The following is a 56605-nucleotide window of genomic DNA, read 5'->3' on the forward strand; positions in this document are numbered from 1 at the left end:
GCATGCCAGCTATGGCCGGGTCGATAACCCGACCTGGGTGCATCTGGAACACGTTCTGTCGCATCTGGAAGATGCGCCCTGCCTCAGCTTTCCCTCGGGTATGGGTGCAATTTCGGCGGCCTTGTTTGCGACTGTCAAAACCGGGTCGCGCCTGCTGATCCCGTCCGACGGCTACTATGTGACACGTCTTTTGGCTGATCGGTTTCTATCAAATCTGGGCGTCTCGATTGTTGAGCGTCCAACCACAGCCTTCGCCGAGGGCGGCTTAGATGGATTCGATGTGGTGTTTCTGGAAAGCCCCTCGAACCCTGGTCTGGACATGCTAGACCTGCCCGCAATTGCCGGGGCTGTGCGCGAAGCCGGTGGCATCACCATCGCAGACAACACAACCATGACACCCTTGGGCCAACGCCCGCTGGACCTTGGCGTCGATGTGGTGGTGAGTTCGAATACGAAGGCGATGGGCGGGCATTCGGACCTGCTGATGGGCCACGTCGCCAGCCGCAATACGCAAATCATGGAGCGAGTTGAGGAATGGCGCCGCGTTTCTGGTGCGATTCCGGGGCCACACGAGGCGTGGTTGCTACATCGGGGTTTGGAGACGCTGGATGTGCGGTTTGATCGGATGTGTAGCTCAGCACAAATACTGGCTGAACGGCTGGCGGCGCACCCGGCCGTGAAACAGACCCGCTATCCCGGACTGACCGATGATCCGGCGCACACATTGGCGACGGCTCAAACCACGCGCTTCGGGTTTCTGCTAAGCATCACGCTTGAGACCGAGACCAAAGCCGAACAGTTCATCAACAGCTGCCCACTGCTGCGTCCGGCTACATCCTTCGGCGGCGTCCACAGTTCGGCCGAGCGGCGCGCCCGTTGGGGGGATGCTGTCGATCCTGCGTTCATCCGCCTGTCCGTGGGGTGCGAACCGGTGGACGAGTTGTGGCAGGCCATCGAGGCCAGTTTAGACGCGATATGACTATTTCTTAGGGTCGCGCAGTTCGGGAAACACGTAGATCGGCAGCACAATACTGCCGATCAGAGCGCCCAACCATACCAGCAAGGTTGCGGCCAACAGATTTGAGATACCGCCAATGGTCAGACCGGATGTGATCAGATCGGTGACCAGAAGGCCAACAAAGGTTACGATCAAGGCAATTCCGCCCTTCAGCGCCGGCGCCTTCTTTTCCCCCAGCTTCAGGATCAGCGGTTCGGCTATCACCTGGACCAGGGTGAACACGACTACCACCACGATGAAGGAAATCGGTCGGATCGCAAACTCTGACAGCAGCAAACTGGCCAATAGCAGCCCGATGGCGTTCCCAGCCAGCAATGCCAGCACCGATTTGAGCCTGCGCGTCATGGGGTGATCTCCGTCAATGATCAATCTGAAACATCTTAATATTAGCAGAGCTTGACAGATTTACGAGACAATTTAGCTGCCTCTTCTTTTTGACCTGTTGAAATCAATTGATAAAATACCTTCATCAAGGCCAAACCCCACATCGACGAGAGGCAAGATGAGCGACGACCCCTATTCCGTACTTGGCGTCGCCAAAGACGCCAGCGATGCCGAGATCAAGAAAGCCTATCGGAAGATCGCCAAAGAATGCCACCCGGACCTCAAGCCGGGCGATGCCGAGGCAGAGGCCAAGTTCAAAGCCGCTGCTGCTGCTTATGACCTGCTGAAAGACCCCGAGACGCGCAAACGCTACGACAATGGCGAAATTGATGCGTCGGGACAGGAACGTCCGCAGCAGCAGTATTATCGCGAATATGCCGAGGCTGCAGGCAACCCTTATCGCGGTCACGCGGCTGAACAGGACGATATGTCCGACATCTTTGCCGAATTCATGCGCGGGCGGGGTGGATATGGACAGCGCACGCAGGAGTTCCATGCACCGGGCCACAACTTGAACTACTCGCTGCAGATCAGCTTTCTGGACGCCGTTTTTGGAGCCAGCCAGAAATTGACCCTGCCAGATGGGAACCGGATTGAAGTGAAGATACCTGCGGGTATCACGACCGGGCAAACCATCCGCCTGCGTGGCAAAGGGGCCCCGGGGTACGGCGATGGGCCTCCCGGCGATGCGCTTGTGACGATCTCGGTTGCGGATCACCCGGTGTTCGACCGTCAGGGCGATGACATCCACATCACGCTGCCCATCACCATTGATGAGGCCGTTCTGGGTGGCAAGGTTCCCGCCCCCACCATCGACGGTGGCGTCAATGTCAGTGTCCCAGCGGGGACCAGCAGCGGCAAAACCCTGCGCCTGCGTGGCAAAGGAGTCAAGAAACGCGGCTCGTCCGAGCGGGGCGATCAGTTCATAGAACTGACCGTCGCAATGCCAGATAAGGTAGACGATGAATTGAAGCACTTCATGGAGACATGGCGCGAAACCCACGGCTATGATCCGCGCAAAGGAATGCCGTCATGAGCCGCACATTGACCGAAGCCGAACTGATCGACGCCATCACCCGCCTGACTTCGGATCGCCTGACCGAATATCTGGCCGCTGAGATCGTGATCCCCGAGCAATCGGAGCAAGGTCTGCGATATCAGCGTATCGACGTTGCACGTCTGGAACTGGCATGCGAACTGCATGACCAGTACGACATGGAGGCCGATGCACTGTCGATGATGATCTCTCTGATCGACCAGATGCATGGGCTGCGCGCCGAACTGCGCGAGGTTTTGAACGCAGTCGAGGCGCAACCGGAACCGGTTCGCCAACAACTGATCGAAGTGATCGGAACAGCGCGATTCCGTCGCAGTTAACGGGGTTTTGGGAGCCGGGATTTTGGCGTAGAAGGCGCCCTTGATCCTTAGCCCGGTATCCCCATGACCCAGTCCAGATCCGAATTGCTGATGCCTGCGGGCAATCTGCGTAAGTTGAAACTCGCCATCCTCTATGGCGCGGATGCGGTCTATCTGGGCACACCGGATATGTCGCTGCGGACAAAGTCCGAGTTCTCGCTGGAAGAGGTGATAGAGGGAGTCGAGTTCTGCCACAACCATGGCCGGCGCGCGTACCTGACACTGAACCTGTTCTCGCACAATAAGGACATTCCGAAGCTGGACGAATACATCGACACTGTCCGCAAGGTGAAACCTGACGGGCTGATCATCGCCGACCCCGGAGTGTTCCAATACGTCCGCGAACGCGCGCCGGAACTGCCGCTGCATATCTCGACGCAAGCCAATATCTGTTCGTGGTTGTCGGTGAAGTTCTGGCAGGATCAGGGGGCCGAGCTTGTGGTTCTGGCCCGCGAAGTCTCATACCCCGAATTGGTCGAGATTCGCGAGGAATGCCCCGATATCAAGCTTGAGGCGTTTGTGCACGGGGCCATGTGCATGACCTATTCGGGCCGCTGCCTACTGTCGAACTTCATGGCCGAACGCGGGGCCAATCAGGGCAACTGCGCCAATTCCTGCCGCTGGAACTATGGTCTGAAACTGCGTCTGAAAGACGGAACGCATCAGGAGCTGCGCATTACCGATGAAAACGCCGACCTATTCGAATTCCTGCTGGAAGAAGGCTGTCGCCCCGGTGATTTGATGCCCATCGAAGAGGATGATCGTGGATCCTACATCCTCAATTCCCGCGACCTGTGCATCATGCCCAAGCTGGATGAATACTTGAAGATCGGTGTCGACAGTCTGAAAGTCGAAGGGCGCGGCAAATCGGAATACTATGCCGCCATCGTCGCGCGCGCCTATCGTATGGCCATCGACGACTATCACGCCGACCCCGAGAACTGGGACCCGAAGCCCTATATGCGTGAACTCGAAACAGTCGGGAACCGCGGCTACACGCTGGCTTTCCACGAAGGCCGCCTGACCAATTATGCACATGATTACGAACACACAGCCTCGATTGCGCAGTGGGAATATGCCGGGATCGTCACCGAGGTGACCGAGGATGCCTTTCTGGTCGAGGTGAAAAACAAGCTGGAACCGGGGGATGTATTGGATTTCGTCTCTCCGATTTCGCGCGAGACAGTTCTGCTGCGGGTCTATGACTTTGAACGCGCGCATGATGGGGCGCGGCTGGACGTTGTGCAAGGCAGTACCAAAACCATCATCCGCCTTCCCTTCACCCTGTTCGATCACGAGGATATCGACGATCTGCGCACCCGTTTCCCGGTCTACTCCGTCCTGCGCAAAGAACGTGCCCTGACCGACGAACATTGGAGCCGCATCCGCTTTGACAAGCTGGTGCAGGGGCTGGAAACCTCAGGTCGCAATAACCCCAAGGCCTATGCCCGCCGCCGTGACGAGCTGGTCGAGAAAATCGGCGAAGACGGCAATGAGCGCCGCTTCAAAACCAATCGTATCGGAACCGAGGGATGTTGCGGCAAAGGCTGCAACGGCTGTTTGATCTTCTGGCAGGATGAGAAATTCGCGCTCGCCCGCGAGGTCCTATCCAAACGCAAACAGGGTGAGCAGCTGAGCCGTCAGGAAGCGACTGAGCTGAAGCTGCCGGACCCGGCGGCCTGAAGATCACTCTGCGATACGATACTCTTCGGGTACGTAAAACGTATAGTCCCGGTCCGCGACGGCCTCGTGGCAGACATGGCAGTAATCGACCTCTGACGCGCGAAAGCCCATCGTATCACCGAACAGCGAACCGTCCGGCATCACCATGATGTAACGCCAGTCGGCTGTTTCCGGGTTGGTGCCTTCTGGCAGTTTCTCCATCACGAACAGGGCACCGGGATGGATATTGCCCTCATCTGTGACAGTCATACTGTCTTTGGCCAGGACCGAGCCCGCAGGCAGCTCTTCGCCTTCTTGCAATGTGCCGTAATTGTGGGCCATGCGGTTCGCATAGCTGTTGACATAGCGCTGCCCATGCGTGGCCGAGATGTAGGGCGCATCGTTGAACAAAGGCCAGTTCTGATAGTTTCGGATCAAGTCCATCTGTGCCGCCGCATAACCCCGCGACATGCGTCGTATCAATGACTGATAGTGTTTCTGCGCTTGCTCCTTGGTCAGATCGGCTGGGTTTTCAATCGCCAAATGCGCATCCTGATCTTTGGTCTGAGCAGATGCCGCGTGGAGAACAAATCCCGAGATCGCCAGAACAGCCGCGATACCCAAGACTTGCCGGTGACTTACAATCATATTGTGGCCTCCCTGACTGATCAGTTCGCCTAAATGCCGCTTTGCTTCAGAAAAATGGTAGCGGCCTTAATTGGTGTTACCAGCACCGCCCCGGCAATCTCACCACCTTGTGTCTGTCGGTGAGTTCCCCATCCAGAGCGGGTCTGCGCCGAAGATACCAAATTTTGAACAAGGAAACAGCACTCAATTCATTAAGTTTTTCGCGTGAAGCAACGGCGCATGCCCTTAGCGGTTTAGCCCGGCTTCAGCCTCGATCTGCTTTCGCGATTTCCGGGCCCGTTCGGTGGCCGATTTTAACTGGCCACAGGCCGCCATGATATCCTCACCCCGCGTTTTGCGGATGGGTGAGGCATAGCCCGCCTGATAGATGATGTTCGCAAAGGCGCGGATACGATTGTTCGAGCTGCGCTTGTAGGGCGCGCCCGGCCATTCGTTGAACGGGATCAGGTTGATCTTGGCCGGGATGTTATGGCGCTTGATATGTGCGATCAGGCGATGTGCGTCTTCGTCGCTGTCGTTCACGCCATCCAGCATCACGTATTCGAACGTGATCCGTTCAGAATTCGACGCGTTGGGATAGCTGGCCAACGCCTGCAGCAGTTCCTCGATATTCCAGCGCTTGTTGATCGGAACAAGTACGTCGCGAGTTTCATCAGTGGTAGCGTGGAACGAGATCGCCAACAGGCATCCAATTTCTTCAGCCGTGCGCGCGATCTCGGGTACCACACCCGAGGTCGACAGCGTGATGCGGCGACGGGACAGAGAAATCCCCTCGGGGTCCATCGCGATCTTCATTGCGTCACGGACGTTTTCAAAGTTGTAAAGCGGCTCGCCCATACCCATCAGCACGATATTTGACAGCAGGCGTGTTTCATCTTTGGGCGCACCCGGTGTTGGCCATTCCTCAAGATCGTCACGCGCCATCATGACCTGCCCGACAATTTCGGCTGCTGTCAGGTTGCGCACCAATTTCTGCGTGCCCGTGTGGCAGAAGGAACAAGTCAGCGTACAGCCCACCTGAGATGAGATGCATAGCGTTCCGCGATCATCTTCAGGGATATAGACAACCTCAACCTCATGCCCGCCCGCGATGCGGCACAGATACTTGCGGGTGCCGTCCTCTGAAACCTGACGGGTCACGACTTCGGGGATTTCGATTACGAACTGCTCGGCCAGTTGCGTGCGATAGGCCTTGGCCAGATTGGTCATCTCACCAAAATCACGCACACCCCATTGGTAGATCCATTGCCAAATCTGCCCCGTGCGCATCTTCGCCTGCTTTTCGGGCGTGCCGTGTTCAATTAGCGCCTCACGCAATTGATCGCGGGTCAAACCGACAAGGTTCATCTTCCCCTCGGGCAGTTTGCGGGGGATGGTCATGACGTCTTGAGTGATCGGCGCTTTGGGCGACATTGGCGTATCTCGGTGGATTCTGGCTTGGGATGCGCCTCTATATAGGAACACACGTAAAGATCAAAAGAATTCGTGCTTCAATTTGCGTAACGCAACAATTCGTCAACCCGCGCCCGGCCAAGGTCAACCCGACAGGCTGTGATGGCGATCCCCGTACCCGATCCTCCGCCGAACGAAGCACCTACCGCTTCGCACTGCGCATCGCGATAGGCCACCCACGCGTTTTGCGAGGCCTCCAGCGCAGGCACAGCGACGACCCGTCCGGTGACCTCGTCCAGTTCTTGTGCGGAGCCAAGCGCCAGCGAATAGCTGGAGTCTATCGCAGCGTTTACCCGCAACTCCATATCCGAAACACAAGATCCAATTTCCACCTGCGAACCGGCGTCAATACACTCCATAGTTGGATCCGCAATTGCGGATATCGGAAACATCAAAAAAACAAATGCCCATCGCATCCATCAATCCTCCAGACAGAGATATCTGTCTATCACAGATCAAGATGCGCGCCCAATCAAGATGGGCCACTAAAGCAGAAACTTAAGCGGCCCACTGTTGTTAGTTTACTGCGGGCGGGATGTAGCAATCTTCTGCATCCAGGGTCTTTACGGGATCTTCCGGACCACATTGCTCACCCGTTATCGGATAGGTTTCCGATCCTTTCTCACAACCTGCAAGGATCACCGCAGACGCCATCAAGAGCACTGCCAGGTTTTTGCTTAAGTTCATTGCCGACTCCTCAACAAATTCTGAACTAATTAGTTCAGAAAACGGGGACGCAGGCTTTGACACGGATCAAGAAACACCGCTCTACGTAGCGTAAATTTCTGAAAACACACAGGATCGGACCAAACAAATAAAACCCCGCCGGAAAGCGGGGTTTCGGAATTTGATCTGCTTGTGGCTTAGTTCGTGCAGCGCGTTTCCGCGTCTTCAATCGCGGCCGTAAAGCCCAGCAACGAGAAAGTGTCCTTGGTCTGCGTACCACGTTCCGAACGGGCGGTCAGCACCGCCTCACTTCCGCGCTTCATCGCTGTGACGATCTTGGCATCGTCCGAGGCGGTCGCAGGCCATGCCCACTCACCATCGGTGAACAGCTCGAACTCGCTGCCATCGACAACCAGATTGACAGTAGAACCAGACGCAAACGGATAGCCGCCGGTAAAGGTCACCTGCCCTTTAACCTCGGCATTCGGGCGATAGAACACAAACAGCAGGATATCGCTGCGCCGAACGGAAACGACCCGGCCACCGCGTGTGTTCACGGTCTCTTTCGGGGCAGATACGCTCCAGCATTCGGTTGGATCGTCCTCGACAAACACGCTCCAGTCCGTTTTTGCAGCGACGCGATTGGTACTGGTCGCCTGCTGCGCAATTGCCGTTGTCGCCATTCCTGCCATGCACAGGCCCGCGATCACGCGGACGAGCTTTAATCCCATCGGTTCAGCCTCCTAGCCCGACCTATTACCTCATACCCATCGGAAATACGTGCGAACTCTGCCGGTTCGTCTGATCAGTTGCGTATTCCGATGATTGTCGACATACACACACTAACGCAGGTTTCGCCACAGGCGAAAGGGCGATTGGCAGATTTTTGCGCATGATTGATGGGGTGGACATGACACAAGCCGTACCGATGACAGAACTCTGGCGCGGGTCACTGTTGGAAAGCCTGCATATGGGCCATGCAGTGATCTGTGACGATAGTGGTCAGATCGTGCGCAGCTGGGGTGATCCAAACGCGGTGATCTATCCCCGTTCCTCGGCCAAAATGATCCAGGCCCTGCCGCTGATCACCTCGGGAGCAGCTGCAAAATACGGTTTGAACAGCGAGCATCTGGCTCTGGCTTGTGCCTCGCACAATGGTGCACAAATCCATACGGATCGTGTTTCCGCCTGGCTGGATCACCTCGGTCTGTCCGAGCCTGACTTGCGCTGTGGCCCGCAGGAACCTGCCGACATGGCGGCCCGCGACGGGTTGATTCTTGCGGACGATACACCTTGCCAGATTCACAACAATTGCTCAGGCAAGCACTGCGGCTTCCTTACTTTGGCGCAGCATATGGGGGCCGGGCCGGAATACTTGGAAATAGATCATCCTGTTCAGCAGGCCTGCCTGTCTGCCATCGAGGAAACCACTGGCGAGACCAGCCCAACCTATGGGATCGATGGTTGCTCCGCCCCAAATTTTGCGACATCACTGGTAGGGCTTGCGCGATCGATGGCCTGGTTTGCCTCTGCCGCAGACCGTTCGGACCGCTCCAGCGAAGCAGCGGTACAGCTCACAGAAGCAATGGTGAAACATCCCGAACTTGTCGCAGGTGAAACTCGCGCTTGCACCGAGTTGATGCGAGCGATGAACGGGCGCGTTGCAATCAAGACAGGGGCCGAGGCCGTCTTTGTTGCCATCATCCCTGAACAGCGAATGGGCGTTGCGCTTAAAATCACTGACGGCACTACCCGCGCCAGCGAATGCGCCATTGCCGCGATTCTAGTGCATTTAGGTGTGCTAGAGGCCGATCACCCGGCCACTCGCAAATTCATGAATGCCACACAGTATAGCCGTCGTGGGCTGGAATGCGGCGCTATCAAACCTGCACCGGGCTTCCCCGGCTGAGGATTACATCTCGATCTCGTGGACCTCGGCCACCTCGACCGAACCCGAGCCGTTCACAACCATCGGGCAGCCCTTGGCCATCTCGGTTGCGGCGTCAATGCTATCAGCCTTGACCACCGTGAAACCCGAGGCCGGGTTTGCACCACCATTGTCTTCGATCCCACCACTGCTGACCGTGTAGGACTGGCCTACAGGATTTCCCGGAATCTCTAATGAGCCGCCGATTTCCTGAAACCAAGCGCCCCAAGCGGCCATGGTCGCCTCGATCTCGGCGGGATCGGTTGGGGTGTGACCCCCATGATAAACAAACAAATATTGGGGCATATCGCTCCTCCCTGATGAAAACCTATTTGCAAAGTGCTTCGAGTTTGCGCAGCGACGATGTCCAGCCTTCGTTGTGGTTCGTGGCCGATTCGGCATCGACAAGTTCACGGTGATCAACCACCAGCCGTGATCCGCTGTTGGTCGCGGTAACCGAAAAGGTCACATGGCTTTCCGCACCGCGCTGGTCCTGATCGTCATGCCAAGCCCACGTAAATCCAACAGATTTTGGTCGATCGATATGGGTAACGTGACCCGAGACTTTGAACTGCTGACCCTCGCCATTCTGCATAACCGAATACCAGGGACCAATGCGCGAAAAGTCGAGATCATATTCCGGTACATGCAACCCTTCGGGCCCCCACCACTGCAGAAGTTTCGCACCATCGCTGACCCATGCGAACAGGACCTCGGGACTAACGGGAAAATCTCGTTCCAGTTTCAGGTCGGCCATGAATTTTCCCTTTCAATAAGCTCTTCCAAACGGTCGAGGCTGCTTTCCCAGAAATGTCGTTTCGAAATCGTCCATTCGGCTATCGCGCGCAGACCCTCGGGCTGCACCGAGTACATCCGTTGCGTGCCGTGTACCCGCTGCTGCACCAACCCGGCCTTGCGCAAAACCTTCAAATGGCGCGAGATCGCGGCCCCTGACATGCCCTTGCCTTCTATCAAATTACCGACGGGCAGTTCGCCTTCGTCCATCAGTTGCTCGACAATCGAGAACCGAGTGGCATCAGACAAAGCGGAGAATGTGACCAGAAGCGTATTCATGGCTTTATTTAACACAATGGTTAAATTAAAGGAAGCCCCTTAGAGGCCTTGAAATTCTGACCTGCCATAGCCCTGCAGATACAACAACGCTGTCAGATCGCCGTGATTTATGCGGACATCACATTCGGCAGCGACCGAAGGCTTAGCGTGCAACGCGACACCCGTCCCCGCCCGACCCAACATTCCCAGATCATTTGCTCCATCGCCGACGGCAATCACGTCAACCTCGGAGATACCTAGGCGTGTTGTGATCTGCTCCAATGCCTCTATTTTGGCCTGTCGCCCAAGAATGGGCCGCTTCACGTCGCCGGTAAGCTTGCCATCCTCAGCCAGCAATGTATTCGCCCGGTTCTCATCAAACCCAAGCTCTTCGGCGACCTTAGCCGTAAAAGCCGTGAACCCACCCGACACCAGCGCTGCATAGGCCCCATTCGCGCGCATCGTGGCAAGTAGCACCTTACCACCGGGCATCAATGTGATCCGTTCATCCAGAACCTTGCCGATCACGCTTTCATCCAGCCCTTTCAATAAGCCCACACGCTCAGTCAGCGCACCTTCGAAATCCAGCTCGCCGTTCATTGCACGCGCGGTGATATCCTTGACCCGATCACCGACACCAGCCTCATCAGCCAGTTCATCGATGCATTCCTGTTGGATCATGGTGCTGTCCATATCGGCCAGCAGCATCTTTTTCCGGCGACCGTCGGCTTTTTGCACGACCAGATCCACGCCCATCTGTTGCAACTCGCCCCAGACGTCCCAGCGATTGTCGGGAGTTTCTGGCAGGGAAAACTCGGCCGCCTCATCGAGGCTCAGCCAGTTCGCATCACCCCCGCCCCATGCATTCCGCAACGACTCAACCAGCGTCGCCTCTAAAGAAGGGGCCGCAGGGTTGGTCAGCAGAGTAGCTACATACATGTCAGGCCTCCGATTAGCGCACCTGCGGGATATCGCAGGTGCAGCATTTTCACCAGAGGCAGATTGATCTAACCGAGAATACCAGGCAGGCGCAGCCCATGTTCGCGAGCGCAGTCTTTCGCGATCTCATACCCCGCATCTGCGTGACGCCAGACGCCTGAGGCAGGGTCGTTCCACAGAACGCGCTCCAATCGCCGCGCGGCATCATCGGTCCCATCGGCGCAGATCACAACACCCGCGTGCTGACTAAAGCCCATGCCCACGCCGCCGCCATGATGCAGCGAGACCCAGGTCGCACCGCTGGCCGTATTGATCAGAGCGTTCAACAGCGGCCAATCCGACACTGCGTCCGAGCCGTCCAGCATCGCCTCGGTCTCGCGGTTCGGGCTGGCGACCGAGCCCGAGTCCAGATGGTCTCGGCCAATGACAACCGGCGCTTTCAACTCACCATTGGCCACCATTTCGTTGAACGCCAACCCAGCGCGATGACGATCGCCAAGGCCGATCCAGCATATACGTGCGGGCAGACCCTGAAACGCAATGCGTTCCTGCGCCATATCCAGCCAACGATGCAGATGCTCGTTCTCAGGGAACAGCTCCTTCATCTTGGCGTCGGTCTTGTAGATATCCTCGGGGTCACCCGACAATGCACACCAGCGGAACGGGCCGATGCCCTTGCAGAACAGCGGCCGGATATAGGCGGGCACAAAGCCGGGGAAGGCAAAGGCATTCTCCAAGCCTTCATCCTGCGCCACCTGACGGATGTTGTTGCCGTAATCCAACGTCGGAACGCCCGCGTTCCAGAAATCGACCATTGCAGCGACATGCTGTTTCATCGAGGCACGGGCGGCCTTTTCAACCGCTTTAGGATCAGTTTCGCGCTTGTCCTTCCACTGCGCCATGCTCCAGCCAATCGGCAGATACCCATTGATCGGGTCATGGGCGCTGGTTTGGTCAGTGACGATATCGGGGCGCATGCCACCGGCCTGCATCCGCGCATAAATTTCGGGGAACACCTCAGCCGCATTGCCTAGCAGACCCACAGATTTCGCCTCGCCCGCCTTGGTCCAGCGGTCGACCATCTCAAGCGCTTCGTCGAGAGTCTCGGCTTTTTCGTCCAGATACTTGGTGCGCAGGCGGAAATCGATAGAATCCGGATTGCACTCGACCGCCAAACAACTGGCCCCGGCGAACACTGCCGCCAAAGGCTGTGCGCCACCCATGCCGCCCAGACCGCCAGTCAGAATCCACTTGCCAGTCAAGTCGCCGCCATAGTGCTGACGGCCAGCCTCGGCAAAGGTTTCATAGGTGCCCTGTACGATGCCCTGCGTACCGATATAGATCCACGAACCGGCCGTCATCTGGCCGTACATCATCAGCCCCTTCTTATCGAGCTCGTTGAAGTGATTCCAATTGGCCCAATGAGGCACGATGTTTGAGTTGGCGATCAGAACTCGAGGCGCATCCTTATGGGTGCGGATGATCGCCACCGGTTTGCCCGACTGGACGATCAGGGTTTCATCCTCTTCCAGATCTTTCAGCCCTGCGACGATCCGGTCGAAATCGTTCCATGTCCGCGCCGCGCGACCGATGCCGCCATAAACCACCAGCTCGTGCGGGTTTTCGGCCACGTCCGGGTGCAGGTTGTTCATCATCATCCGCAAGGGCGCCTCGGTCACCCAGCTTTTTGCGTTCAGTTCGGGGCCGGTGGGCGGATAGATATCGCGGGTATTCTTGCGAGGATCGGTCATGTCAAAGCTCCAATGCAGTGTCTTGGATGGCGTCGAGAATATCCACCAACCAGCGACGCAGGCGCTTGGCTTTCGCCTCGTCAAACGCCCACGGAGGGGTTTCGGTGGACAGATAGGTAGATTGCGCCAGCTCCATCTGGATCGCGTGTTGGCCTTCATCAGGACGGCCATAGTGGCGGGTCGTCCAACCCCCTCGGAATCGCCCGTTCAGGACGGTGCTGTAAGGGGAGGAATGCGAAAATTCATAGGCCGCGGCCTCAATGCCGGGGGCACAGGTCGCGCCACCATCCGTGCCGATGTTCATATCCGGCAGGGTGCCTTCAAAGAGGAACGGAATCTTGCTGCGGATCGAGTGGCAGTCAAACAGGATCGCAACCCCGTGTATTGCCCGCACCCTTTCAAGCTCTTGCTCAAGCGCGTTGTGGTAGGGCGCGTGGTAGGCGATGCGTCGCGCTTCAATCTCATCGGTTGAGGGCTCCTGCCCCTCGGCCCAGATCGGCTGACCGTCAAAATCGGTCAACGGCACCAGAGTTGTAGTGTTCTGCCCCGGATACAATGATGCGCCCGCAGGGTCTCGGTTGGCGTCAATGACATAGCGGTGGATTTGGGATTGCACGACCGTCGCATTGGCCAAGAGCCCATCGTAGAGCTGATTGATATGCCAATCCGTATCCGCCAGCGCCTGCCCATTCGCATTCAGTCGCGCAGCAATGTCGTCGGGCACATACGTGCCGCCATGCGGCTGTCCCAGCACGATGGGCCCATCGCCACGCTGAACACTGAAAACCTGCATCACGACAGCTCCGGCATGGGCATTGCAGCTGCCTGCAAAATAGTTCCGCTTTCGACTAGGGACTTCGCGGTTTCCAATTCAGGCGCCAGATAGCGATCATCGCCAAGCGACGGGATATCGTCGCGCAAACGCCCAACCACGCTGGTCAGCGCTTTGCTGGTCGCAAGAGGTGCGCGGAACTCGATGCCTTGCGCGGCGCAGAGCAGTTCGATCCCCAGAATATAGTTCAAATTATCAACCATCCGGCCTAAACGCCGCGCCCCGTGCGCCGCCATCGAGACGTGGTCTTCCTGATTGGCCGATGTAGGTGTGCTGTCGGTCACACATGGGTTGGCCAGATGTTTGTTCTCGCTCATCAACGCAGCCGTTGTGACCTCGGCGATCATCAGACCCGAGTTCAGCCCCGGCTCGGGCGTCAGGAAGGGCGGCAGATCAAAGCTAAGCGCCGGGTCGACCATTAATGCGATCCGACGCTGTGCGATCGCCCCGATCTCTGACAGGGCCAAAGCAATCATATCGGCGGCAAAGCCTACCGGTTCGGCGTGGAAGTTCCCGCCCGAGACAATGGCATCCGGATCGGTCAGAACCAGCGGATTGTCGGTGGCGGCGTTGGCCTCAACCACAAGCGTTGCGGCGGCCTGCCGGATCACATCCATCGCAGCACCCGTGACCTGCGGCTGGCATCGGATGCAGTATGGGTCCTGCACCCGCGTATCCTCATCGCGATGGCTTTCGCGGATTTCCGAGCCATCCAGCGTGGCCCGCATTGCCGCCGCTGCCTCGATCTGGCCGCGATGGCCACGCAGCGCGTGAATTTCGGGCTGCAAGGGGGCGGTAGAACCCATGATCGCATCCGTCGATGCCGCCGAAATTACCAACGCGTTTTGCGCCGAACGCCATCCTTCGAACAGACCGGCCAGCGCATACGCGGTTGAAAACTGTGTGCCGTTGATGAACGCCAGACCTTCCTTGGGTCCGAGCTGTATCGGCTCTAACCCGGCTGTCCTCAAAGCATCAGCACCCGGCATGACGGTGCCGTTTACTTCGGCCTCGCCTTCACCGATCACAACCGCGGTCATATGGGCCAAGGGCGCCAGATCACCAGATGCACCAACCGAACCCTGCGCCGGGATCACCGGTGTCACACCGCGCGCCAGCATCTGCTGCAGCAATTCGACAAGCTCCCAACGGACACCTGACGCGCCGCGCCCGAAGGACAGCAGCTTGAGCGACATCATCAGCCGCGCCAGACGACGCGGCACAGCCGGCCCCACCCCGCAACAATGGCTGAGGATCAGGTTGCGCTGCAGGGTCGAGGTGTCTTTGGCCGCAATCTTGTGACTCGCCAGTTTGCCAAAGCCGGTGTTGACGCCATAGACGGGCTCGCTTCCTTCGGCAGCCTGCGCAATGCGTGCAGCAGCGACCTCAACCTTGGGTCGGCAGGCGGCGTCCAGCGAAATGGCGGCTTCGGTCCAGTAGATCTGAGCAAGCTGATCCAGCGAAACCTGACCGGGGACAAGCAACAGAGGTGTCATTCCTGACCTCCAAAAATACGTTTATGCAGAGGGTTGAAACCGATGCGATAGGACAGTTCTGCAGGATGAGTAGCATCCCAGACGGCCAGATCAGCGCGCAATCCGGGCGCGATCACGCCGGTATCATCCAGACCCAAAGCGCGGGCCGCGACGTGGGTAACACCTGCCAATGCTTCTTCAGGCGTCATGCGAAACAAAGTGCACCCCATGTTCATTGTTAGCAGCAGAGAAGTCAGGGGTGAGGACCCCGGATTGCAATCGGTCGCCAGTGCCATGGGAACATTCTTCTGGCGCAACAATTCAATCGGCGGAGCTTGCGTTTCATGCAGCGTATAGAACGCGCCGGGCAGCAGGACCGCGACCGTTCCGGCCCTGGCCATGGCGGCAACACCGTCGGCGTCCAAATATTCGATATGATCAGCGGATAGCGCTCCGTAAGCTGCCGCCAGCTTAGCCCCGCCTAGATTTGAAAGTTGCTCAGCATGCAGCTTCACCGGTAGGCCAAGCTCTTGCGCGACAACAAAAACCCGTTCGATCTGTGTGGGATCAAATGCAATGCCTTCGCAGAACCCATCCACCGCGTCCACCAGCCCTTCGGCATGAGCCGCGCGCAGTGTCGGAATGCAGACCTCGTCAATATAGACGTCATCCCGACCCACATATTCTGGCGGAACGGCATGTGCGCCAAGAAAACTGGTGTTGACCCGAATAGGGCGCTCCCGCGCAATAAGGCGCGCCGCGCGCAACATACGCAGTTCGGTTTCAGTATCGAGCCCATAACCCGACTTCACCTCGATGCAGGACACACCTTCGGCCAGCAATGCGTCCACGCGCGAAAGCGCGCCTGCAAGCAGCTCTTCTTCTGTTGCTGCCCGCGTGCCGTTTACGGTCGACAGGATGCCTCCACCCGCGCGAGCAATTTCTTCGTAGGTCGCGCCCTTCAGGCGCATTTCGAACTCAACCGCGCGGTTGCCGCCAAACACAACATGAGTATGAGCATCAATCAGAGCGGGCGTGATCAAGCGGTCACCATAGTCGTTCTGCGGCCACTCGGCATATGACGGCGGCATTGCAGACCGAGCGCCAACCCAAACGATTTCCGACCCATCGATGGCAATCGCACCATCCTCGATCATCCCATAGGGTTGGTCGCCCCCCATGGTGGCTACATGTTTGCTACGAAGAACAGTTTTTTTCGTCATGGCGATTCTTTTGGGCTCCCCCTGCGCTTGTTTTTTTCGTATACGGCTAAAAATATAAAGTCTACACAAAATGGAATTACGATGACGGTTCATGCCAAAACGGCCCTGTTAGGCTCTGAGTGGGTGCACAACCTACGAGTCGAAATCGAGGACGGTCGGATCGCTGCGCTGAAATCAGGGACCGAGCCAAAACCCGAAGACACTCGGGTCGACGTGTTGCTGCCCGCTTTGGCGAACCTGCACAGCCATGCCTTTCAACGCGCCATGGCGGGCATGACCGAAACGCGCGTAGCAGGGCGCGAAAGCTTCTGGACCTGGCGTACCTTGATGTACCGATTTCTGGACCGCCTCACTCCTGCACAGATCGAGTCCATTGCTGCATTGGTCTATATGGAGATGCAGGAAGCCGGGTATGCTGCGGTCGGGGAATTCCACTACGTCCACCACCAACCCGGCGGCACGCCTTATGCGCAGTTGTCTGAGCTGAGTCAGCGCATCTTCTCGGCAGCCAGCCAAACCGGGATTGGATTGACACATCTACCAGTGCTCTACACCTATGGCGGCGTCGCGCAAGAGCCTCTGACCGGTGGTCAATTGCGGTTCGGCAATGATGTGGAAAGGTTCCTGCAGCTTGTCGAGGACTGTAAGCCGCTGATGCCTTATGCAGACAGCCAGATCGGCATCGCGCCGCACTCTCTGCGTGCGACCTCGCCTGATGATCTACGGCAAGTGCTGAACGCTACCCCACGAGGCCCGGTGCACATCCACATCTCTGAACAAGAGAAGGAGGTCACGGATGTAGAAGCCGCTCTGGGTCAACGACCGGTAGATTGGCTGCTGAGCAACGTGGATGTGAACGAACGATGGTGCCTGATCCATGCCACTCATATGACAGACGATGAAACCCGCGCTCTTGCCCGATCCGGGGCTGTGGCCGGTCTGTGCCCGATCACAGAAGCCAATCTGGGGGATGGTATTTTCAATGGTGCCGTCTACATCGAGCAGGGCGGTGCCTTTGGTGTCGGTTCAGACTCGAATGTGCGTATTTCACTGCCCGAGGAATTGCGTACGCTGGAGTATTCTCAACGTCTGCGCGACAAGGCCCGCACTGTGCTGGTACGTGGCGAAGGCTCGGTCGGTCAAACGCTGTATACCGGAGCCGCCCGCGGTGGCGCACAGGCGCTGGGGCGCGACGCCGGAGAGATCGCAATAGGTCATCTGGCCGATCTGGTTGCGATCGATCGAAGTCACCCCACCCTGTGTACTTTGCGCGACGATCAATTGATTGACGGCCTGAGCTTTGCCGCGCCTGACGGAACAGTGACAGACGTTTGGTCTGCCGGGCGACATCAGGTGCGCGGCGGGCGGCATATCGCCCGCGATGCGATCCTGAACAATTATCGTGCCGCGATAAATGACCTTTTGGAAGACATCTGAACTGATATGACCCAAACTAGCGACACAACCAGCTACAAAGACATCAAGCAAACCGTCCTGCGCCGCATCCGCTCGGGCGAATTGCAGCCCGACGCTCTGCTTCCCAATGAGCAAGAATTAGCGGTCGAGTTTTCGTGCACCCGCACCACAGTCAACAGAGCACTGCGGGAACTGGCGGATGAAGGGTTTCTTGAACGGCGCCGAAAGGCAGGCACCCGGGTCCTTAGCGCACCGCAGCGACAGGCGCGTTTCACAATTCCACTAGTCCGAGATGAAATCGAAGCGGCGGGCGGAACCTATCGCTACGCTCTTGTGTCATGTGAAACGCAGAACGCCCCAGATTGGCTGGCGGCCCGGTTGGCCCTACGTGCTGATCAAAGTGTGATGCACGTGCGATGCATGCATTTCTCCAGCAATTCGCCGTTTCAGTTCGAAGACCGCTGGATCGTGATAGACAGCGTACCTCAGGTCACGCAGGCAGATTTCTCTAGCGTCGGACCCAATGACTGGCTGGTGCAAACTGTCCCGTTCACCAATGTCGAGTTGACCTTTCTGGCCAGCCGCGCCGATACCACTTTGGCCGGTTTTCTGGACGTTCCCGAGGGTGAACCCGTTTTTACGGCCGAGCGTATCACATGGCTGCAGGGTCAGCCGGTAACGTTTGCCAAGATGTATTTTGCGGCCGGATATCGGATGACAACCGAGTTCTGATTGTCCGGGCTTTACGCTTCCCCAATTCCACGACAGATTTGCTGCAGAATGTGCGCGTCTGCTGGAAAGGATATCGGGATGGGCAACCCGCTTTATGATCGTTTGCTGGGCATCCATGCAGGCAAGGATACGCCATTTTTGCACCTTCCGGATGGTCAGACTCTGACCCATGCCACGTTTCTGGACACGGCGGCCCGTCTGGCCAACACCATGACAGGACTGGAAATGGAACCGGGCGACCGCGTGGCGGTGCAGGTGGAGAAATCCGTTGAGGCACTGGCGCTTTATGCCGCCTGTGTCCAAGCGGGGCTGATCTTTCTACCTCTCAATACGGGCTATACGACGCAAGAGCTAAGCTATTTCATCGAAAACAGCGGAGCCTCACTGGTGGTGTGCGATGAGGCAAACGAGGCAGGGCTTGCCGAGATCGTGCAAAAGAACAATGCCCGGCTTGAAACGCTAAACGCCGACGGTTCAGGCAGCCTTATGCGGCGTGCTCTGGGGATGCTTCCGGCCTTTCAGCCGGCCCACCGATCAGAAGATGATCTGGCTGCGTTTCTATATACTTCAGGCACGACGGGGCGTTCGAAAGGGGCAATGCTGACGCAGGCGAATCTGCTGTCGAACGCGGAGACCCTTGTGCAGGAATGGCGATTCACAGATGATGACGTGCTGTTGCACGCGCTGCCGATCTTTCACACGCATGGACTGTTTGTTGCGACAAATGTCGTCCTCGCATCGGGCGGGTCGATGATATTTCTGCCGAAGTTCGACCTGGAAGATATGTTACGCCTGATGCCACAGGCAACGGCGATGATGGGGGTGCCGACGTTTTACACCCGCCTGCTAAGCGACGACCGCTTCGTCCAAGATCTGACTCAGGATATGCGGCTGTTCATCTCAGGTTCAGCGCCTTTGCTGGCAGATACCCACGTTCAATTTGAAGACCGTACAGGTCATCGCATTCTGGAACGCTATGGCATGACCGAGACGAACATGAACACTTCTAACCCCTACGACGGCGAACGCCGAGCGGGAACGGTCGGATTTCCCCTGCCGGATGTTGAACTGAAGGTCACAGACCCCAAAACAGGTCAAACCCTAGCAGATGGTGAGATCGGCATCATCGAGGTGCGCGGTCCCAATGTGTTTCAGGGCTACTGGCAAATGCCCGACAAAACCGCCGCAGAACTGCGTGAAGACGGGTTCTTCATCACTGGCGATCTGGGTCGGATCGACGAGGACGGCTATGTCCATATCGTCGGGCGCGAGAAAGACCTGATCATCTCGGGCGGGTATAATATCTACCCCAAAGAGATCGAGCTGCTGCTAGACGAGCAACCCGGCGTGCTGGAAAGCGCGGTAATTGGCGTCCCGCATCCGGATTTCGGAGAAACCCCGGTTGGCATTCTGGTTCCTGCCCCCTGTCACACGCCAGATATCGAGGCCATCATGGGTGCGGTTCGGGACGCGCTCGCCAGGTTCAAACATCCCCGCCAGTTGATCTTGCTGGACGAGCTCCCCCGCAACACAATGGGCAAGGTGCAAAAGAACATCCTGCGTGACCGCTGCAAAGACCTTTTCACCAAGACCTGATATTCAAGGCAAAAGCGCAACGCGACCCTTGTCCGTCAACAACCAGCAATCCTGTCCTTCGAACACCGCAACGCCAACCGGGCGGCCATACCCTGCGCCGCTATCCAGGTTGATGCGATTGCCGTAATGCGTTGATTGATCCACCGGCGTATGCCCATGGACGATCAGTTTCGGATGCGGACCTCGGTGGTTGTGAAAGGTTTGCCTGATCCAGACCAGATCATTTTCCCGTTGTTCGCTCAGCGGAATACCGGGCCGAATGCCCGCATGGACAAAAGCAATCTCGCGCGTTTGATGCATGGCGATGAGCCCTTGCAGAAATATCCGATGCGCATCGGGAACCGCACCCCGCGCTGTTGCATGCAGATCCTCGAGCCGTGTCTGCTGATCGAAGAACACGCCATAGCTTTGTAGTGTTTCGACACCACCCAACCGCTCGTGCAGCCAATGATACCCGACCAACATATGCGGATCGTGACGTGGGACATCTTCGAGGAACCATGAAAACATCCGGTCATGGTTGCCCAGCAGAGTGATCCACCGCTTGCCCGCATCGCGACCAGCGATCAGCCGATCCAGAACGCCCCGGCTGTCGGGGCCCCGATCAACGTAATCGCCCAGATACACGATCTCGGCATCGGCGCCGCCATCGCGTTCGATCAGCGCCAAGGAGCGCTCGAACTCATCCACGCGGCCGTGCAAATCTCCAATTGCGTAGATCGGATTGGTCATCAGCTTCCCCTCGGGCAATGGTGATTGCCGCACTTCTGGCGCAAAATCAGCACTTTGAAAAGGCGATGCCCACGCTTTGGACAAGCGCGGGCATCAATCTGTCACAGAAGTTCAACAGCGACCGTCAGGCCACGTCAAACTCCAACGGTTTGATCTGAGTAAACAGACCTGTCTCGGCGAGTTTGGCGCGCGCCTCGGCTGGTACCGGTTCATCAACATAAAGCAACGCAATCGCCTCACCGCCGGCTTCGGATCGTCCAAGAGTAAAGTTCGCGATGTTCACATCGTTCTCGCCCATGGTCTGTCCTAAAGCACCAATGATGCCCGGCACGTCTTCGTTAGTCGTATAGAGCATATGCGCCCCGATCTCGGCATCGATATTGATGCCCTTGATCTGAATAAACCGCGGCTTGCCGTCACTGAACACCGTGCCACCGATTGAGCGTTCACGCTTTTCAGTCACCACAGTGACCTTGATATAGCCTTCGAACGCACCGGATTTGTCCTGATTGGTCGTCGAGATCTGGATGCCACGCTCTCTCGCGACAACCGGGGCCGAGACCATGTTCACCTCGGGATTGAATTTCTTCATGATTCCGGCAACGACCGAACAATTCAACGCAGCCAGATTCATGTTCGCAGCGACACCGTCATAGAGGATGTTGATTGCCTTGATCGGCTCATCCGTCATCTGACCAATGAAGCTGCCCAGATGCCCGGCCAGCTTGATCCACGGCCCCATGACCTTGGCCTCCTCTGCCGTCACACTGGGCATGTTCAGTGCGTTCTCGACCGCTCCGGTCAGCAGGTAATTCGAGATCTGTTCGGCCACTTGCAGCGCAACATTCTCCTGTGCTTCAGTGGTCGCCGCTCCTAAATGCGGGGTGCAGACTACGTTGGGCAGGTTGAACAGTACGTTGTCCTTGGCCGGCTCTTCGCTGAAGACGTCAAATGCCGCCCCGGCCACATGGCCAGATTGCAACGCCTCGGCCAGCGCATCTTCGTCAACCAGGCCACCACGGGCACAGTTGATGATGCGCACGCCTTTTTTGGTCTTGGCCAGGTTCTCACGGCTCAGGATATTGCGGGTCTGTTCCGTGAGAGGCACGTGAAGAGTGATGAAATCCGCCCGCGACAGCAGCTCATCCAATTCGACCTTTTCCACACCCATCTGCGCGGCTTTCTCTTCGCCAAGGTAGGGATCATAGGCGACGACCTTCATCTTCAGACCCAAAGCACGCTCGCATACGATGCCACCAATGTTGCCCGCGCCGATCACGCCCAGGGTCTTGTTGGTCAGCTCAATCCCCATGAACTTGGACTTTTCCCACTTGCCCGCATGGGTCGAGGTGCTGGCTTCGGGGATTTGCCGCGCCACGGCAAACATCATCGCGATGGCATGCTCGGCGGTGGTGATCATGTTGCCGAACGGTGTATTCATCACGATCACGCCTTTTTTCGAGGCCGCATCCTTGTCGATATTGTCGGTGCCGATCCCGGCACGACCAATGACTTTTAACTTGTCTGCCTTCTCCAGAATGGTTGGCGTGACTTTGGTGGCAGAACGGATGGCGAGGCCGTCATACTGACTGATCACCTCGGCCAGCTTGTCTTTGTCCTTTCCCAGATCGGGCATGAAATCCACGTCGATGCCACGGTCGCGGAAGATTTGAACGGCGGTTTCGCTCAGCTTGTCAGAGACGAGTACTTTGGGAGCCATATTTTTTGGTCCTTGAACATTGTGGAAGGTCCGGGCCGGATGCGGCCCGGTAGAAAAGGTCAGGCAGCTTCGGTTTGCGCTGCAATCTCGGCTTCAAAAGCCCATGCAAGCCAGGGCAGCATCGCCTCGATATCTGATGTCTCAACCGTGCCGCCGCACCAGATGCGCAGACCCGCAGGGGCGTCGCGATAGGCACCGATATCAAGCGCAATGTTTTCGGCCTCAAGCCGTTTGGCGACGGCTTTGGCAAAAACGGCACCATCTTGAATGCGCTTATCGGTGAACTTCAGACAGACCGACGTATTTGATTGAGTTGTCGAGTCTTCGGCCAGATTGGCGATCCAATCATTTTGGTCGCAGAACGCATGAACCGCGCCAGCATTGGCATTCGCACGAGCAATCAGCCCCTGCAAGCCTCCGACTGAACGCGCCCAGTCCAACGCGAAAAGGTAATCCTCAACCGCGAGCATTGAGGGTGTGTTGATCGTCGCGCCGGTGAATATCCCATCAATCAGCTTGCCACCTTTGGTCAGGCGGAAGATCTTCGGCAATGGCCATGACGGGGTGTAACTCTCCAAGCGCTCGACCGCGCGCGGAGACAGGATCAGCATCCCATGAGCCGCCTCTCCGCCTAGTACCTTCTGCCAGCTGAACGTTGTCACATCCAACTTGTCCCATGGCAAGTCCATCGCGAACGCAGCGGATGTCGCGTCACAGATCGTCAGACCCTGACGATCATCGGCAATCCAGTCGCCATCTGGGACGCGCACACCCGAAGTCGTTCCGTTCCATGTGAACACCACATCGTTGGCGAAATCGACGGACGCGAGATCAACGATCTGCCCGTACTCGGCGGTTTTCACTTCAGCGTCGATTTTCAGTTGCTTGATCACATCAGTCACCCAACCCGCGCCAAAGCTTTCCCAGGCCAGCATTTCAACTTTGCGCTCACCCAGCAAAGACCAAAGCGCCATCTCAACCGCACCGGTGTCCGAGGCTGGTACAATGCCGATGCGATAATCCGCTGGAATGCCTAGAATCTCTCGCGTGCCTTCAATGGCCGCCTTCAGCTTGTCCTTGCCAACAGCAGCCCGATGCGAGCGGCCCAAGGCGGCATCCGCCAGTTTCGTCAGATCAAATGTGGGGGGTTTGGCACAGGGGCCCGAGGAAAAACGCGGGTTGGCCGGCCGCGTCGCCGGTTGTTCGATAGTCATGTGTATTACCCTTCCAGATACACGCCCCTCGTTGGGGAGGGGTGTCCCACGCACAGAGGTATGGGTCGTTTGCACCTGCAGCAAGCGTAAAAGACGCTTCATCAGCGGAAAACGACACTGGAAATGGGCTCAGATCGGAACACAGGTTTCCGATGGGCGAAAACCCCCGCCAGTTGGCGGGGGTTTATTGATTAAGGTTTATTCAGCTGCGTCCATGTATTCGGTCATTGGCGGGCATGTGCAGATGAGGTTTCTGTCGCCGTATGCGTTGTCGACGCGGTTGACGGGGGACCAGTATTTGTCGACGCCCATGGAGCCTGGGGGGAAGCAGGCCTGTTCACGGGTGTAGGGACGGTCCCAGTCGCCGACCAGATCGCGCACCGTGTGGGGAGCGTTTTTCAGCGGGTTGTTTTCCGCGTCGATCTTGCCGTCGATGATGTCCTGTGCCTCGGAGCGGATGGACAGCATGGCGTCGCAGAAGCGGTCCAGCTCGTCCATGGGTTCCGATTCCGTGGGCTCGACCATCAGGGTGCCGGCCACCGGCCAGGACATGGTGGGTGCGTGGAAGCCGCTGTCCACCAGACGTTTGGCAATGTCATCGACGCTGACATGGGCCGCCTCGTCCAGCGGGCGGGTGTCGAGGATGCATTCATGCGCCACGCGACCCGTTTCCGAGGTGTAGAGGATCGGGTAGGCATCCTTGAGCCGCGCCGCGATGTAGTTAGCGTTCAGGATCGCCACTTTCGTGGCCTGCGTCAGACCCGCGCCGCCCATCAGCAGCACATAGGCCCAGCTAACCGGCAGGATCGAGGGCGACCCAAAGGGCGCCGCCGAGACCGGACCCACGGCAGTGCCGTATTCCGGGTGGCCGGGCAGATGCTCGGTCAGATGCGCTTTGACGCCGATCGGACCCATGCCGGGGCCGCCGCCGCCATGGGGGATGCAGAAGGTCTTGTGCAGGTTCAGGTGGCTGACGTCACCGCCGATGTCTCCGGGACGCGACAGACCCACCATGGCGTTCATGTTGGCGCCGTCGATATAAACCTGACCGCCGTGATCATGGGTGATCTGGCAGACCTCCTGCACGGTGGTCTCGAACACGCCATGGGTCGAGGGGTAGGTGATCATGCAGGCGGCCAGATGATCGGAGTGCTTTTCGGCCTTGGCGCGGAAGTCATTCAGATCAATGTTGCCATTCTCATCCGCCTGCACCGGCACAACCTGCCAGCCCACCATCTGGGCCGAGGCCGGGTTGGTGCCATGGGCCGAGGTCGGGATCAGGCAGACGTTCCGCTGCCCTTCGCCGCGGGCGAAGTGGTAGTTGCGGATGGTCAGCAGGCCCGCATATTCGCCCTGCGCCCCCGAGTTGGGCTGCTGGCTGATCGCATCATAACCGGTGATCTGGCACAGCTTGTCGTTCAGATCATCGATCATCTCATGATAGCCCTGCGCCTGATCTTCGGGGCAGAACGGGTGCAGGTTGCCGAACTCGGGCCAGGTGACCGGGATCATCTCGATCGTGGCGTTCAGCTTCATGGTGCACGAGCCCAGCGGGATCATCGCCCGGTCCAGCGCCAGGTCGCGGTCGGCCAGACGGCGCATGTAGCGCGTGATCTCGGCCTCGGCCCGGTTCTTGTGGAAGATCGGGTGGGTCAGGTACTCGCTTTCGCGCAGCGCGTAATCCGGCAGGCGATAGGCCACGTTCGAGCTGTCATCCTTGCGGTCGATGCCAAAGGCCCCCCAGACCGCCTCGATGGTCTCGGGGCGGGTCTGTTCGTCCAGGCTGATGCCCACTTTCGTGTCGCCGACCTTACGCAGGTTGACGCCCCGGGCCACAGCGGCCTCCATGACCGTTTTCTGCAGATGGCCAACCTCAACCGTGATCGTGTCGAAGAACACTTCCGGCTCCACAGCAAAGCCTGCCTCTTCCAGACCGGCAGCCATACGCGAGGTCTTGCGGTGCACCGATTGCGCGATGGCCTTGATGCCGTCGGGGCCGTGATACACGGCATACATCGAGGCAATCACCGCCAGCAGCGCCTGCGCGGTGCAGACATTCGAGTTGGCTTTCTCACGCCGGATGTGCTGTTCGCGGGTCTGCAGCGCCAGGCGGTAAGCCTTGTTGCCCCGGCTGTCGATGCTGACACCGATGATCCGGCCCGGCATCGAGCGCTTCAGCTTGTCGGTGGTCGCCATATACGCGGCGTGCGGGCCACCATAGCCCATCGGCACACCAAAGCGCTGGGTCGAGCCGATGGCGATATCCGCGCCCATCTCGCCGGGCGACTTCAGCAGCGCCAGCGACAGGATATCGGCGGCGACGATGGCAATCGCCTTGTGTTCATGCAGCGCCGCGATTTCCTTGGTGAAGTCGCGCACATGGCCGTGCGTGCCCGGATACTGGAAGATGGCGCCAAAGACCGCGCCCGCATCCAGCGTGTCCGGATCAGCCACCTGCACTTCGATGCCCAGAGGCTCGGCGCGCGTTTTAATCACCGCGATGGTCTGCGGGTGGCAGTTCTTGTCGACAAAGAAGGCTGCATTGTTGGCCTTGGACCGGCCGCCGCGCTTGGCCATCGCCATGGCTTCCGCCGCAGCAGTCGCTTCGTCCAGCAAGGACGCGTTGGCCACGTCCAGCCCGGTCAGGTCGCTGACCATGGTCTGGAAGTTCAAGAGCGCCTCAAGTCGGCCCTGGCTGATCTCGGGCTGATAAGGCGTGTAGGCCGTGTACCAGGCCGGGTTCTCCAGAATGTTGCGCAGGATCGGCGCCGGCGTGGTGGTGCCATAATAGCCCTGACCGATCAGCGAGGTCAGAACCTTGTTCTTGCTCGCCACCTCTTTCATGTGAAAGAGCGCATCGCGCTCGGTCATCGCCGGACCCCAGTCCAGCGGCTCTTTCTGCCGGATCGCCGGCGGGACGGTGGCGTCGATCAGCTCGTCCAGCGTCTTGAAGCCGATCACCTTGAGCATGTCGCGCATCTCGGTCGGGCTGGGCCCGATATGGCGGCGGTTGGCGAAGTCATAGGCTTCGTAATCGGTCAGTTTGAAGGCCATGTGTGCGCTCCTCAAGGATAGGTCAGGCCCGGCGGAGACGGCAGGAGCCTCCGGCGGAAGTATTTGGAAACAGATGAAGGGGCGGGGCCGCGCACGGACCCGCCGCCTGAGTTAACCGATGAAGGCCTTGTAGCCGGCCTCGTCCATCAGGTCTTCGAGCTGCGAGGCGTCCGCGATCTTGATCTTGTAGATCCAGGCCTCGCCTTCGGGGTCTTCGTTCAGCGCGCCGGGGTTGTCGGCCAGTGCCTCGTTCACCTCGGTGATCTCGCCGTCGACCGGTGCGTAAAGCTCGGACGCCGCCTTGACGGATTCAATCACGCCGATCTCGCCGCCTTTTTCGAACTCGTCGCCTGCTTCCTGCTGTTCCACGAACACCACGTCACCCAACTGCTCGGCGGCGTGTTTGGTGATGCCCAGCGTGGCGGTGTCGCCGTCAACGCTCAGCCATTCATGCTCTTCGGAATAATAGGTTGCCATGTCTCTCTCTCCTGACTTCAACGCTTGTAATTCTGTTTGACGAAGGGCAGCGCCACGATCTCAGCCGGTTGCGGCTTGCCCCGGATGATCAGGTTCACCTTCTCGCCCGGCTCGCCATGGCCTTTGCTCACATAGCCCATCGCCACCGGTCCACCCACCGTGGGGCCAAACACGCCCGAGGTGATCTGACCGATGCTGTTGCCCTCAAGGCACTGGATCTCAACGCCCTGACGCGCTGGCGCACGGCCTTCGGGCTTGATGCCCACCAGCTTTTTGGCGGGACCTTCGGCCAGTTCCTTCTGCACGCGAGCCGCGCCCGGGAAACCGCCCTCTTCCTTGCGGCGCTTTTGCATCGCCCAGCCCAGCGAGGCCTCGACCGGCGAGGTGCTCTGGTCGATGTCATTGCCATAAAGGCACAGACCTGCCTCAAGCCGCAGGCTGTCGCGCGCGCCCAGACCGGCCGCTTCGCAATCCTCATGCGCCAGGAAGGCTTTGGTGATCTCGATCGCCTTGTCCTCGGGGATCGAGATCTCGTAGCCATCCTCGCCGGTATAGCCCAGCCGCGAGATACGGCACTCAACACCGTTGATATCGGCCACCGTGGTTTCCATGAACTTTAGATCACGCGCGGCGGGGCACAGTTCGCCCACAACGTTTTCCGCCGCAGGGCCCTGAACCGCCACCAGCGCGCGGTCGAAAATCTCGATCACTTCAACGCCTTCGAGGTGCTCACGCATATGCGGAATGTCCTGATGCCGCAGCGCCGCGTTCACCACCACAAAGTAATGATCCCCCGCGTTCGACACGATCAGGTCATCCATGATCCCGCCTTCTGCGTTCGTAAAGAACCCGTACCGCGCCTTGCCTTCCTTCAGCGTCGCATAAGCCTGCGGGCAAAGCGCTTCCAGCTTCTCACCCACATTCTCGCCCCGCAAAATCACCTGACCCATATGGCTCACATCAAACACCGCCGCCTTCTCACGGCACTGCTTATGCTCCCCCATAATCCCCAACGGATACTGAACAGGCATCTCCCATCCCGCAAAATCAACCAACTTACCCCCCAACTCAACATGCAAAGCGTGCAAGGGAGTGCGTTTTAAGGATGAAGTCATGGTGGCCACCTGCTTTGTATCAGTTACCCAGAAACGTTCCTGTCAGTCTGACCCAAGCTGCACAGATTGCAACGATTCAGCCCAGGATTTCAGCAGATCGCCTCGATCACGGCAGAACAGTATACGGGTGCATGCATCAATAATGTTCCTATAGGAAACTTTTTTCCGTTAGGCAACACTCCTTGTTCGGAGTCAGTAAAACTGTGCCGAGCACCCGCCCATAGCTGGTGGACATCCCCGATAGTAACTTGGTTTCGCGTGGAAAATCATGAAATGGTCTTCAACTTACCTTCATTCCTCAAGGGAATGAACTGCGCGATCAAGCACCCTGAGACCCGCAACCAAATCCTCTTCGGCTGTGTCTTCGGCAAAATCGTGGCTGATTCCGTCAATCGACGGGACAAAGAGCATCGCAACCGGCATCAGGCGCGAGACATTGGTGGCATCGTGGAGCGCTCCGGATGGCATATTGCGCCAACGCCCAGGCGCAATGGCCTGCGCGCCGCTTTCCAGCGCACCGCGCAAAACCGGGTCCATGCTGACGGGCTCTAACCCCAGCATCGGGCCGTAGGTTAGTGTTACGCCCTGCTCTTCGGCAATCTGCTGTGCGGTCGCGCGAATGATGTCTTCCATACGCACCAGACGCTCAGGATCGCCGTCGCGCCATTGCATCGAAAACCGCACCCGTCCCGGCACGATAGAGGACGCATTGGGGTGAACATCAACACGCCCGATGGTCCAGACGGTTTGCGGCGTGACCACATTACGGAACCGGTCGTTGAGACGCGCGTTAAACAGCGACAGGGCCTGAAACGCATCACGTCGCAAATGCATTGGCGTGGTTCCGGCGTGGTTTTGCTGGCCTTGGAAGGTGATGGCCATATCGCGGATGCCGACGATATCGGTGACAACGCCGATCTGTTCACCGGCTGCATCCAGTGCCGGGCCCTGTTCGATGTGCATTTCGATGAAACCGCTGAACCGAGCAGGATCAACAAAGCCTTGCGACTTCTTTGCCATTTCAGCCCGCGCGCTGCCAAAGGTGACGCCTGAGCCATCAGTCAGCACGTCCGCCTGTTCCAAAGATAATCCACCTGACCAGACCGCCGATCCGGTGGTGACGCCGAACCGCCCCTCTTCGTCCTGAAAACTGACGACCGAGATGGGTCGGTCACTGGAACGCCCGATTTCCAGTGCCGCAATGACGCCCAGGGCTCCGTCCAGCCAACCGCCCTCGGGCTGGCTGTCGGAATGCGAGCCCATCAGCAGCGAGGGTCCATCAGCCAACCCGAACAGGTTTCCAACCGGGTCGACATGCGGAGTCAGGCCGGCCTCGGTCATGCGCCCGGCGAGCCACTGGCGCGCGGCGATATCAGCTTTGGAATAGGCGGGGCGGACGACGCCCTTGCCGACGCCCGAAGCCCCGAATGAACGCAGCGTGTGTAGATCGGTCAGAAACCGTGTGTGATCGACAGCCATGGGTCCTCCTTGTCGGGGTGACCATAGCGGTAAACTTCGCCTGATATAGGAGTTTTTTCGGGCCCGCGTGAAAGCCCTCTGGTCCCGGCCCCGAACCTGCCCTAAGACGTCAACGCAAGAGGGATCATCATGTCACATATCACATTAGTGCGCCACGGGCAGGCCAACACAACCGCACGGGATGAGCTGAGCTATGACCGGCTGAGCGAACTGGGTCACCAACAGGCCCGTTGGCTGGGCGCGCATTTGCGCGATACCCGCCTGCATTACCCTCGAGTTTATTGCGGCACACTCAACCGGCACGTGGAAACTGCGGCCAGCATGGGGCTGCCGCAGCCAACTCGGGATGCGCGGCTGAATGAGATCGAGTATTTCACCCTTGCCCAGTTGTTCCAACAGCAGCACGGGGTTGAAATACCAACCGACCGCGAAGGCTTTGTCGAGCACTTGCCCCGCACCTTTGCCGCCTGGTCCCGGGGCGAGATCGAAGATACGCCGGAAACCTTCGAAGAGTTCGAGACTCGCGTTCGCGATGCTCTGCGTGAGATAGGCACCGAAGGCGGTCCGGCAATTGTCGTGACCTCGGGCGGGCTGATCTCGATGGTGGTGCGGCAGGCGATGGGCTTGGATATCCCATCGATGGCGCGGGTGGCGCTTGCCATCATGAACACGTCGATGCATCGTCTGCACCCGATTGGCGCGCAGTTAAGTCCGGTTCTGTTCAACGCAGTGCCCCATCTGGAAGCGCCAGACCGTCAGTTCGCGCAGACCCATCTGTAAGGAGGCTACAATGCAACTTTATTATGCCCCCCGCACAATCTCGGTCGCCGTGGCAATTGCGCTGGAAGAGGCCGGGCTTGAGTATGAGGCCATCCAACTGGACTTTGCCGGAGGTGAGCAAACCAAACCCGCCTATAAGCAGATCAATCCAAAAGGTCGGGTCCCGGCACTGGTTGTGGATGGCGGCATTCTGACCGAAACCGGAGCGTTGCTGGAATACACTGCCGCTAAAGCGCCCGAGGCGGGATTGGTGCCATCAGATCCGGTTATGGCGGCGCGGATGCGAGAGGTGATGTTTTATCTCGCCTCGACCATGCATGTGAACCATGCCCACAAGATGCGCGGGCCCCGTTGGGCAGACAAGAAATCCAGCTGGAAAGACATGAAGGACAAAGTCGCGCAAAACATGACTGAGTCCTGCGCATATATCTCGTCGAACGGGTTGCGTGGGCCGTTTGTTTTGGGCGAGGCGTTCTCGCTGGCCGACGCGTACCTGTACGTGGTTTGCAGCTGGCTGGAGGGCGACGGTGTTGACGTCTCGGCCTTTCCAAAGATCATCGCCTTCCGCGAAGCGATGGAGGCGCGTCCCTCGGTACAGGCGGTACGCACTGCCGGTATGCTCTGACAAAAGGAATTGGAATGACACATCTCTGGGTCCGGGCAGAACAGCGCCCGAACGAGGAACGGGTCGGGCTGACCCCCGAAGGCACTGCCGCGTTGATCGCGGCAGGCATCCGCGTGACGGTCGAGGAAAGTTCCGTCCGCGCCATCGCAATTGATGGCTACAAGGACGCGGGCTGTGAAATCGCGGCTGAGAATTCCTGGCCCAATGCCCCGCTGGACGCGATCATCTTTGGCCTCAAGGAGCTGCCCGAGGACGGCACGCCCCTGCCCCACCGCCATATCATGTTCGGCCATGCCTATAAGGGGCAACATTCAGGACGCGCGCTTTTGCAGCGGTTCAAGGCTGGCGGCGGCACACTTTATGATCTGGAGTATCTGGTCGAGGAAAACGGCCGCCGGGTTGCCGCTTTCGGCTATTGGGCTGGGTACGCGGGGGCTGCCGTGACGCTCAAGACATGGGCGGCCCAGCAACGAAATGAAGAATGCCCGCCGGTTGGTGTTTATAAGAACAAAGACACGTTGAACGCCGAATTGCTGGCCGAGCTGGACTCCACCGGCGCCGACCGTCCCCGCGCCATCGTCATCGGTGCGTTGGGCCGTGTTGGCACAGGCGCGGCTGATCTCTGCGAGGCAATGGGCGTCAGCGTTACCAAGTGGGACATGGCCGAAACCGCCCGCGGCGGACCATTCCCAGAAATCCTCGATCACGACCTGTTCCTGAACTGTATCTTCGCTCGTCCCGGCACACCGGTCTTTGTCCCAAGGTCAGCGCTGACCACCTCGCGGAACCTTACAGCTATCGGCGATGTGGCCTGCGACCCGGATAGCGATTACAACCCGGTGCCGGTCTATGACCGCGCGACTACATGGGATGCCCCCGCCTTGCGCGTGTCCACCGATCCGGTGATGGATGTTATGGCGATCGACAACCTGCCATCGATGCTGCCTGTCGAAAGCTCCGAGGACTACGCGGCGCAACTACTTCCGTCGTTGTTGACCCTCACCGATCTGGATAGCGGCGTCTGGGGCCGGGCAGAAGCAACTTACAAAACTCATATTGAAGGGATCTGAGCGATGACGATTCACTGGTGCGGCACCGGCCTGTCGGCCATCCCCGGCCTGCGCCGTCTTATTGAAGGCGGGCACAAAGTCACTGTCTGGAACCGGACCATTGAGAAGGCCAAGACAGAGGTCGGTGACCTCACCGACGACATCCGCGCCTTCGACATCGATGCATTGGGTGAGGTGCTGGGAAAAGGTGACGTCATCGTATCGATGCTGCCTGGTGACCGGCATGTACCTTTGGCAGAATTGGCAATCTCGAAAGAAGCCAACTTTGTCTCTTCCTCATATATCGCACCTGAGATGCGCGCGCTGGACGACAAGGCCCGCGAGGCCGGGGTTGCACTGGTTAACGAAGTTGGGTTGGACCCGGGCATCGACCATCTGATGGCGCACGCTCTGGTTGCCGATTACCGCGCCTCGGACGCGTTTGATCCGCAAAACCACCTGAGCTTTATCTCTTATTGCGGAGGCGTTCCCAAGAATCCCAACCCGTTCCGCTACAAATTCAGCTGGTCACCTCTGGGTGTGCTCAAAGCGCTGCGCTCTCCTTCCAAGTCAATCCGGGACTACGCGCCGCTGGATGTCGCCCGACCTTGGGACGCGATCACCAGCTACATCGCACCGCTGCCCACTCCGGAAAGCTTCGAAGTCTACCCGAACCGCGACTCGATCCCCTTCAAGGCCGAGTACCAGTTCGAGGATCACTGGCCGGTCAAGGAATTTGTCCGTGGCACCCTGCGCCTGAACGGCTGGGCTGAGGCGTGGTCGGATGTGTTCACCGAAATCGAAACGCTGTCCGGCACCGAAGGCGATGCGCGCTTGAAAGAGATGTCGGATCAGTTCTGGGCCGAGAACGCCTATGACGAGGGCGAGCCTGACCGCGTGGTTTTATGTGTGGGCCTGAAGGCGGAAAAGGACGGCGTCGAAGTTTGGCACAAAACCTATGTCATGGATGCCTGGGGCGACGCGCGCGGGACGGCGATGGCGCGGCTGGTTTCGATCCCGGTTTCACTGGCCGTCGAGGCCGTGCTGAACCGCGCTATTCCCGCAGGAGTTCACGCTGCACCCAGCGACCCGAAGCTAGTGCAGGACTGGATGCACGAGATCGACACGCTGGCACAGCACCTGCAGATCGTGGACCACACGGCCTAAATCACAAACAGCCGCTCCGGTATCTTCGGAGCGGCTGCGTTCTTAATGCGGCTTAACCCGCCATCGTCAGATGTATTGCGCAATCACCGCTTCGACATCACAGCGATTGATGCCCAGTTCTGACAGATCGGAATCAGAAAGCCGGTTCAGTTCCTGGGCGGCACAAACGATATCCGCCCTGATCGCGTGTATTCTCATCGCCCGGTCAAACAGCATCAATGCGCTTTTTGAAGGGGTTTGTTTCGGGATTGGGTTGGCATCCAGCATACTCGTTACCTCAGCAAAATTTAAAATGGACCGATTTCCGTTCAGCGCCGGAAAGGCTTAAACGCCGTTCAGATAGGGTATGTTCTGATAGACGTTCCGATATACGCGCCGCCTGATCTCACCACGCGGAATGCCGATATCGAAAAGCTGACGATCGCTGAGTTCTTCAAGCGCCCGGATCGTGTTCTTGTAGACCTTGCGGCGCTGCCATCCTGACTTTGGCACTGTTTGGTTCACAAGTTGGCCAAAAAGCAGATCCCGATGATCTGCTCCGGTTGCATTGACATGTGCCATGACGGTTCCTCCTAGATTCATCGCTGTGTTTGATGAACCTGATCAAAGAACTCGACATTAACCCCGACGGAAGGCCGCATTAATTTTGCTTCATAAGCTAGGATAAGCTGACCCGTCGCCAGATCACCGACTACATCAGATCGTTTTCAACGTCCTCGGCTGAAATTCCCAGCGCATCCAACCCGTTTTCCAGATGGTCCGACAGATGCGGTGTTCCGATCAGATAATCCGCGCAAGGCGTCGAGGCTTCGGACTTAGCCGTCGCGATCGCTTCGGCCAAATCCTCGGCAAAAAAGCTTTCTCGACCGATCCACATGACGGCTACCAGCTCTGCTTGCTCATCCTCACCCATACGGTCGATGAATGCGCGCAATTCGCCCTCGGCCCGGTCCAGTTCACGCCCCATCATGGCGACCTGGGCGATCTTTCTTGCCGAGATTTCCAACATCTGTCTCAACTCCTCGTGTTCGCGGTCCAGGCATTTCTGCACGATCCCGCAGGTGACCGTCTTTGATCTTGCGCAAAGCGGAGGGCTTTAGTGCCGCGACCGGGATACAGGCTGATCGGGAACCGGCGCGGTACGAAACGGGCTGAACCGCGCCCGTTTGAACCACAGCTTCACCGCCTGCCAGTGGATCAGAAACACCGCCCGACGCGCGCCGAACGGACGCCGCCAGAGAGACTGAAAAATGATCCGGTTGCTGTACGGCTGGCGCGGACCGGTCAGCGTGGCGATCAAACCGCCTCGGGCACGCCCATAATCGATCCAGACACCAACACGTTCGTCCTGATAGTCAAAGCGGAAGGTATAGGTGCCCTCGATCTTCTGAAACGGAGAGACATGCATCAGCTTGTCCGCAAGTATCCGATCGGTAGGTGCAATCGATGAAAGATCGGGTTTGTGGCAAAAGTAGCTATGGCGTGTGCCATAAGTGTTGGTCACCTCGGCCACCACAGCATAAAGCTGGTTATCTTTATCAAAACAGAACCAGAAACTGACCGGATTGAACACATGCCCTAACACACGGGGTTGTGTCAGCAAGGTCATCCTGTCCGGTTGTGGAATATCTTGCGCCTCAAAGCATTCACGCAGCCAGATCGCCCCGCGACCCTGACCAGGTTCACCCCCATGATCGCAATCTTGCCAGCTTGTCAGGTTCGCGCCATTGATCGAAAACAGGGATGGGGTCTTGGGGTGGGCCTCGGGGTCTAGCAAGATGTAATCGACGGAATAGCGAAACGCATTCTCGACCGCACCTTTGCGCCCGTGAAAGGTATGGCCCGCGATATAGTCAATTCTGTTCATAAAACAGATTTCCCGTCCTGCCCGCAAATCATTCAATTGACATGCATTTCCGCATATCTGGTATCTCACAATACGATATTCAGCCGGTTTTGGATGAAATTTATCCAACCGACTGATCCACCTTGGGTGTCCCCACGTATTGTGGTTATGTTTACCGAGACTGACACCGCGACATTGGACGAACCGACGGCAGAAGCTGCTGGAAGAATTGTTTGGCGCGGACCTAAGCGTTTTAAGGGCAACTCGGTGAACGGACAGAATAATACTTGTGGCGCCAGAAAGGATTGGGTGGAACACGTCCGTCGAATCCGAGACGCTCAGGATCAGGCGGCCTTCGCCGAACTGTTTCAGCATTTCGCGCCTCGTATCAAGGCGTTCCTGATCAAGTCCGGTTCGGATGCCGCCCTGGCTGAAGAATGCGCGCAGGAGGTCATGGCGACCTTGTGGCACAAGGCGCATCTGTTTGACCCGACAAGGGCAACGGTTGCGACCTGGGTGTTCACGATCGCAAGGAACAAGCGCATCGACGTATTGCGCAAGCAACGCCGCCCCGAACCCGAAGACCTCGGGTGGGGGCCGGAGGCGGAGCCGGAACAGGAAGTCGTTCTAGCGCTGCAACAGGAAACCGCGCAGCTGCGTGATGCCATGGCGGCATTACCTGAGGCGCAAAGACAGCTGATCGAGAAGGCCTACTTCGGAGATCTGAGCCATCGAGAAATCGCATCTCAGACCGGGTTGCCCTTGGGAACGATCAAATCACGGATACGGCTGGCGCTGGACCGCTTGCGCCACGCGATGAATTGAGATGACGAGCATGAAAAACGAGATTAAACATCACCTGACAGACGACCTGCTGATGGCCTATGCCGCAGGCAATCTGCCCGAAGCGTTTGACCTGATGGTCGCAACGCATCTGTCTCTGTGCGACCACTGCCGCGCCCGCGCTGAAAGCTTTGACGCAGTTGGCGGATGCGTTTTGCAGGAACAAGATGCGTCAGCAAGCATGAGTGACGGCTCACTGGCGGCAACAATGGCATTGATTGCTCAGGGCGCACCAAAGGTGAAACCCGCGCACCCGTCTTGTGCAGTTCTTCCGACACCGCTGCAGGACTATGTCGGCGGCGACGTGAACGCGATCAAATGGAAGCCCGTCGGCATGGGTGTCAAACAGGCAATCCTGCCCACGACCAGCGAAGCCACCGCACGGTTGTTGTTTATCCCCGCCGGGGCAGCAGTGCCGGATCACAGCCATAATGGCATAGAACTGACGATGGTCCTGCAGGGTGCATTCTCTGACGAGATCGACCGCTTCGACCGCGGCGATGTCGAAATCGCTGACCAGTCTATCCATCATACCCCCACGGCAGATATCTCTGAAGACTGCATTTGCCTGGCCGTCACTGATGCTCCACTGAAGTTCAGCAAGCTGATGCCACGCCTGTTCCAGCCATTCCTTCGAATCTGACCCGTCGTGGTAGGGTTGTTTATCGACGCTAACTAAATCGGGGTTTTAAATGTTCTTAAGGATGGCAGTCACAGCGCTTTTGCTGACTTTTGGAGCCAGCGTTTCCGCACAGATGTCCGCAGACGTTAAATTCCAACCGGGCAATTTCGGCACGATGGTGAATGGGACTGTCACCGGCGACGAATATTTCGACTATAAACTGGGCGCCAAAGCGGGACAGGAGATGTTCGCCGACCTTAAGGTCAGTGACACCAATGGCAACGGCGTGATCTACTTTAACATCTTGCCGCCGGATAGCGACGGCGTCGCAATTTACAACGGCTCAATCGATGGAAATACCGCCCGGATCGAGCTTCCCGATGATGGCGACTACACCATACGTGTTTATCTGATGGGTAACGATCGCGACACAGGCAAGACGGTTGGTTACAATTTGGACCTGTCGATCCAATAACGCTTACCCTTCGGTTTTGCCCAGCGGCACGACGTTTGTTTGGTCATCCGGCGCAAGCTCTTCGAAATCGAAATTGTCCAACCGTTGCGCCCGGCGACCCGCCTTTTCCGCGCTGATCTTGATTTCCGAGATATCCTTTGCAGCCTGCCCGAAATGACGGTCGAGGTTCGACACCCGGTCGCCTAAACGTTCCACATCCTTATGCAGCAGCCCCAATTCCTTGCGGATCGCACCGGCCTGTTCGCGCATACGCGCATCTTTAAGGATCGCCCGCATGGTGTTCAGCGTCGCCATGCAAGTTGTGGGTGAAACGATCCAAACGCGTTTCGAGAAACTCTCTTGCACCAATTCAGGGAACTTGGTGTGCAGCTCGGCATAGACTGCCTCAGAGGGTAGAAACATCAGCGCACCATCTGCAGTTTCACCGTCCAGAATGTACTTCTCGGCAATATCGTTGATGTGCTTGCGCACGGTACTGCGGAACATCTGTACCGCTGCTTTCAGCTCCATGTCGTTGGTCGATCCGATCAGCGCCTCATAGGCTTCCAGCGGGAACTTACTGTCGATCACGATCGGTCCGGGAGGGTTCGGCAGGTTGATCAGGCAATCGGCGCGCCGTCCGTTCGATAACGTGGCCTGCAGCTGAAAACTATCTGATGGCAGCGCCTTTGAAACGATATCGTTCAGCTGGATTTCCCCGAATGCCCCGCGCGTCTGCTTGTTCGACAGAATATCCTGCAATGACAGCACGTCGCCTGAAAGCTTGGTGATATTGTCCTGCGCCTTGTCGATGGCTGCCAGACGTTCCTGCAATTGCGTCAGCGAGGTCGCCGTCTGTTTCGACGAACCATGCAGCGATTCCTTCATCCGCTCCTGCATCTCAGCCAGAGCGCGCGCCGATTTCATCGCGTTATCGGCCAGCCGGTCATTCATCTGCTGTTGCACCGATGACAGGCGGGATTCAACGGTCTGGATCACCTGCACCTGCGCGTTGGCTTGCGTGTCCGAGACATGCTGTAGGCCACCCCGCAGTTGTTCCTGCCCCTGGCCCAGTTGCTGCACATGCTGCCCAAGGTGCGCCATCTGCCGGGCCAGCGGCTCCGCCATCCGAGCTGAACGCTGTGACGCTCGAAGTGACAGAAACAGAAGCAGCAGAATCAACACCACCACCCCGCCTACAATCAGGATGATAGGGTCATTCAATGCATATTGGGTGCCAGCAATCTCGATCATATCGCCTCAGATGTTCTTGTTTTATTCTTCATAGCCCGAGCGGGCCAGCGGATCAACTGCGGCCGAACAGGCGTTCGATATCGCTCAGCTTCAGTTCCACATAAGTTGGCCGCCCGTGGTTGCACTGCCCGGAATGGGGCGTCGCCTCCATCTCACGCAGCAGGGCATTCATCTCTTCGGCCCGCATCCGACGGCCAGACCGAACCGAGCCATGGCAGGCCACGCGGCTCAGGATCGCCTCGATCCGCGCTTGCACCATCTGGCTTTCGCCCTGATCGGAGAGCTCATCAAGGATATCGAGGATCATCGCGCGGGCATCGACCTCGCCAAGAATGGCCGGAGTTTCGCGCACGGCGATTGCTCCGCCACCAAAGGATTCGATGGTCAATCCAAAGCGCGACAGGTCCTCTGCAACGGCCATCAGACGTGCGCAGTCACCGTCTGTCAGTTCGACGATTTCGGGGATCAACAACGCTTGTGCGGCAACGCCATTTTCGGCCATCTGAGCCTTGAGCTTTTCGTACACCAGCCGTTCATGTGCGGCGTGTTGATCCACGATCACCATGCCGTCTGCCGTTTGGGCGATGATGTAATTCTCGTGCACCTGCCCGCGCGCCGCCCCCAAGGGCAGGTCTTGCGGCTCATCCTCCGGTGCAGTTTCGGGCACCGGTTCCACGATGCGTCCACTATAGTCCTGAGACAGTTCCGCAAAACCCGGAGATTGCGCCCGATAGGCCGCCTGACGCGCCGCGGGTGACGGGCGATCCATTTGATACACCCGCGCCGGGGTTGCGGGTGCGGGCTCGGGCCGCATCGCACCCAAGGTTGCGTTGGCCACGGTCGAAGATGCCCGGTGCCCGGCCTCGGCCAACGCGTGACGCAGGCTGGACACGATCAAGCCACGCGCGAGGCCGGGGTCGCGGAACCGAACCTCGGATTTTGCCGGATGTACATTCACATCCACCAGCGTCGGATCGCAATCTATGAACAGCGCCGCCGCCGGATGCCGGTCGCGGCTGAGGAAATCGAAATAGGCCGCTCGCAGCGCACCGGTCAGCATCTTGTCCCGTACGGGTCGCCCATTGACGAACAGATACTGCGCCACTGCAGCCCCGCGCGAATAGGTCGGCAGCGCGGCATAGCCATAAAGCCTGAGCCCTTCGCGTGTGGCATCGATCTGCAAAGCGTTCTCGGCGAACTCACGGCCAAGAACGCGCGCCAATCGGGCATGCAGCGCATCAAACAGATCGCCATTCTCGCGGTCGGCACGAAAGGTCACGCGGCCCTCTCCCCCACCCGAGACATCGCGCAGGGTGAACGCGACCGAAGGCTCGGCCATCGCCAAACGTTTCACAATGTCTGAAATCGCCTGCGCCTCGGCCCGGTCCGTGCGCATGAACTTCAGCCGTGCCGGGGTGGCGTAAAACAGGTCTCGCAACTCAACCACAGTCCCAGCGCGCAAGGCTGCTGGCTTCACTGCATCCATTTTGCCACCGGACACCTGGATCGAGGCCGCATCAGCACCCGAGACACGGCTGGTGATGGTCAAACGCCCGACCGCCCCCAGCGAGGGCAGTGCTTCACCGCGAAATCCAAATGTGTGGATATTCAACAGATCTGACCCGTCGATCTTCGATGTCGCATGGCGCGACAGCGCCAGAGGCAAATCCCCCGCTGCGATCCCACACCCATCATCGGTGACACGAATCAGGGTCTTGCCGCCATCCGCGACCTCAATAGCGATGCGTGTGGCCCCGGCATCGATGGCGTTTTCGACCAGTTCCTTGACGGCAGAAGCAGGCCGTTCCACGACTTCACCCGCTGCAATCCGGTTGATCGCTGCGTCATCAAGCTGGCGGATTACCGGACGATCGTCGCTGATATTGGGGTTCGCATACACCATACCGCTAGACCTAGCATAGGCGCACGCGATTCGACCACTGGTTTGAATTGTGAAGAGCGGGCTTTAAACGAGGTATCCGGCCAGTTTGACCGCGCCGTTAAGGGGGTAGCGACTAAGGTCAGAACTGGCCGGATATACCAGAGTGAGTGGTGGTCTTGTGGTTTCCAATTGAAAGTTTGGTATCACCGAAAATGGAATAAATCTTGTTAAGAATTCGTGATTGTTTCCACTTGGCGAAGTTCAGCCGAAACTGCGTGATAGGCGTTGGCGTGAATACGCCAAGTCAAGCCTGACTGGGCGCTCCGCTGCGGGTTCGGCATGGGCCAAAAGCAGCGGTCAGCGCCAGAATCAGGCCTGATATCGTGGCGATCATTCCAGCGGCGCTGACAGCATCCGCAGCCCCCAACCACAATGGGCCATAGCCCGCTAAAACATAACCGGACACGGCGGAAAGGGTTGCGAACAGGACACTCCAGACGATCTGGACTTCCAACCGGTTGGTCATCATCCGTGCCGCTGCTGGCGGGCAGATGAACATTGCAATCACGATGATCGACCCCACTGCATCAAATGCCGCGACAGCAGCAATCGCAGCTATGATCACCAGCGCCATCCCTAACGCGCCAGTGCGGATACCAATTGTGCGCGCAAAGCCTTCATCGAAGGTTGATATCTTGAGCGGTCGCCAGAACAACCACGTGAACAGCAAGACCCCCGTCAGTGTCAGCGCAATGCGCGGCAATTCAGGTGGCAACCCTGCCAATGCCTGTAGATCCAGCAGCGATGACCAGTCCGTTGCATCCAGCCAGATCAAGCTTTCCAGATTGCCGTAAAGCGCATGTTCAACGTCCAAATGGACGGTCGAAGTGTCAGTCTGCTCAAGCAGTAGGACACCACCGGCGAACATGGTCGTGAATACGACACCCATCGCTGCCCCCGGCTCGATCTGACCCAATCGCCGGATCGCTTCGATCATAACCACGGCGACCACAGCAGCCCCTGCTGCGCCAAGCATCATCGGCCATGTTGAAATTGCGCCTGTCAGCAGAAACGCGACGACAATACCGGGCAACACCACATGGCTGATCGCGTCGCCAATCAGCGCCTGTTTGCGCAGCACCAGAAAGTTGCCGGGCAGAGCGCATGCGATGGCCGCGAATGTCCCAATCAACAAAGGCGTCAGCGACAGGGGTACGAACTCTTCTCCGCTCATGGCGTGACCTCCTGCGGGCCGCCGATACGACGATCAATCTCGGCGATCTGATCGCGAGTCAGCACGGTCTCGATATCGCGCAGCCCATCGTACAGCGCCGCAGTGGCCTCATGCGCCTGATCCGCGCGGACGATCTCCCACCGCTTTTCGTCTCGTAGGGCCTTGGCCGCACGCGCCCTCCCTTCCTCTGTTGCAACTCCATCGGCGCGCACAAGGCCGGTGCGGCGTAACAGGCGAATGGTTAGGGGTTCATAGATTTGCTGCCCCTGCGCCAGTGCCAGCAGTCCCTGCCGAATGTGCACTCGACGCTGGAACCGAAGGTGGCTGAGAATAGCTGCCAACACGCCCCGAACCGGCGCGAACAGGAGCGACAGGGCAAAGAACCCAAAACTGACCAGAACGATGATCGGTCCGGTCGGCAGGTTCGGAGCCGAGGCCGAAATACCTGCCCCCAGAAACCCTGCAAGACCTCCGGCCAAACCGGCCAGGACGACCACGCGGTCGGATCGCTCCGTCCAGAACCGCGCTGTCACAGGCGGGATGATCAGCAGAGCAACAATCAGGATCAGACCAACGATCTTTAGCCCGACCACGGTCACCGCCATCACGAGCCCCATCATCGCCAGATCAATCCGATGCACGGGCAACCCGCGCGCAGCGGCATATTCAGGATCGAAGGCGACCATCGTCATCGGGCGGCGGATGATCATCACCAGTACCAACGTTGCCGCGCCACCGATCGCGATGACCAGAGCATCAGCCCATAGCATCCCAGCAGTAGAACCCAGCAAGAATCCTTCCAATCCTGCCTGGCGTCCAACCCCCATGGTTTGAATAACGGTCAGCAGTACGACACCAAAACCGAAGAACACCGATAACACTGCGCCGATCGCTGCATCTTCTGCCAAACGTGTGCGACTGGTCAGCCAGTTCATACAGAGCAAACCAACCCATGCGGATATTGCCGAACCTGCAAGCAGTCCGATCAAGTTACGCCCATCACCACCGAAAGCCACCAGCACCATGAAGGCAAGGCAAACGCCCGGTAGGGTCGCGTGGCTGATGGCATCGCTAACCAGCGCGCGTTTACGCAGGAATAAGAACGTGCCCGTCACACCTGCCGAAACGCCCAGTAATGTCGCACCAATAGCAACCAGCGTGGCGTTATAGCCAAGCTGTAAGGTCAAAGCCTCCCAAAGCATGACTACCCCAGCGCGCGCGAAATCTGATCGATTTGAGCCGTTGCGAGACGCCCGCCATAAGCGGCCTGCAGCGTTTCAGCGGTAAAGGCCTGCGCAACCGGACCTTCGGCCACTTTGCGGGTGTTGATCAGGAACACATGGTCGAAATAGTCGGTGACCGTGGCCAGATCGTGATGCACTACAACAACGGTCTTGCCAGCCTCTTTCAACGATTTCAGCACGGCGATGATCGCCTTTTCAGTCGCGGCGTCCACACCTGCAAAAGGTTCGTCCAACAAATACATGTCGGCATCCTGTGCCAATGCGCGCGCAAGAAAGACCCTCTGTTGCTGACCACCAGAAAGCTGCCCGATCTGACGGTCGGCAAATTCCCGCATACCGACACGGTGCAGACAGTCCATGGCACGGGCGGTATGGCGGGCACGAACCCGACCCAGCAGGCCCAATTGACGCGACAAGCCCATCAGCACCACATCAATCACGCGCGTCGGGAAATCCCAGTCCACGCTGGCGCGTTGCGGTACATAGGCGATGCGTGCCCGCTGGTCCTCGAGCGGCTGACCAAACACGGTCACCTGACCCGACAACGGAGACACGATCCCCAAAGCAGCCTTTAGCAAGGTTGATTTGCCAGCCCCATTTGGCCCGATAATCGCCGTCATGGCGCCGGGCTGCACCGTCATATCGACCGAGAAAACCGCTGGCTTCTGACCGTATGAGACTGTCAGACCACGAATGGCGAGAGGGCAAAGATCGATGTCCTGCCCGTCGACAGAAACGCCCTGAACTGTTGCGAGTTCAATCATGGTTTAAAACCCCGCCGACAGTTTGCCGTTCATGCCACGTTCGGGAACATCCGCGCCCAGCGCGCCGGCGATAACGGTAATGTTGTGATCAAGCATGCCGATATAAGTACCCTCATATGTGCCCGGCTCGCCCATCGCGTCGGAATACAGCTCTCCGCCGACACCCACTTTGTGACCTTCGGCCGAAGCACCCTCGATCAAGGCACGCATGGATCGATCTGAAACGGAACTCTCCACAAACACGGCGTTCAGCTGACGCTCTACCAGAGTTTCGACCAACTCACCGATCCGGTTCAACCCTGCCTCGGATTGGGTCGAGATGCCCTGAATACCCAGCACCTCATAGCCATATTCATCACCGAAATAGCCAAATGCATCATGCGCAGTCACCAACACTCGGTTGTTTTCGGGAACGGCCGCCAAAACCTGCTTGCCATAGGCGGCCAGCAGATCGATCTCAGCCAGAAAAACTTGTGCGTTGGCTGCGAACTCATCTGCCGCTTCGGGCCGGGCTTCGGTCAGAGCTTCCTGCACTTCGATCACGACATCGCGCCACAGAACCGGGCTCATCCAGACATGCGGGTCAAATTTGTCAGCGTAATCGTCATGGGCGCGCAGTTTCGATGTGTCGATGCCATCCGCCACGGCAATCACTGTCCGCTTGCGGCCCAGATCGTCAAAGAAACCTTCCATCTGAGCCTCTAGATAGAGGCCGTGCCACAGCACCAGATCAGCGCGGGTCATCGCAACAATATCGGTGCGGGTCTGGCGATAGGCGTGCGGGTCGACACCGGGTCCCATCAAGCCCTTCACGTCGACCTGTTCACCGCCGACCTGGCGCGCAGCGTCTGCAATCATGCCGGTGGTGGCGACGACTTTCAGCGGCGCTTGAGCGATTGCGGCGACGGGCCACACAAACACGAGAGCCAATGCCGTAAGTAGCGATCGACGAATCATTTCAGACTCCGAACGGTTATCCTGTTAAGTCAAAATATGAGAACCATTCGCAACTAAGTCAATGCAAATGCGAATTACTCGCAAGAAAACGACTATATTTGTCCATTTGGTCAAAAATTTGCCCCTTACGACGCTGGCACACCTTCCCTTTCGCTGCGACCCATGCGATTTTGACGCGAACCTCCAAAAGGACGGAATAATGGAAACGCAGAGCTCAGAAAGCACCGTGCGCACCCCGCATCTGCCGCAAGTGACCGAGCCCCGGAACCCAGGAATGGATCTGGATCTGGATTGGGTGCGGGCCGTGCAGGCCAACACTTCGGCCATCGAGCGCCGCGCAGCGACGCTGCCTGGTCGGCGGTCGGTGAAAAAAGAATACCAGGCCGCATGGCTGCTCAAAGCGATCACAATGATCGACCTGACCACTCTGTCGGGCGATGACACGGTTGGGCGGGTTCGTCGCCTGTGCGCAAAGGCTCGTCAACCTGTCGCGTCTTCAGTTCTGCAGGCGCTGGACATGCCGCCGATCACAACCGGAGCGGTGTGTGTCTACCATGACATGATCGAAACGGCTGTGGACGCATTGGAAGGCACTGGTATTCCGGTTGCGGCGGTATCCACTGGCTTCCCGGCCGGGCTCTCTCCGTTTCATCTGCGTGTGGCAGAGATCGAAGAAAGCGTGAAGGCCGGAGCCGAGGAGATCGACATCGTCATCTCGCGCCGTCATGTGCTGTCTGGCGACTGGCAGGCCCTGTATGATGAGATGAAGGCCTTCCGCGTCGCCTGCGGCGATGCACATGTCAAAGCCATTTTGGCGACCGGAGAGCTGGGCAGCCTGCGCAACGTCGCCCGTGCCTCGCTGGTGTGCATGATGGCAGGGGCAGACTTCATCAAGACCTCGACCGGCAAAGAAAGCGTCAACGCCACCTTGCCTGTGTCGTTGGTAATGATCCGAGCCATTCGCGACTATTATGACCGCACCGGCTATCGCGTAGGCTACAAGCCTGCGGGTGGGATTTCGAAAGCCAAGGATGCGCTGGTCTATCTGTCGCTGATCAAGGACGAGCTGGGCGACCGCTGGCTGGAACCTGATCTGTTCCGCTTTGGCGCCTCATCACTGCTGGGCGACATAGAGCGGCAGTTGGAACACTATGTTACCGGCGCTTATTCCGCCGGTTACCGTCACTCCATGGGCTGAGGACAAAAACAATGACAGTCAAAGAGATTTTCGAGACCATGGACTACGGCCCTGCCCCCGAAAGCGCAGCCGAGGCATTGGCCTGGCTGGTTGATCAGGGCGACAAGTTCGGCCACTACATCGATGGCGCATTCACCAAACCCGGCAAAGGGTTCGACAGCCGCAACCCAGCAACCGGAGAGGTGCTGGCCAAGCTGACACAAGCCAAACAGGCTGACGTAGACGCCGCCGTTTCTGCAGCGCGTAAAGCGCAACCGAAATGGGAGAAGCTGGGCGGTGCGGGTCGTGCGCGCTACCTCTACGCGATTGCGCGCCTGCTGCAGAAGCACTCGCGTTTGTTTGCTGTGCTCGAAAGCCTCGACAACGGTAAGCCGATCCGAGAATCCCGCGACATCGACATCCCCCTGGCACAGCGGCATTTCTACTATCACGCCGGCATGGCGCAGTTGATGGAAAGCGAATTGCCAGATGCCGAAGCACTGGGTGTTTGCGGCCAGATCATCCCGTGGAACTTCCCGCTGCTGATGCTGGCGTGGAAGATCGCGCCTGCAATCGCAATGGGCAACACGGTGGTTCTGAAGCCGGCCGAGTACACCTCGCTGACCGCGCTGCTGTTTGCCGACATCTGCATGCAGGCCGGGTTGCCGAAAGGCGTGGTCAACATCGTCACAGGTGATGGTGCCGTTGGTGAGATGATTGTGTCTTCGGACGTCGACAAAATCGCCTTTACCGGCTCGACCGTCGTGGGCCGTCGCATCCGTGAAGCGACCGCTGGCTCTGGCAAAGAACTGACGTTGGAACTGGGCGGCAAGTCCGCCTACATCGTCTTTGACGACGCCGATATTGATTCAGCGATCGAAGGCTTGGTCGACGCGATCTGGTTCAACCAGGGCCAGGTCTGCTGTGCGGGCTCGCGCCTTCTGGTGCAGGAGGGTATCGCTGATCGCTTCCACGACAAATTGCGTGCCCGGATGGACAATCTGCGTATTGGTGATCCGCTGGACAAGTGCATCGATGTGGGCGCGGTTGTGGACCCGGTTCAGTTGCAAACCATTAAAGGAATGGTCGAGAGCAACACTGCGGGTCACGTGCATCAGGCGGCCTGTGAGCTGCCCTCGAATGGCTGCTACTATCCACCAACGCTGATCTCTGGGCTCGAAACCTCCGATCCGCTGATGCAGGAAGAAATCTTTGGCCCGGTTCTGGTTTCTTCGACCTTCCGCACCCCGGAAGAAGCGGTCGAGTTGGCCAACAACACCCGCTACGGGCTGGCCGCGACTGTGTGGACCGAGAACGTGAACCTCGCGCTGGATATCGCGCCCAAGCTGGTTGCGGGCGTGGTCTGGGTGAACGCAACTAACCTGTTCGACGCTGCTGCCGGGTTCGGCGGTGTACGCGAAAGCGGCTTTGGCCGTGAAGGCGGTTGGGAAGGGCTGACGGCCTATACCAAGCCCAAAGCCAAGGCCAAACCGCTGACGAAGATTGAGGCGGCAATGGGCGAAGGCGCTCCAGTCGATCCTATTGACCGCACCGCCAAGATGTATGTCGGCGGTAAGCAGGCGCGACCCGATGGCGGCTATTCGAAACCCGTCTGGGGCAAATCCGGCCAACTTGGCCATGTGGGTCTGGCCAACCGCAAGGACGTACGCAACGCGGTTGAGGCTGCAGCGGGTGCAAAAGGCTGGTCCAAGACCACCGGCCATCTGCGGGCTCAAATCCTGTATTACATCGGTGAAAACCTCTCGGCACGTGCGGGCGAGTTCGCTGCTCGTATTGATGCGATGACCGGTAAGAAAGACGGCGCGAAAGAGGTTGAGGCCTCGATCCAGCGACTGTTCACCGCCGCCGCCTGGGCGGACAAGTATGATGGTCAAGTACATGGTGTTCCGATCCGGGGCGTCGCCATTGCCATGAAAGAGCCGGTTGGCGTGATCGGCGCCCTGTGTGCGGACGAAACACCCCTGTTGGGTCTAGTTTCGGCCATGGCGCCAGCGATTGCGATGGGCAACCGGGTGGTTCTGGCGGCAAGTGAGCCCTACCCGCTGGCAGCAACGGATTTTTGCCAGATCCTAGAAACCTCGGACGTCCCCGCCGGTGTGGTCAACATCCTGACCGGCAGCCACGCAGAGCTGGCAAAGCCGCTGGCCTCGCATCTGAACGTGGATGCGGTCTGGTCGTTCTCGTCCACCGATCTGTCTAAAGAGATCGAGATCGTCTCGGCCGGAAATCTGAAGCGGACTTGGGTCAATAACGCGACGGCATTTGACTGGAGCGTGGACCATTCGCGCCGCTTCCTGCAGGCTGCGACCGAAGTGAAAAACATCTGGGTGCCCTACGGAGAGTAAGGCCCCCGTACCACCGGAGGCCTAAATGGATTTTTCAGGTAAGACCGTCATCGTCATTGGTGGCACCAGCGGTATCAATCGCGGCATTGCCGAGGCCTTTGCGGCCTCGGGTGCTAATCTGGCTGTCGCCAGCCGGTCGCAGGAAAAGGTCGATGATACCGTGGCTGCGTTGAAAGCAGCAGGCGCATCCGACGCCATCGGCGCGGCGTTCGACGTTCGCAATCCAGAGGCCGTAGCCGAAGGCCTTAAGCAATTCCACGACGCTTTTGGAGATTTCGATGTCCTGATTTCAGGTGCTGCCGGCAACTTCCCAGCGCTGGCATCTGAAATGTCGGTCAATGCATTCAAGGCGGTCATAGATATCGATCTGATGGGCACGATCCACGTCATGAAAGGGGCCTACCCCTATCTCAAACGTCCCGGTGCCAGCATTATCAACATTTCGGCCCCGCAATCCTATCTGCCTTACGAAGGGCAAGCCCATGTTTGCGCCGCCAAGGCGGGCGTTGATCAGATCACCCGAACCCTTTCAATGGAATGGGGCGTCGAAGGGATTCGCGTGAATTCGGTCGTTCCGGGTTTTATCGAAGGAACCGAAGGCGCAAAACGGCTGGCCCCTACCGAAAACGCCCATGAAGAGCTGCGTCGGGACGTCCCGCTGGGTCGCTGGGGTCAACCTCAGGATGTGGCAAATGCCTGCCTGTTCCTTAGCTCTGATATGGCGAGCTATATCAGCGGAACAGTCATGGCCGTTGACGGGGCTTTGTATCTGCGCGGCTCGGGCAAGTTTGGCCAGATGATGGGTCAGATGCTGCGCGCAGCGAAAAAGGACCAAGCTTAGGTTAGAACACAGGGATCCGATTGGTGGCAAACTTTTCAGTCGCTGGGCTTTATTTCCAACCTATCAAATTCAAGAGCTTCTGAAATAGATACCCGCTGCTACCAAAAGCGATGTCAGCGTACCGGCCACCACGTAAAGTGCGAAAGCGCTGAGCAGAGATTGACCGACAATCAAAGCGGCAGCAAAGGTTAACAACCCTGCAAGTATTCCCGATCCCATTATCGCAACTATCATGGTGCCGCTATCCGTCCCAAGCCTCGTCTCAGGAGATGTTGATCTTCTGAATCCCATCTCCGTTCCCGACTAACACAGAATTCTCGACATTTCTGGCCAAAGTATGGCCAAGACGAGTTAACGATTACTTAAGGCGGAGAATTGCCGATCTTCTGTCTGGCGCTGCGCCCTGCAAGAGGACACAAACTCGTTGTTTTCGCCAGTGGTTCGCATCACCCACTGCCGTCAATTCCAAGAAAAATTATTCAATAACAACGAATAATTCTGTTCGGCAGCGGGTAGATGGACGACGTCAGCCGTCCACCCCTTCCGGTTTGCCGACGATGGTGAAATGCAGACCCTCGGGGTCCAGCAGTTCAGACGCCACCCGGTTCACATCCTCCAAGGTCACTGCATTCACCTTGTCGTTGCGAGTCGCAATGTAGTCGATAGGCAGATTTTCCATCTGCATCCCGACCATGATTCCGGCAATCTGGCCATTGCCGTCAAAACGCAGCGGATAGGCCCCGGTCAAATAGGTCTTGGCGTCATCCAATTCTTTCTGCGTCACACCTTCCGCAGCCGCGCGCGCCCATTCCTGTCGGATCACCTCGACCGCTTCGGCGATACGGTCATTGGCAGATGAGACCGAGCCCAGATACACCGACGCCAGATCCTTGGGCACCAGATAGGTCGCCACACCGTAGGTCAGGCCACGTTTCTCACGTACTTCCTGCATCAGGCGACTTTCGAATCCGCCGCCGCCCAGAATGTGATTCAGGATATAGGCCGCAAAGAAATCGGGATCGTCGCGATCAATGCCACTTTGCCCGAACAGGGCGACGGATTGCGGAGTGTTGAAGTCCACTACGCTGACACCGCCGTCAATGGTGACCTTCGCCTTGTCTGGAATGGGTTTCCCGGTTGCTGGCAGATCCAACAGCAATTTGTCCAACAGAACGCCCAGCTCTTCTGCCGTGATGTCGCCAACAGCCCCAACATACAGTCTGTCCTTGGCAAAGACATTGTCGTAGGCAGCGACGATATCGTCGCGGGTCAGGCTTGAAACGCTTTCAATCGTACCTTTACCGTCCGACGCATAAGGATGATCCCCATATGCCATTTCAGCAAAGCTGCGTCCGGCAATATCGCTTGGATCAGTCTGGTCGGACTTCAGACCCGAAATCACCTGAGCGCGCACCCGATCGATCGCATCCTCATCGAAACGCGGTTCATGAATTGTGGTCTGCAGCAAATCAATCACTTCATCCCGGTTCTCAGTCAGGAACCGCGCCGAAATGGTGACCGTATCATCTGTTGCCCTGTAGCTGAAGGATGCAGCCAGAGATTCAAGTTCGCGTGCATAGGTGCGGGCATCCATGTCGCCGGCGCCTTCCTCAATCAGGCCGCTCATCAGATAAACCGCGCCGCGTTTATCGGGATCATCCAGCGACGTTCCTCCACGAAACCGCAGTTCCAGCGCAGTGAAGGGGATCGAATGATCTTGGACCAGCCAAGCGGTAATACCACCGGGCGAGATTACCTCTTTGATCTTAATCTCGGCCCAGGCGGGAAGGGCAATGATCAGCGCAATCAGCGTTGCGGCAAACCGTTTCATTGTGTCACCTCATCGTCACGCATCAACCAGCCAGTGACCGAGGTTTCAGGTTGCAGCACCTCACGGGCAGCCGCGATGATCTCGTCACCCGTCACAGCCTGCAGGATGTCGGGCCAGGCCTGCACATCTTCGACCGTCAACCCGCTGGTCAACGCACGACCATAGCGGTTTCCAATACCGTCCACGTTATCGCGCGCATAGGTCTGCGCGGCGCGGAGCTGCATCTTAATGCGCTCCAGGTCTTCATCCTTGACACCTTCCGCGATGAAATCCGCAACGGCCTGATCCATGGCATCCTCCGCATCCTGAAGCGAAACGCCCTCAGCCGGCACAACGATCAGATCAAAGGTCGTGTCATCCAATGAGACCCCCTTGTAGAACGCACCGGTATAGACCACCTTCTGCTGCTCAAATTGCAGCTTTTCATTCAGATATGAGGTTGTGCTTCCTCCCAGCAATTCCGCCAAAAGAAACAGGGCAGCGGCCTTCTCCTGCTCACCGGCGTCCCGTTCAGGGGCCAGATAGCTGCGCTGCACGTAGGGTTGTGCCACACGCGCATCCTTGAAGGTCAGGCGACGTTCGGCAGTCTGGGGTGGTTCTTGCGAGCGTACCCGCTCGGGCAAATCAGGGTTGGCTGGGATAACACCGTAGTACTGATCAGCCAACGCCCTGACTTCGTCGGGGTCAACATCTCCGGTGACGACCAATATGGCGTTATTGGGTGCATAATGGGTCTGGTAGAAGGACAGGGCGTCGTCCATATCCAACGCCTCCATCTCGTGGCGCCAGCCGATAATCGGCGCTCCGTAACGGTGGTTCAAATATTGCGCTGCATTCATCTGTTCTCCGAACAGAGCGCGTGGATTGTTTTCGGTCCGCTGATTACGCTCTTCCAGAACCACGTCGCGTTCGGTGATGATATCATTCTCGGTCAGGCGGATGTTGCGCATACGATCTGCCTCCATCCGCATCATCAGTTCCAGCCGGTCAGCGGCGACGCGCTGAAAATAGGCGGTGTAGTCGTAAGAAGTGAAAGCGTTGTCATTGCCGCCATTGGCCGCGACAGTGGCTGACAACTCGCCCGCTTCCATTGTGTCGGTGGCTTTGAACAGCAGATGTTCCAGGAAATGTGCAACGCCAGAGGATCCGATCGGTTCATCGGCGGATCCGGCCCGGTACCAGACCATATGCTGAACAACAGGCGCGCGATGATCCTCGACCACCACGACGTCCATGCCGTTTTCAAGCGTAAATGTGGTGACAGCCTCTTGCCCCTCTTTCGCGAACAAGGGGGTGGCGGCGATCAGGGCAGCCGACAGTGCCAGGGCCCGAACCATGGGGCATCCTCCGTTTCATTTCTGATATTCAAACTACGGTGGTGCCGCCGGGGTTCAAGGCCAATGACGGAAAGTTAAGAAGAATTCATTCGAGCGGCGGGGCCGACGGCGTTTCGATCCCACGACGACGCGCCGCTTCATTGGTCGCGTTCGCATCGATTGACTGGCGTTCATAGACCTGCGAGTACCGATCAACCGGGAACAGGCGCAGGCGGGTCCAGCGACCGCGATTTTTGCGGAAAGCCGCATCCTCTTCGGCCGTTACCTGACGCGTATTGGCAGGAACGCCATATCTGCTTGAGGCCGTCACAAGCGCCGCATCGCTGGCCGGTATTGAGGTATTCGGGTTCAGCGCTGCCTCACTACCACCCAGCGCCACAACGGCATCCGCTTTGGGGTTAGGATCGGTCAGGTTTGCACCGCCGGGAGTCGGCGCTGGAAGAAAGGCGTAGTCCTTGGGCTGGGTCAGCGGCTTGACGGGCAATACCGAAAATTCATCCGGCCCCGCTCCGGGCGGATCAAGATTGCGCAAACCAATATCGGAACAGCCCGCAACGACAACGGCGAGTGTCAGAACAAGAATGGCGCGTGGCATACGCATCAGTGTCTCCAGCCAGTTTCAGGCGCTTTTATCGCATATCGTCCGGCAGGTCACGAGGGCTTTTTGCCATCGAACAGGACCAATCCCAAAGCTCCCGCAAATATGAACACATCCGCCAGATTGAACACAAAAGGGTTGCTGATCCCGCAGCAGGACATGTTCAAAAAGTCGAGAACATAGCCGTAAAGCACCCGGTCCACGACATTTCCCAGCGCACCGCCGATCAGGAGACCGCCGCAGAATTGTTGAAGCTTCGTAGGAGCGATGCGGCCCAGCCAGATCAGGACGCCCAGGCAGATCGCCACGGAAACCCCGATCAGCACCCAGCGGGCGGCGTCACCGTCGCCCTGAAACAGGCCAAAATTGATGCCGCGATTCTCGCCGTATCTGAAAACCAGAAGCGGTGGCAGCACGTCGATATCGCCCTGCGCCACGCGCATTACGTGGACGACCAGATACTTACTAATCTGGTCGATCAAAAACGCCGCCAATCCGGCCCATAGGATGAACGAACCGCGCATCAGTGACGGAAATGCCGCATGCCGGTGAAGACCATGGCCAGACCGGCCTCATCCGCCGCCGCGATCACTTCATCATCACGCATCGAACCGCCGGGCTGAATAACGCATGTTGCGCCTGCCTCAGCGGCCTCCATAAGCCCATCGGGGAAGGGGAAGAATGCATCAGAAGCTACGGCCGAACCGATGGTCAGCGGCTGGGGCAAGCCCAGCGCATCAGCCATACGCTCGGCTTTCTTTGCCGCGATCAGTGCCGAGTCAACGCGGCTCATCTGCCCCGCGCCGACACCCACGGTCGCGCCGTCTTTGACATAGACGATGGCGTTGGATTTGACATGTTTCGCCACTTTCCACGCGAACAGCAGGTCGCGCATCTGCTCCTCAGATGGCGCTTTTTTGGTGACCACCTTCAAGTCATCCATACCAACAAAGCCGTTATCCTTGTCCTGCACCAGCAGGCCACCTGCCACCTGTCGCACAGTTTTACCACCGGCGGTCACATCCGGTAGAGCTTCGGTCGTCAGCAGGCGCAGGTTCTTCTTGGCGGCGAAGATCGCCTTGGCCTCGTCTGACGCCCCCGGAGCGATCACAACCTCGGTGAAAATCCCCGTGATCTCCTGCGCGGTTTCCGCGTCCAGCGATTGATTCAACGCCACGATACCGCCGAATGCCGAAGTCCTGTCGCAGTCGAACGCGGCTTTATAGGCCTCAAGCAGCGTCGCACCTTTCGCTACACCACACGGATTGGCATGCTTGATAATCGCACAAGCTGCCCCTTCGACCGGGTCGAACTCAGCGACCAACTCAAAGGCGGCATCGGTATCGTTGATGTTGTTATAGCTCAGTTCCTTGCCCTGATGCTGTACCGCCGTCGCCACGCCCGGACGACCCGAGCCATCTACATAGAACGCTGCCGACTGGTGGCTATTCTCGCCATATCGTAAGGTCTGTTTCAGCTCACCGGCAAAGGCGCGGCGTTTGGGCGCCTCAAGCTCCAGCGCATCGGCCATCCAGTTGGACACGGCTGTGTCATAAGCGGCAGTGCGGGCATAGGCCTTTTGCGCCAACCACTGACGGAAGCCCAGAGAAGTCTTACCGTAATTCTCTTCCAGCTGATCCAGCAGCGACGAGTAGTCTTCGACATCCACAACCACGTTCACAAAAGCATGGTTCTTCGATGCGGCACGGATCATGGCTGGGCCGCCGATATCGATGTTCTCGATACACTCATCATAGGCAGCGCCCTTGGCCACGGTCGCTTCAAATGGGTAGAGATTTACCACAAGCAGGTCGATTGCGCCGATACCATGTTCGTTCATCGCGGCGACATGGGTGTCATTATCGCGCAGAGCCAGCAGCCCGCCATGGACCATCGGGTGCAGCGTTTTGACCCGGCCATCCATCATCTCGGGGAAGCCGGTGATCTCGCTGACATCTTTCACCTCCAACCCCGCATCGCGTAGCGCCTTCGCGGTACCGCCGGTCGAAAGCAGTTCAACCCCGCGTTCGGCCAACGCCGTTCCCAGCTCGATCAGCCCGGTTTTGTCGGAAACGGAAAGCAACGCGCGGCGCACGGGGTGAAGGTCGGTCATGGGTCCAAAGGTCCTTTTGGCGTCAGTCGAAAACGGGCTCGTCCCGGTGCGTATCCCGCACGGCATAGGCTGTATCCTGAGCCTTGCTGAGCGTCCACCGGATGCGCGTCGCATACTCCATTGCGCGCCCAGATAGAACGATCTGTTTTGTCGCGCGTGGCTTCAAACGGCCTTTTTCAAGGTAAACGCTTGGTTCAACTGACAACTTTCCAACGCCATCATGGCGGAAAACCCATATCTCACCGCTTTTGAGCGCCATCGACACCGCAGCGCCACCCAGATCAAGTGCCGCATCAACGTCAGGATGCAGGTGAAACCGGATGTCAAAGGCGATCCCCTGCAGACCTGCCCCGTCCATCGCGCGATCGAACTGCCGTTTGGCTTTGTCGGTTGCGGTCAGCAGAATATCCTCGCCTACCAGCTCACGCCCGTCAAAGCGCAGTTCAAGCGTGCGGGCATGGGTCAGGCCAAACACTTTGGCGTAGCCGTCATGACCCACCATAAAGCGGGTGCCTTCGAATGCATCCTCGAAATCCACGGGCACATCCTGCGGGCCATCCACCAATGCTTCCTGCGACGACCCATTTGCGCCTTCTGCAAGCCGGGCGCTGGAATACCCTTCGACGCATAGGGTCGAATGCGACGGGGTCGCGCGCCCTGCCCTGCGCCATTCCTGCCCAAAACTGCCGCCTGATCCACAGTTCACGATCAGAGGACGGCGCCCCGAGGTCAGCTCAAACGCAAGCGAGGATGCGTGGGCGTTGAACGACGCAGCACCTTTGGGAGGCGCGCTGGCATCCACCAGAACCGTGGTTCTCGAGGCGGCCAATCGTGCATAACCCATTGACAGGTCCGAATGCTGCTGCGGCTTGACACCGCTTTGCGCCAGTGCCTGATCCAGCCGCCCTTCAAGCCCACGCCCGCCCCCGTGAAATCTGGCCAGAGATCCATCTGCATGACGCAGATTTCGCAGAGTAGGTGCAATGCGCTTGATCGCCCCGGTCTGAGAGGCAGGCGTGCCTCGGCCAACTTCACCAAGTGCAGCAGAGGTCCAGGCCAGCAGAGTGAAGACCTCCAGCAATTCCTCAGGGTTGCGGGTGAGAATGCCGCCCTCGGCATCGATCTGGCGGTCGCATTCCCGGGCCAGTGCGCGCAATGCGGGATCAGCCAGTTGCTCCAACCCCTCCAGGGCCAAACCAGCCTGAACCAGCCCTGCGAGCGCTTCGAATCTCGGCAATCCTGGTGTTGCTGCTGTCCAGCGTTTGGAAAGAAACCATGTTTGTTGTGCCAAGGAGCGGAAGAAAGCTCTGCTTTGCGCCTCATCAGCGCCGCGTAGCAGAAATTGCGCGTGGTTGATCCAGCGCATCACCCGGCGCCCGGTCAGGTCCGGCGCCCAGCCGGGCCCCTTCCCGCGCCCATGTGCGGTGATCCAGCCCCAGACCCATCGCTGCGCCTTTTCACGGGCGCGCATATCGCCGACGGCTGCCAGATCATCCAGCCAGATGAAACCGTGGCGTTCATCATCAAAATCCGGACTGGGCGCAGCAACATCCCAGAGATCGGTGTCATCCGCCTCGACCAGATATCCAGCGAAAAGGAGATTCCCGGCCACCAGTTGTCGCCCGCGTGCAAACGAACCG

General features: G+C 58.2%; 56 protein-coding genes (2 of these 56 running past the window's edge). 18 read left to right on the forward strand and 38 right to left on the reverse strand.

Going from position 1 to position 56605, the window contains the following annotated elements; translation table 11 throughout:
* On the forward strand, positions 1-979 hold the 3' portion of the coding sequence (locus ACR0A1_RS16845) for a cystathionine gamma-lyase (RefSeq protein ID WP_480868462.1). It extends 119 nt beyond the left edge of the window; only the last 979 of its 1098 coding nucleotides appear in the window; its start codon lies off the left edge, out of view; it ends in the stop codon at positions 977-979.
* Here ACR0A1_RS16845 and ACR0A1_RS16850 read toward each other — a convergent pair whose 3' ends face one another.
* Positions 980-1363, reverse strand: a complete 384-nt coding sequence (locus ACR0A1_RS16850) for a hypothetical protein (RefSeq protein WP_170399056.1) — start codon at positions 1361-1363, stop codon at positions 980-982.
* A 157-nt stretch (positions 1364-1520) separates the two neighbouring features.
* Between ACR0A1_RS16850 and ACR0A1_RS16855 the strand changes: the two genes are divergently transcribed.
* From ACR0A1_RS16855 to ACR0A1_RS16865, 3 genes are all read left to right on the forward strand, one after another.
* A complete protein-coding gene (locus ACR0A1_RS16855; RefSeq protein ID WP_170399059.1) occupies positions 1521-2438 on the forward strand; it encodes a DnaJ C-terminal domain-containing protein in 918 nt (305 codons plus the stop codon).
* On the forward strand, positions 2435-2779 hold the full coding sequence (locus ACR0A1_RS16860) for a hypothetical protein (RefSeq protein WP_170611369.1): 345 nt from the start codon (positions 2435-2437) through the stop codon (positions 2777-2779). The genes ACR0A1_RS16855 and ACR0A1_RS16860 overlap by 4 nt, the downstream gene beginning before the upstream one ends.
* A 63-nt stretch (positions 2780-2842) precedes the next feature.
* Complete coding sequence (locus tag ACR0A1_RS16865; protein WP_480562277.1) at positions 2843-4501, forward strand: U32 family peptidase; 1659 nt, start codon at positions 2843-2845, stop codon at positions 4499-4501.
* Positions 4502-4504: 3 nt separating this feature from the next.
* Here the strand turns inward: ACR0A1_RS16865 and ACR0A1_RS16870 are convergent, their stop codons facing one another.
* The 5 genes from ACR0A1_RS16870 to ACR0A1_RS16890 form a co-directional block, all read right to left on the reverse strand.
* On the reverse strand, positions 4505-5128 hold the full coding sequence (locus ACR0A1_RS16870; RefSeq protein WP_480868465.1) for a cytochrome P460 family protein: 624 nt from the start codon (positions 5126-5128) through the stop codon (positions 4505-4507).
* 225 nt (positions 5129-5353) lie between these two features.
* The gene (rlmN, locus tag ACR0A1_RS16875; protein ID WP_170562225.1) at positions 5354-6541 is read right to left on the reverse strand and encodes a dual-specificity RNA methyltransferase RlmN; all 1188 of its coding nucleotides are present in this window, start codon (positions 6539-6541) and stop codon (positions 5354-5356) included.
* Between the two features lie 77 nt (positions 6542-6618).
* Positions 6619-6939, reverse strand: coding sequence for a lysozyme inhibitor LprI family protein (locus ACR0A1_RS16880; protein ID WP_480438911.1), 321 nt, complete (start codon positions 6937-6939; stop codon positions 6619-6621).
* 157 nt (positions 6940-7096) lie between these two features.
* Positions 7097-7267 (reverse strand): hypothetical protein, encoded by a 171-nt coding sequence (locus tag ACR0A1_RS16885; RefSeq protein WP_170399076.1) that lies wholly within the window; start codon positions 7265-7267, stop codon positions 7097-7099.
* A gap of 176 nt (positions 7268-7443) precedes the next feature.
* Positions 7444-7977: an invasion associated locus B family protein gene (locus ACR0A1_RS16890; RefSeq protein WP_170399079.1), complete on the reverse strand. Its 534-nt coding sequence runs from the start codon at positions 7975-7977 to the stop codon at positions 7444-7446.
* A gap of 179 nt (positions 7978-8156) precedes the next feature.
* Between ACR0A1_RS16890 and ACR0A1_RS16895 the strand changes: the two genes are divergently transcribed.
* Positions 8157-9155, forward strand: coding sequence for an asparaginase (locus ACR0A1_RS16895; RefSeq protein WP_480868468.1), 999 nt, complete (start codon positions 8157-8159; stop codon positions 9153-9155).
* A gap of 3 nt (positions 9156-9158) precedes the next feature.
* Here the strand turns inward: ACR0A1_RS16895 and ACR0A1_RS16900 are convergent, their stop codons facing one another.
* The 8 genes from ACR0A1_RS16900 to hutI form a co-directional block, all read right to left on the reverse strand.
* Positions 9159-9479 (reverse strand): YciI family protein, encoded by a 321-nt coding sequence (locus tag ACR0A1_RS16900; RefSeq protein ID WP_170399083.1) that lies wholly within the window; start codon positions 9477-9479, stop codon positions 9159-9161.
* 22 nt (positions 9480-9501) lie between these two features.
* The gene (locus ACR0A1_RS16905) at positions 9502-9930 is read right to left on the reverse strand and encodes an SRPBCC family protein (RefSeq protein WP_480868470.1); all 429 of its coding nucleotides are present in this window, start codon (positions 9928-9930) and stop codon (positions 9502-9504) included.
* Positions 9918-10247 carry an ArsR/SmtB family transcription factor gene (locus ACR0A1_RS16910; RefSeq protein WP_223117169.1) on the reverse strand — a complete coding sequence of 110 codons (330 nt, stop codon included), beginning with the start codon at positions 10245-10247 and terminating at the stop codon, positions 9918-9920. The genes ACR0A1_RS16905 and ACR0A1_RS16910 overlap by 13 nt, the downstream gene beginning before the upstream one ends.
* Before the next feature lie 39 nt (positions 10248-10286).
* Entirely contained in the window at positions 10287-11165 is an 879-nt protein-coding gene (gene serB / locus ACR0A1_RS16915; protein ID WP_480868472.1) for a phosphoserine phosphatase SerB, read from the reverse strand.
* Between the two features lie 68 nt (positions 11166-11233).
* Complete coding sequence (gene hutU, locus ACR0A1_RS16920) at positions 11234-12916, reverse strand: urocanate hydratase (protein ID WP_480868474.1); 1683 nt, start codon at positions 12914-12916, stop codon at positions 11234-11236.
* Position 12917: 1 nt separating this feature from the next.
* Positions 12918-13709: an N-formylglutamate deformylase gene (hutG, locus tag ACR0A1_RS16925; protein WP_480868476.1), complete on the reverse strand. Its 792-nt coding sequence runs from the start codon at positions 13707-13709 to the stop codon at positions 12918-12920.
* Positions 13709-15244, reverse strand: a complete 1536-nt coding sequence (gene hutH / locus ACR0A1_RS16930) for a histidine ammonia-lyase (RefSeq protein ID WP_480868478.1) — start codon at positions 15242-15244, stop codon at positions 13709-13711. Before hutH ends, hutG begins: the two co-directional genes overlap by 1 nt.
* Positions 15241-16446, reverse strand: coding sequence for an imidazolonepropionase (gene hutI / locus ACR0A1_RS16935; protein WP_480868480.1), 1206 nt, complete (start codon positions 16444-16446; stop codon positions 15241-15243). The genes hutH and hutI overlap by 4 nt, the downstream gene beginning before the upstream one ends.
* A gap of 81 nt (positions 16447-16527) precedes the next feature.
* Here hutI and ACR0A1_RS16940 point away from each other — a divergent pair, with 81 nt between their 5' ends.
* From ACR0A1_RS16940 to ACR0A1_RS16950, 3 genes are all read left to right on the forward strand, one after another.
* Complete coding sequence (locus ACR0A1_RS16940; RefSeq protein ID WP_170425959.1) at positions 16528-17883, forward strand: formimidoylglutamate deiminase; 1356 nt, start codon at positions 16528-16530, stop codon at positions 17881-17883.
* A 6-nt stretch (positions 17884-17889) separates the two neighbouring features.
* Positions 17890-18594, forward strand: a complete 705-nt coding sequence (locus ACR0A1_RS16945; RefSeq protein ID WP_170425961.1) for a GntR family transcriptional regulator — start codon at positions 17890-17892, stop codon at positions 18592-18594.
* Positions 18595-18672: 78 nt separating this feature from the next.
* Positions 18673-20190 carry a malonate--CoA ligase gene (locus ACR0A1_RS16950; RefSeq protein ID WP_480868482.1) on the forward strand — a complete coding sequence of 506 codons (1518 nt, stop codon included), beginning with the start codon at positions 18673-18675 and terminating at the stop codon, positions 20188-20190.
* A 3-nt stretch (positions 20191-20193) separates the two neighbouring features.
* Here ACR0A1_RS16950 and ACR0A1_RS16955 read toward each other — a convergent pair whose 3' ends face one another.
* From ACR0A1_RS16955 to ACR0A1_RS16985, 7 genes are all read right to left on the reverse strand, one after another.
* Positions 20194-20922, reverse strand: coding sequence for a metallophosphoesterase family protein (locus tag ACR0A1_RS16955; RefSeq protein WP_170465563.1), 729 nt, complete (start codon positions 20920-20922; stop codon positions 20194-20196).
* 124 nt (positions 20923-21046) lie between these two features.
* Entirely contained in the window at positions 21047-22642 is a 1596-nt protein-coding gene (gene serA, locus ACR0A1_RS16960; protein WP_170611386.1) for a phosphoglycerate dehydrogenase, read from the reverse strand.
* A gap of 59 nt (positions 22643-22701) precedes the next feature.
* On the reverse strand, positions 22702-23856 hold the full coding sequence (locus ACR0A1_RS16965; RefSeq protein WP_480868485.1) for a phosphoserine transaminase: 1155 nt from the start codon (positions 23854-23856) through the stop codon (positions 22702-22704).
* Between the two features lie 198 nt (positions 23857-24054).
* Entirely contained in the window at positions 24055-26910 is a 2856-nt protein-coding gene (gene gcvP, locus ACR0A1_RS16970) for an aminomethyl-transferring glycine dehydrogenase (RefSeq protein ID WP_170407869.1), read from the reverse strand.
* Between the two features lie 111 nt (positions 26911-27021).
* Positions 27022-27387, reverse strand: coding sequence for a glycine cleavage system protein GcvH (gene gcvH / locus ACR0A1_RS16975; RefSeq protein WP_170393732.1), 366 nt, complete (start codon positions 27385-27387; stop codon positions 27022-27024).
* Between the two features lie 17 nt (positions 27388-27404).
* Entirely contained in the window at positions 27405-28502 is a 1098-nt protein-coding gene (gene gcvT / locus ACR0A1_RS16980; RefSeq protein WP_480868487.1) for a glycine cleavage system aminomethyltransferase GcvT, read from the reverse strand.
* Between the two features lie 291 nt (positions 28503-28793).
* Positions 28794-29981, reverse strand: a complete 1188-nt coding sequence (locus ACR0A1_RS16985) for a Zn-dependent hydrolase (RefSeq protein WP_170394579.1) — start codon at positions 29979-29981, stop codon at positions 28794-28796.
* A 129-nt stretch (positions 29982-30110) separates the two neighbouring features.
* On the opposite strand from ACR0A1_RS16985, the gene ACR0A1_RS16990 reads away from it, so the two are divergent.
* The 4 genes from ACR0A1_RS16990 to ACR0A1_RS17005 are packed head-to-tail and all read left to right on the forward strand — an operon-like array spanning position 30111 to position 33602.
* The gene (locus ACR0A1_RS16990) at positions 30111-30761 is read left to right on the forward strand and encodes a histidine phosphatase family protein (RefSeq protein ID WP_170514965.1); all 651 of its coding nucleotides are present in this window, start codon (positions 30111-30113) and stop codon (positions 30759-30761) included.
* 10 nt (positions 30762-30771) lie between these two features.
* Positions 30772-31386 carry a glutathione S-transferase family protein gene (locus ACR0A1_RS16995; RefSeq protein WP_170514968.1) on the forward strand — a complete coding sequence of 205 codons (615 nt, stop codon included), beginning with the start codon at positions 30772-30774 and terminating at the stop codon, positions 31384-31386.
* 14 nt (positions 31387-31400) lie between these two features.
* Positions 31401-32456, forward strand: coding sequence for a saccharopine dehydrogenase (locus ACR0A1_RS17000; protein WP_170613289.1), 1056 nt, complete (start codon positions 31401-31403; stop codon positions 32454-32456).
* Positions 32457-32459: 3 nt separating this feature from the next.
* Positions 32460-33602: a saccharopine dehydrogenase family protein gene (locus tag ACR0A1_RS17005; RefSeq protein ID WP_480868490.1), complete on the forward strand. Its 1143-nt coding sequence runs from the start codon at positions 32460-32462 to the stop codon at positions 33600-33602.
* Positions 33603-33668: 66 nt separating this feature from the next.
* Here ACR0A1_RS17005 and ACR0A1_RS17010 read toward each other — a convergent pair whose 3' ends face one another.
* The 4 genes from ACR0A1_RS17010 to ACR0A1_RS17025 all read right to left on the reverse strand — a co-directional run bounded on the left by ACR0A1_RS17010 (position 33669) and on the right by ACR0A1_RS17025 (position 35469).
* Positions 33669-33869 carry a DUF1127 domain-containing protein gene (locus tag ACR0A1_RS17010; protein ID WP_223117180.1) on the reverse strand — a complete coding sequence of 67 codons (201 nt, stop codon included), beginning with the start codon at positions 33867-33869 and terminating at the stop codon, positions 33669-33671.
* 57 nt (positions 33870-33926) lie between these two features.
* Positions 33927-34163: a DUF1127 domain-containing protein gene (locus ACR0A1_RS17015; protein ID WP_170394595.1), complete on the reverse strand. Its 237-nt coding sequence runs from the start codon at positions 34161-34163 to the stop codon at positions 33927-33929.
* Between the two features lie 130 nt (positions 34164-34293).
* Entirely contained in the window at positions 34294-34611 is a 318-nt protein-coding gene (locus ACR0A1_RS17020) for a DUF3775 domain-containing protein (protein WP_170408475.1), read from the reverse strand.
* Between the two features lie 87 nt (positions 34612-34698).
* Positions 34699-35469, reverse strand: coding sequence for a DUF1365 domain-containing protein (locus ACR0A1_RS17025; protein WP_480868493.1), 771 nt, complete (start codon positions 35467-35469; stop codon positions 34699-34701).
* Between the two features lie 147 nt (positions 35470-35616).
* On the opposite strand from ACR0A1_RS17025, the gene ACR0A1_RS17030 reads away from it, so the two are divergent.
* The 3 genes from ACR0A1_RS17030 to ACR0A1_RS17040 are packed head-to-tail and all read left to right on the forward strand — an operon-like array spanning position 35617 to position 37388.
* Positions 35617-36273, forward strand: a complete 657-nt coding sequence (locus ACR0A1_RS17030) for a sigma-70 family RNA polymerase sigma factor (protein WP_170598454.1) — start codon at positions 35617-35619, stop codon at positions 36271-36273.
* A 10-nt stretch (positions 36274-36283) separates the two neighbouring features.
* The gene (locus tag ACR0A1_RS17035; protein ID WP_170426202.1) at positions 36284-36934 is read left to right on the forward strand and encodes a ChrR family anti-sigma-E factor; all 651 of its coding nucleotides are present in this window, start codon (positions 36284-36286) and stop codon (positions 36932-36934) included.
* Between the two features lie 49 nt (positions 36935-36983).
* On the forward strand, positions 36984-37388 hold the full coding sequence (locus ACR0A1_RS17040; protein ID WP_480436536.1) for a hypothetical protein: 405 nt from the start codon (positions 36984-36986) through the stop codon (positions 37386-37388).
* 3 nt (positions 37389-37391) lie between these two features.
* Here ACR0A1_RS17040 and ACR0A1_RS17045 read toward each other — a convergent pair whose 3' ends face one another.
* The 6 genes from ACR0A1_RS17045 to ACR0A1_RS17070 form a co-directional block, all read right to left on the reverse strand.
* Positions 37392-38621, reverse strand: a complete 1230-nt coding sequence (locus ACR0A1_RS17045) for a DNA recombination protein RmuC (protein WP_480868495.1) — start codon at positions 38619-38621, stop codon at positions 37392-37394.
* Between the two features lie 52 nt (positions 38622-38673).
* Positions 38674-40524: a DNA mismatch repair endonuclease MutL gene (gene mutL, locus ACR0A1_RS17050; protein ID WP_170394611.1), complete on the reverse strand. Its 1851-nt coding sequence runs from the start codon at positions 40522-40524 to the stop codon at positions 38674-38676.
* Between the two features lie 283 nt (positions 40525-40807).
* Positions 40808-41737: a metal ABC transporter permease gene (locus ACR0A1_RS17055; RefSeq protein WP_170426196.1), complete on the reverse strand. Its 930-nt coding sequence runs from the start codon at positions 41735-41737 to the stop codon at positions 40808-40810.
* Positions 41734-42939, reverse strand: a complete 1206-nt coding sequence (locus tag ACR0A1_RS17060; RefSeq protein WP_480561980.1) for a metal ABC transporter permease — start codon at positions 42937-42939, stop codon at positions 41734-41736. The genes ACR0A1_RS17055 and ACR0A1_RS17060 overlap by 4 nt, the downstream gene beginning before the upstream one ends.
* Positions 42940-42941: 2 nt before the next feature.
* Positions 42942-43745 carry a metal ABC transporter ATP-binding protein gene (locus ACR0A1_RS17065; protein ID WP_170819216.1) on the reverse strand — a complete coding sequence of 268 codons (804 nt, stop codon included), beginning with the start codon at positions 43743-43745 and terminating at the stop codon, positions 42942-42944.
* A 3-nt stretch (positions 43746-43748) separates the two neighbouring features.
* A complete protein-coding gene (locus ACR0A1_RS17070) occupies positions 43749-44702 on the reverse strand; it encodes a metal ABC transporter solute-binding protein, Zn/Mn family (protein WP_480868497.1) in 954 nt (317 codons plus the stop codon).
* A 199-nt stretch (positions 44703-44901) separates the two neighbouring features.
* On the opposite strand from ACR0A1_RS17070, the gene deoC reads away from it, so the two are divergent.
* From deoC to ACR0A1_RS17085, 3 genes are read left to right on the forward strand one after another with little or no spacing between them, the layout of a single operon-like run.
* Complete coding sequence (gene deoC, locus ACR0A1_RS17075) at positions 44902-45900, forward strand: deoxyribose-phosphate aldolase (RefSeq protein WP_170394626.1); 999 nt, start codon at positions 44902-44904, stop codon at positions 45898-45900.
* A gap of 11 nt (positions 45901-45911) precedes the next feature.
* A complete protein-coding gene (locus ACR0A1_RS17080) occupies positions 45912-48245 on the forward strand; it encodes an aldehyde dehydrogenase family protein (protein WP_480868499.1) in 2334 nt (777 codons plus the stop codon).
* 25 nt (positions 48246-48270) lie between these two features.
* The gene (locus ACR0A1_RS17085) at positions 48271-49086 is read left to right on the forward strand and encodes an SDR family oxidoreductase (RefSeq protein WP_480868501.1); all 816 of its coding nucleotides are present in this window, start codon (positions 48271-48273) and stop codon (positions 49084-49086) included.
* A gap of 69 nt (positions 49087-49155) precedes the next feature.
* Here the strand turns inward: ACR0A1_RS17085 and ACR0A1_RS17090 are convergent, their stop codons facing one another.
* The 7 genes from ACR0A1_RS17090 to ACR0A1_RS17120 all read right to left on the reverse strand — a co-directional run.
* On the reverse strand, positions 49156-49320 hold the full coding sequence (locus tag ACR0A1_RS17090; protein WP_480868503.1) for a hypothetical protein: 165 nt from the start codon (positions 49318-49320) through the stop codon (positions 49156-49158).
* A 292-nt stretch (positions 49321-49612) separates the two neighbouring features.
* Positions 49613-50917 (reverse strand): M16 family metallopeptidase, encoded by a 1305-nt coding sequence (locus tag ACR0A1_RS17095; RefSeq protein WP_480868504.1) that lies wholly within the window; start codon positions 50915-50917, stop codon positions 49613-49615.
* Positions 50914-52254, reverse strand: a complete 1341-nt coding sequence (locus ACR0A1_RS17100; RefSeq protein ID WP_170513933.1) for a M16 family metallopeptidase — start codon at positions 52252-52254, stop codon at positions 50914-50916. The genes ACR0A1_RS17095 and ACR0A1_RS17100 overlap by 4 nt, the downstream gene beginning before the upstream one ends.
* Before the next feature lie 85 nt (positions 52255-52339).
* Complete coding sequence (locus ACR0A1_RS17105) at positions 52340-52855, reverse strand: DUF3035 domain-containing protein (RefSeq protein WP_170408488.1); 516 nt, start codon at positions 52853-52855, stop codon at positions 52340-52342.
* Between the two features lie 50 nt (positions 52856-52905).
* Positions 52906-53376: a signal peptidase II gene (gene lspA, locus ACR0A1_RS17110; RefSeq protein ID WP_170394647.1), complete on the reverse strand. Its 471-nt coding sequence runs from the start codon at positions 53374-53376 to the stop codon at positions 52906-52908.
* Positions 53376-54965, reverse strand: coding sequence for a bifunctional phosphoribosylaminoimidazolecarboxamide formyltransferase/IMP cyclohydrolase (purH, locus tag ACR0A1_RS17115; RefSeq protein WP_480868506.1), 1590 nt, complete (start codon positions 54963-54965; stop codon positions 53376-53378). The genes lspA and purH overlap by 1 nt, the downstream gene beginning before the upstream one ends.
* Positions 54966-54987: 22 nt before the next feature.
* Positions 54988-56605, reverse strand: partial view of a heparinase II/III domain-containing protein gene (locus ACR0A1_RS17120; protein ID WP_170566965.1) — the 3' portion only. The gene runs 122 nt beyond the window's last position; only the last 1618 of its 1740 coding nucleotides appear in the window; its start codon lies off the right edge, out of view; the stop codon is at positions 54988-54990.

Source organism: Ruegeria sp. D6 (assembly GCF_056534365.1).

Coding starts and splice junctions, on each gene's coding strand:
- ACR0A1_RS16860 (WP_170611369.1), top strand. CDS start 2,435: ATGAGCCGCACATTGACCGAAGCCGAACTGATCGACGCCATCACCCGC.
- ACR0A1_RS16965 (WP_480868485.1), bottom strand. CDS start 23,856: ATGACTATCGAACAACCGGCGACGCGGCCGGCCAACCCGCGTTTTTCC.
- serA (WP_170611386.1), bottom strand. CDS start 22,642: ATGGCTCCCAAAGTACTCGTCTCTGACAAGCTGAGCGAAACCGCCGTT.
- lspA (WP_170394647.1), bottom strand. CDS start 53,376: ATGCGCGGTTCGTTCATCCTATGGGCCGGATTGGCGGCGTTTTTGATC.
- hutU (WP_480868474.1), bottom strand. CDS start 12,916: ATGACCGATCCTCGCAAGAATACCCGCGATATCTATCCGCCCACCGGC.
- ACR0A1_RS17040 (WP_480436536.1), top strand. CDS start 36,984: ATGTTCTTAAGGATGGCAGTCACAGCGCTTTTGCTGACTTTTGGAGCC.
- hutI (WP_480868480.1), bottom strand. CDS start 16,446: ATGACGAAAAAAACTGTTCTTCGTAGCAAACATGTAGCCACCATGGGG.
- ACR0A1_RS16995 (WP_170514968.1), top strand. CDS start 30,772: ATGCAACTTTATTATGCCCCCCGCACAATCTCGGTCGCCGTGGCAATT.
- hutG (WP_480868476.1), bottom strand. CDS start 13,709: ATGCAGGTTTTCAGTGTTCAGCGTGGCGATGGGCCCATCGTGCTGGGA.
- ACR0A1_RS16880 (WP_480438911.1), bottom strand. CDS start 6,939: ATGGAGTGTATTGACGCCGGTTCGCAGGTGGAAATTGGATCTTGTGTT.
- ACR0A1_RS17105 (WP_170408488.1), bottom strand. CDS start 52,855: ATGCGTATGCCACGCGCCATTCTTGTTCTGACACTCGCCGTTGTCGTT.
- mutL (WP_170394611.1), bottom strand. CDS start 40,524: ATGGTGTATGCGAACCCCAATATCAGCGACGATCGTCCGGTAATCCGC.
- ACR0A1_RS17005 (WP_480868490.1), top strand. CDS start 32,460: ATGACGATTCACTGGTGCGGCACCGGCCTGTCGGCCATCCCCGGCCTG.
- ACR0A1_RS16865 (WP_480562277.1), top strand. CDS start 2,843: ATGACCCAGTCCAGATCCGAATTGCTGATGCCTGCGGGCAATCTGCGT.
- ACR0A1_RS16895 (WP_480868468.1), top strand. CDS start 8,157: ATGACACAAGCCGTACCGATGACAGAACTCTGGCGCGGGTCACTGTTG.
- ACR0A1_RS17100 (WP_170513933.1), bottom strand. CDS start 52,254: ATGGTTCGGGCCCTGGCACTGTCGGCTGCCCTGATCGCCGCCACCCCC.
- ACR0A1_RS16900 (WP_170399083.1), bottom strand. CDS start 9,479: ATGCCCCAATATTTGTTTGTTTATCATGGGGGTCACACCCCAACCGAT.
- ACR0A1_RS16940 (WP_170425959.1), top strand. CDS start 16,528: ATGACGGTTCATGCCAAAACGGCCCTGTTAGGCTCTGAGTGGGTGCAC.
- ACR0A1_RS17015 (WP_170394595.1), bottom strand. CDS start 34,163: ATGGCACATGTCAATGCAACCGGAGCAGATCATCGGGATCTGCTTTTT.
- ACR0A1_RS17055 (WP_170426196.1), bottom strand. CDS start 41,737: ATGAGCGGAGAAGAGTTCGTACCCCTGTCGCTGACGCCTTTGTTGATT.
- gcvT (WP_480868487.1), bottom strand. CDS start 28,502: ATGACTTCATCCTTAAAACGCACTCCCTTGCACGCTTTGCATGTTGAG.
- hutH (WP_480868478.1), bottom strand. CDS start 15,244: ATGACACCTCTGTTGCTTGTCCCCGGTCAGGTTTCGCTGGATCAGCTT.
- deoC (WP_170394626.1), top strand. CDS start 44,902: ATGGAAACGCAGAGCTCAGAAAGCACCGTGCGCACCCCGCATCTGCCG.
- ACR0A1_RS17095 (WP_480868504.1), bottom strand. CDS start 50,917: ATGAAACGGTTTGCCGCAACGCTGATTGCGCTGATCATTGCCCTTCCC.
- ACR0A1_RS16910 (WP_223117169.1), bottom strand. CDS start 10,247: ATGAATACGCTTCTGGTCACATTCTCCGCTTTGTCTGATGCCACTCGG.
- gcvP (WP_170407869.1), bottom strand. CDS start 26,910: ATGGCCTTCAAACTGACCGATTACGAAGCCTATGACTTCGCCAACCGC.
- ACR0A1_RS16945 (WP_170425961.1), top strand. CDS start 17,890: ATGACCCAAACTAGCGACACAACCAGCTACAAAGACATCAAGCAAACC.
- ACR0A1_RS16890 (WP_170399079.1), bottom strand. CDS start 7,977: ATGGGATTAAAGCTCGTCCGCGTGATCGCGGGCCTGTGCATGGCAGGA.
- ACR0A1_RS17010 (WP_223117180.1), bottom strand. CDS start 33,869: ATGCTGGATGCCAACCCAATCCCGAAACAAACCCCTTCAAAAAGCGCA.
- ACR0A1_RS16850 (WP_170399056.1), bottom strand. CDS start 1,363: ATGACGCGCAGGCTCAAATCGGTGCTGGCATTGCTGGCTGGGAACGCC.
- ACR0A1_RS17085 (WP_480868501.1), top strand. CDS start 48,271: ATGGATTTTTCAGGTAAGACCGTCATCGTCATTGGTGGCACCAGCGGT.
- ACR0A1_RS17080 (WP_480868499.1), top strand. CDS start 45,912: ATGACAGTCAAAGAGATTTTCGAGACCATGGACTACGGCCCTGCCCCC.
- ACR0A1_RS16870 (WP_480868465.1), bottom strand. CDS start 5,128: ATGATTGTAAGTCACCGGCAAGTCTTGGGTATCGCGGCTGTTCTGGCG.
- ACR0A1_RS17060 (WP_480561980.1), bottom strand. CDS start 42,939: ATGCTTTGGGAGGCTTTGACCTTACAGCTTGGCTATAACGCCACGCTG.
- purH (WP_480868506.1), bottom strand. CDS start 54,965: ATGACCGACCTTCACCCCGTGCGCCGCGCGTTGCTTTCCGTTTCCGAC.
- ACR0A1_RS16885 (WP_170399076.1), bottom strand. CDS start 7,267: ATGAACTTAAGCAAAAACCTGGCAGTGCTCTTGATGGCGTCTGCGGTG.
- ACR0A1_RS16905 (WP_480868470.1), bottom strand. CDS start 9,930: ATGGCCGACCTGAAACTGGAACGAGATTTTCCCGTTAGTCCCGAGGTC.
- ACR0A1_RS17035 (WP_170426202.1), top strand. CDS start 36,284: ATGAAAAACGAGATTAAACATCACCTGACAGACGACCTGCTGATGGCC.
- ACR0A1_RS16955 (WP_170465563.1), bottom strand. CDS start 20,922: ATGACCAATCCGATCTACGCAATTGGAGATTTGCACGGCCGCGTGGAT.
- gcvH (WP_170393732.1), bottom strand. CDS start 27,387: ATGGCAACCTATTATTCCGAAGAGCATGAATGGCTGAGCGTTGACGGC.
- ACR0A1_RS16985 (WP_170394579.1), bottom strand. CDS start 29,981: ATGGCTGTCGATCACACACGGTTTCTGACCGATCTACACACGCTGCGT.
- ACR0A1_RS17090 (WP_480868503.1), bottom strand. CDS start 49,320: ATGATAGTTGCGATAATGGGATCGGGAATACTTGCAGGGTTGTTAACC.
- ACR0A1_RS17030 (WP_170598454.1), top strand. CDS start 35,617: ATGTTTACCGAGACTGACACCGCGACATTGGACGAACCGACGGCAGAA.
- ACR0A1_RS17020 (WP_170408475.1), bottom strand. CDS start 34,611: ATGTTGGAAATCTCGGCAAGAAAGATCGCCCAGGTCGCCATGATGGGG.
- ACR0A1_RS17025 (WP_480868493.1), bottom strand. CDS start 35,469: ATGAACAGAATTGACTATATCGCGGGCCATACCTTTCACGGGCGCAAA.
- rlmN (WP_170562225.1), bottom strand. CDS start 6,541: ATGTCGCCCAAAGCGCCGATCACTCAAGACGTCATGACCATCCCCCGC.
- ACR0A1_RS16990 (WP_170514965.1), top strand. CDS start 30,111: ATGTCACATATCACATTAGTGCGCCACGGGCAGGCCAACACAACCGCA.
- ACR0A1_RS17070 (WP_480868497.1), bottom strand. CDS start 44,702: ATGATTCGTCGATCGCTACTTACGGCATTGGCTCTCGTGTTTGTGTGG.
- ACR0A1_RS16855 (WP_170399059.1), top strand. CDS start 1,521: ATGAGCGACGACCCCTATTCCGTACTTGGCGTCGCCAAAGACGCCAGC.
- serB (WP_480868472.1), bottom strand. CDS start 11,165: ATGTATGTAGCTACTCTGCTGACCAACCCTGCGGCCCCTTCTTTAGAG.
- ACR0A1_RS17045 (WP_480868495.1), bottom strand. CDS start 38,621: ATGATCGAGATTGCTGGCACCCAATATGCATTGAATGACCCTATCATC.
- ACR0A1_RS17000 (WP_170613289.1), top strand. CDS start 31,401: ATGACACATCTCTGGGTCCGGGCAGAACAGCGCCCGAACGAGGAACGG.
- ACR0A1_RS16950 (WP_480868482.1), top strand. CDS start 18,673: ATGGGCAACCCGCTTTATGATCGTTTGCTGGGCATCCATGCAGGCAAG.
- ACR0A1_RS17065 (WP_170819216.1), bottom strand. CDS start 43,745: ATGATTGAACTCGCAACAGTTCAGGGCGTTTCTGTCGACGGGCAGGAC.